The 54,582-nt window shown below is 72.4% G+C and carries 55 protein-coding genes and 1 other RNA gene (1 of these 56 running past the window's edge); 27 read left to right on the forward strand and 29 right to left on the reverse strand.

The window, feature by feature from the left end:
* On the reverse strand, nucleotides 1-714 hold a 714-nt coding region (locus ABD067_RS19435), incomplete at its 3' end, for a pyridoxine 5'-phosphate synthase (RefSeq protein ID WP_343897038.1).
* The gene (pdxA, locus tag ABD067_RS19440; RefSeq protein ID WP_343897039.1) at nucleotides 711-1,685 is read right to left on the reverse strand and encodes a 4-hydroxythreonine-4-phosphate dehydrogenase PdxA; all 975 of its coding nucleotides are present in this window, start codon (nucleotides 1,683-1,685) and stop codon (nucleotides 711-713) included. The genes pdxA and ABD067_RS19435, both read right to left, overlap by 4 nt.
* Nucleotides 1,686-1,863: 178 nt before the next feature.
* On the opposite strand from pdxA, the gene ABD067_RS19445 reads away from it, so the two are divergent.
* Nucleotides 1,864-3,204 carry a hypothetical protein gene (locus ABD067_RS19445; RefSeq protein ID WP_343897040.1) on the forward strand — a complete coding sequence of 447 codons (1,341 nt, stop codon included), beginning with the start codon at nucleotides 1,864-1,866 and terminating at the stop codon, nucleotides 3,202-3,204.
* A gap of 166 nt (nucleotides 3,205-3,370) precedes the next feature.
* Here ABD067_RS19445 and ABD067_RS19450 read toward each other — a convergent pair whose 3' ends face one another.
* On the reverse strand, nucleotides 3,371-3,823 hold the full coding sequence (locus ABD067_RS19450) for an Lrp/AsnC family transcriptional regulator (RefSeq protein ID WP_343897041.1): 453 nt from the start codon (nucleotides 3,821-3,823) through the stop codon (nucleotides 3,371-3,373).
* A gap of 123 nt (nucleotides 3,824-3,946) precedes the next feature.
* On the opposite strand from ABD067_RS19450, the gene ABD067_RS19455 reads away from it, so the two are divergent.
* On the forward strand, nucleotides 3,947-7,408 hold the full coding sequence (locus ABD067_RS19455) for an indolepyruvate ferredoxin oxidoreductase family protein (RefSeq protein WP_343897043.1): 3,462 nt from the start codon (nucleotides 3,947-3,949) through the stop codon (nucleotides 7,406-7,408).
* A 21-nt stretch (nucleotides 7,409-7,429) separates the two neighbouring features.
* Here the strand turns inward: ABD067_RS19455 and ABD067_RS19460 are convergent, their stop codons facing one another.
* Nucleotides 7,430-7,975 (reverse strand): hypothetical protein, encoded by a 546-nt coding sequence (locus ABD067_RS19460; protein ID WP_343897044.1) that lies wholly within the window; start codon nucleotides 7,973-7,975, stop codon nucleotides 7,430-7,432.
* 422 nt (nucleotides 7,976-8,397) lie between these two features.
* Here ABD067_RS19460 and ABD067_RS19465 point away from each other — a divergent pair, with 422 nt between their 5' ends.
* Genes ABD067_RS19465 through ABD067_RS19475 form a run of 3 tightly spaced genes read left to right on the forward strand, consistent with a single transcriptional unit; the run spans nucleotide 8,398 to nucleotide 10,612 of the window.
* Nucleotides 8,398-9,570: an acyl-CoA dehydrogenase family protein gene (locus ABD067_RS19465; RefSeq protein ID WP_343897045.1), complete on the forward strand. Its 1,173-nt coding sequence runs from the start codon at nucleotides 8,398-8,400 to the stop codon at nucleotides 9,568-9,570.
* A complete protein-coding gene (gene maiA / locus ABD067_RS19470; RefSeq protein ID WP_343897046.1) occupies nucleotides 9,570-10,211 on the forward strand; it encodes a maleylacetoacetate isomerase in 642 nt (213 codons plus the stop codon). The genes ABD067_RS19465 and maiA overlap by 1 nt, the downstream gene beginning before the upstream one ends.
* 41 nt (nucleotides 10,212-10,252) lie before the next feature.
* On the forward strand, nucleotides 10,253-10,612 hold the full coding sequence (locus ABD067_RS19475) for a hypothetical protein (protein WP_343897047.1): 360 nt from the start codon (nucleotides 10,253-10,255) through the stop codon (nucleotides 10,610-10,612).
* Between the two features lie 38 nt (nucleotides 10,613-10,650).
* On the opposite strand, the gene ABD067_RS19480 is transcribed toward ABD067_RS19475, so the two are convergent.
* From ABD067_RS19480 to hflK, 9 genes are all read right to left on the reverse strand, one after another.
* Complete coding sequence (locus tag ABD067_RS19480) at nucleotides 10,651-11,859, reverse strand: ABC transporter substrate-binding protein (RefSeq protein ID WP_343897048.1); 1,209 nt, start codon at nucleotides 11,857-11,859, stop codon at nucleotides 10,651-10,653.
* Between the two features lie 38 nt (nucleotides 11,860-11,897).
* Nucleotides 11,898-13,112 carry an ABC transporter substrate-binding protein gene (locus ABD067_RS19485; protein ID WP_343897049.1) on the reverse strand — a complete coding sequence of 405 codons (1,215 nt, stop codon included), beginning with the start codon at nucleotides 13,110-13,112 and terminating at the stop codon, nucleotides 11,898-11,900.
* Nucleotides 13,113-13,135: 23 nt separating this feature from the next.
* Nucleotides 13,136-14,146: a branched-chain amino acid ABC transporter permease gene (locus ABD067_RS19490; protein ID WP_343897050.1), complete on the reverse strand. Its 1,011-nt coding sequence runs from the start codon at nucleotides 14,144-14,146 to the stop codon at nucleotides 13,136-13,138.
* Nucleotides 14,147-14,158: 12 nt separating this feature from the next.
* Nucleotides 14,159-15,031 carry a branched-chain amino acid ABC transporter permease gene (locus ABD067_RS19495; RefSeq protein WP_343897051.1) on the reverse strand — a complete coding sequence of 291 codons (873 nt, stop codon included), beginning with the start codon at nucleotides 15,029-15,031 and terminating at the stop codon, nucleotides 14,159-14,161.
* Between the two features lie 10 nt (nucleotides 15,032-15,041).
* Nucleotides 15,042-15,755, reverse strand: coding sequence for an ABC transporter ATP-binding protein (locus ABD067_RS19500; RefSeq protein ID WP_343897052.1), 714 nt, complete (start codon nucleotides 15,753-15,755; stop codon nucleotides 15,042-15,044).
* Nucleotides 15,739-16,527 carry an ABC transporter ATP-binding protein gene (locus ABD067_RS19505; RefSeq protein ID WP_343897053.1) on the reverse strand — a complete coding sequence of 263 codons (789 nt, stop codon included), beginning with the start codon at nucleotides 16,525-16,527 and terminating at the stop codon, nucleotides 15,739-15,741. The genes ABD067_RS19500 and ABD067_RS19505 overlap by 17 nt, the downstream gene beginning before the upstream one ends.
* Nucleotides 16,528-16,812: 285 nt before the next feature.
* Complete coding sequence (locus tag ABD067_RS19510) at nucleotides 16,813-18,429, reverse strand: DegQ family serine endoprotease (RefSeq protein ID WP_343897054.1); 1,617 nt, start codon at nucleotides 18,427-18,429, stop codon at nucleotides 16,813-16,815.
* A 129-nt stretch (nucleotides 18,430-18,558) separates the two neighbouring features.
* Nucleotides 18,559-19,473: a protease modulator HflC gene (hflC, locus tag ABD067_RS19515; protein WP_343897055.1), complete on the reverse strand. Its 915-nt coding sequence runs from the start codon at nucleotides 19,471-19,473 to the stop codon at nucleotides 18,559-18,561.
* A complete protein-coding gene (hflK, locus tag ABD067_RS19520) occupies nucleotides 19,470-20,525 on the reverse strand; it encodes an FtsH protease activity modulator HflK (RefSeq protein WP_343897056.1) in 1,056 nt (351 codons plus the stop codon). Before hflK ends, hflC begins: the two co-directional genes overlap by 4 nt.
* A 320-nt stretch (nucleotides 20,526-20,845) precedes the next feature.
* Between hflK and ABD067_RS19525 the strand changes: the two genes are divergently transcribed.
* Entirely contained in the window at nucleotides 20,846-21,994 is a 1,149-nt protein-coding gene (locus ABD067_RS19525) for an Mrp/NBP35 family ATP-binding protein (protein ID WP_343897057.1), read from the forward strand.
* Nucleotides 21,995-22,010: 16 nt separating this feature from the next.
* On the opposite strand, the gene ABD067_RS19530 is transcribed toward ABD067_RS19525, so the two are convergent.
* Nucleotides 22,011-22,151, reverse strand: coding sequence for a hypothetical protein (locus ABD067_RS19530; RefSeq protein ID WP_343897058.1), 141 nt, complete (start codon nucleotides 22,149-22,151; stop codon nucleotides 22,011-22,013).
* 160 nt (nucleotides 22,152-22,311) lie between these two features.
* Complete coding sequence (thyX, locus tag ABD067_RS19535) at nucleotides 22,312-23,253, reverse strand: FAD-dependent thymidylate synthase (RefSeq protein WP_343897059.1); 942 nt, start codon at nucleotides 23,251-23,253, stop codon at nucleotides 22,312-22,314.
* 8 nt (nucleotides 23,254-23,261) lie between these two features.
* On the opposite strand from thyX, the gene ssrA reads away from it, so the two are divergent.
* The 8 genes from ssrA to ABD067_RS19575 all read left to right on the forward strand — a co-directional run bounded on the left by ssrA (nucleotide 23,262) and on the right by ABD067_RS19575 (nucleotide 28,765).
* Nucleotides 23,262-23,584, forward strand: a transfer-messenger RNA (tmRNA) gene (ssrA, locus tag ABD067_RS19540).
* A 119-nt stretch (nucleotides 23,585-23,703) separates the two neighbouring features.
* Complete coding sequence (locus ABD067_RS19545; RefSeq protein WP_343897060.1) at nucleotides 23,704-24,195, forward strand: SspB family protein; 492 nt, start codon at nucleotides 23,704-23,706, stop codon at nucleotides 24,193-24,195.
* Between the two features lie 191 nt (nucleotides 24,196-24,386).
* Entirely contained in the window at nucleotides 24,387-26,036 is a 1,650-nt protein-coding gene (locus tag ABD067_RS19550) for a fumarate hydratase (protein WP_343897099.1), read from the forward strand.
* A 31-nt stretch (nucleotides 26,037-26,067) separates the two neighbouring features.
* Complete coding sequence (locus ABD067_RS19555; protein ID WP_343897061.1) at nucleotides 26,068-26,286, forward strand: hypothetical protein; 219 nt, start codon at nucleotides 26,068-26,070, stop codon at nucleotides 26,284-26,286.
* A 10-nt stretch (nucleotides 26,287-26,296) separates the two neighbouring features.
* Nucleotides 26,297-26,686 carry a RidA family protein gene (locus tag ABD067_RS19560; RefSeq protein ID WP_343897062.1) on the forward strand — a complete coding sequence of 130 codons (390 nt, stop codon included), beginning with the start codon at nucleotides 26,297-26,299 and terminating at the stop codon, nucleotides 26,684-26,686.
* Nucleotides 26,687-26,690: 4 nt separating this feature from the next.
* Entirely contained in the window at nucleotides 26,691-27,089 is a 399-nt protein-coding gene (locus tag ABD067_RS19565; RefSeq protein ID WP_343897063.1) for a VOC family protein, read from the forward strand.
* Between the two features lie 39 nt (nucleotides 27,090-27,128).
* A complete protein-coding gene (locus tag ABD067_RS19570; protein ID WP_343897064.1) occupies nucleotides 27,129-28,538 on the forward strand; it encodes a class II fumarate hydratase in 1,410 nt (469 codons plus the stop codon).
* A gap of 26 nt (nucleotides 28,539-28,564) precedes the next feature.
* The gene (locus ABD067_RS19575) at nucleotides 28,565-28,765 is read left to right on the forward strand and encodes a ribbon-helix-helix domain-containing protein (protein WP_343897066.1); all 201 of its coding nucleotides are present in this window, start codon (nucleotides 28,565-28,567) and stop codon (nucleotides 28,763-28,765) included.
* Between the two features lie 10 nt (nucleotides 28,766-28,775).
* On the opposite strand, the gene ABD067_RS19580 is transcribed toward ABD067_RS19575, so the two are convergent.
* From ABD067_RS19580 to ABD067_RS19605, 6 genes are all read right to left on the reverse strand, one after another.
* Nucleotides 28,776-29,543 carry an SDR family NAD(P)-dependent oxidoreductase gene (locus ABD067_RS19580; protein ID WP_343897067.1) on the reverse strand — a complete coding sequence of 256 codons (768 nt, stop codon included), beginning with the start codon at nucleotides 29,541-29,543 and terminating at the stop codon, nucleotides 28,776-28,778.
* Between the two features lie 5 nt (nucleotides 29,544-29,548).
* Entirely contained in the window at nucleotides 29,549-30,499 is a 951-nt protein-coding gene (locus tag ABD067_RS19585) for an alpha/beta hydrolase (RefSeq protein WP_343897068.1), read from the reverse strand.
* Between the two features lie 206 nt (nucleotides 30,500-30,705).
* Nucleotides 30,706-31,620 carry a CDP-alcohol phosphatidyltransferase family protein gene (locus ABD067_RS19590; protein WP_343897069.1) on the reverse strand — a complete coding sequence of 305 codons (915 nt, stop codon included), beginning with the start codon at nucleotides 31,618-31,620 and terminating at the stop codon, nucleotides 30,706-30,708.
* Between the two features lie 16 nt (nucleotides 31,621-31,636).
* Nucleotides 31,637-32,350: a phosphatidylserine decarboxylase gene (locus ABD067_RS19595; RefSeq protein ID WP_343897070.1), complete on the reverse strand. Its 714-nt coding sequence runs from the start codon at nucleotides 32,348-32,350 to the stop codon at nucleotides 31,637-31,639.
* A 223-nt stretch (nucleotides 32,351-32,573) separates the two neighbouring features.
* On the reverse strand, nucleotides 32,574-33,749 hold the full coding sequence (locus ABD067_RS19600; protein WP_343897071.1) for a LysM peptidoglycan-binding domain-containing protein: 1,176 nt from the start codon (nucleotides 33,747-33,749) through the stop codon (nucleotides 32,574-32,576).
* 180 nt (nucleotides 33,750-33,929) lie between these two features.
* Entirely contained in the window at nucleotides 33,930-34,736 is an 807-nt protein-coding gene (locus ABD067_RS19605; RefSeq protein WP_343897072.1) for a hypothetical protein, read from the reverse strand.
* A 93-nt stretch (nucleotides 34,737-34,829) separates the two neighbouring features.
* Here ABD067_RS19605 and ABD067_RS19610 point away from each other — a divergent pair, with 93 nt between their 5' ends.
* On the forward strand, nucleotides 34,830-35,507 hold the full coding sequence (locus ABD067_RS19610) for a cytochrome b/b6 domain-containing protein (protein ID WP_343897073.1): 678 nt from the start codon (nucleotides 34,830-34,832) through the stop codon (nucleotides 35,505-35,507).
* A gap of 20 nt (nucleotides 35,508-35,527) precedes the next feature.
* Here ABD067_RS19610 and ABD067_RS19615 read toward each other — a convergent pair whose 3' ends face one another.
* Nucleotides 35,528-35,968 carry a c-type cytochrome gene (locus ABD067_RS19615; protein WP_343897074.1) on the reverse strand — a complete coding sequence of 147 codons (441 nt, stop codon included), beginning with the start codon at nucleotides 35,966-35,968 and terminating at the stop codon, nucleotides 35,528-35,530.
* A gap of 113 nt (nucleotides 35,969-36,081) precedes the next feature.
* Between ABD067_RS19615 and ABD067_RS19620 the strand changes: the two genes are divergently transcribed.
* Nucleotides 36,082-36,690, forward strand: a complete 609-nt coding sequence (locus ABD067_RS19620) for an LOG family protein (RefSeq protein ID WP_343897075.1) — start codon at nucleotides 36,082-36,084, stop codon at nucleotides 36,688-36,690.
* 11 nt (nucleotides 36,691-36,701) lie between these two features.
* Here ABD067_RS19620 and ABD067_RS19625 read toward each other — a convergent pair whose 3' ends face one another.
* A complete protein-coding gene (locus ABD067_RS19625; protein WP_343897076.1) occupies nucleotides 36,702-38,372 on the reverse strand; it encodes an NAD(P)/FAD-dependent oxidoreductase in 1,671 nt (556 codons plus the stop codon).
* 156 nt (nucleotides 38,373-38,528) lie between these two features.
* Here ABD067_RS19625 and ABD067_RS19630 point away from each other — a divergent pair, with 156 nt between their 5' ends.
* The 6 genes from ABD067_RS19630 to ABD067_RS19655 are packed head-to-tail and all read left to right on the forward strand — an operon-like array spanning nucleotide 38,529 to nucleotide 43,718.
* Nucleotides 38,529-38,816, forward strand: coding sequence for an acyl carrier protein (locus ABD067_RS19630; protein WP_343897077.1), 288 nt, complete (start codon nucleotides 38,529-38,531; stop codon nucleotides 38,814-38,816).
* A gap of 10 nt (nucleotides 38,817-38,826) precedes the next feature.
* On the forward strand, nucleotides 38,827-39,297 hold the full coding sequence (locus ABD067_RS19635) for a 3-hydroxyacyl-ACP dehydratase FabZ family protein (RefSeq protein WP_343897078.1): 471 nt from the start codon (nucleotides 38,827-38,829) through the stop codon (nucleotides 39,295-39,297).
* 14 nt (nucleotides 39,298-39,311) lie between these two features.
* Entirely contained in the window at nucleotides 39,312-40,484 is a 1,173-nt protein-coding gene (locus ABD067_RS19640; RefSeq protein ID WP_343897079.1) for a beta-ketoacyl-ACP synthase, read from the forward strand.
* On the forward strand, nucleotides 40,481-41,773 hold the full coding sequence (locus ABD067_RS19645; protein WP_343897080.1) for a beta-ketoacyl synthase N-terminal-like domain-containing protein: 1,293 nt from the start codon (nucleotides 40,481-40,483) through the stop codon (nucleotides 41,771-41,773). Before ABD067_RS19640 ends, ABD067_RS19645 begins: the two co-directional genes overlap by 4 nt.
* A 9-nt stretch (nucleotides 41,774-41,782) precedes the next feature.
* Nucleotides 41,783-42,805, forward strand: a complete 1,023-nt coding sequence (locus ABD067_RS19650; RefSeq protein WP_343897081.1) for a zinc-binding dehydrogenase — start codon at nucleotides 41,783-41,785, stop codon at nucleotides 42,803-42,805.
* Nucleotides 42,806-42,818: 13 nt separating this feature from the next.
* The gene (locus ABD067_RS19655; protein ID WP_343897082.1) at nucleotides 42,819-43,718 is read left to right on the forward strand and encodes a lipid A biosynthesis lauroyl acyltransferase; all 900 of its coding nucleotides are present in this window, start codon (nucleotides 42,819-42,821) and stop codon (nucleotides 43,716-43,718) included.
* Nucleotides 43,719-43,734: 16 nt separating this feature from the next.
* Here ABD067_RS19655 and mmsB read toward each other — a convergent pair whose 3' ends face one another.
* Nucleotides 43,735-44,616, reverse strand: a complete 882-nt coding sequence (mmsB, locus tag ABD067_RS19660; RefSeq protein WP_343897083.1) for a 3-hydroxyisobutyrate dehydrogenase — start codon at nucleotides 44,614-44,616, stop codon at nucleotides 43,735-43,737.
* A gap of 126 nt (nucleotides 44,617-44,742) precedes the next feature.
* Here mmsB and ABD067_RS19665 point away from each other — a divergent pair, with 126 nt between their 5' ends.
* The 3 genes from ABD067_RS19665 to ABD067_RS19675 all read left to right on the forward strand — a co-directional run bounded on the left by ABD067_RS19665 (nucleotide 44,743) and on the right by ABD067_RS19675 (nucleotide 47,097).
* Nucleotides 44,743-46,449 carry a hypothetical protein gene (locus tag ABD067_RS19665; protein ID WP_343897084.1) on the forward strand — a complete coding sequence of 569 codons (1,707 nt, stop codon included), beginning with the start codon at nucleotides 44,743-44,745 and terminating at the stop codon, nucleotides 46,447-46,449.
* 69 nt (nucleotides 46,450-46,518) lie between these two features.
* On the forward strand, nucleotides 46,519-46,764 hold the full coding sequence (locus ABD067_RS19670; protein WP_343897085.1) for a hypothetical protein: 246 nt from the start codon (nucleotides 46,519-46,521) through the stop codon (nucleotides 46,762-46,764).
* Between the two features lie 78 nt (nucleotides 46,765-46,842).
* Nucleotides 46,843-47,097: a GlsB/YeaQ/YmgE family stress response membrane protein gene (locus ABD067_RS19675; RefSeq protein ID WP_343897086.1), complete on the forward strand. Its 255-nt coding sequence runs from the start codon at nucleotides 46,843-46,845 to the stop codon at nucleotides 47,095-47,097.
* Nucleotides 47,098-47,213: 116 nt separating this feature from the next.
* Here the strand turns inward: ABD067_RS19675 and ABD067_RS19680 are convergent, their stop codons facing one another.
* The 3 genes from ABD067_RS19680 to ABD067_RS19690 form a co-directional block, all read right to left on the reverse strand.
* The gene (locus ABD067_RS19680; RefSeq protein ID WP_343897087.1) at nucleotides 47,214-47,747 is read right to left on the reverse strand and encodes a cold-shock protein; all 534 of its coding nucleotides are present in this window, start codon (nucleotides 47,745-47,747) and stop codon (nucleotides 47,214-47,216) included.
* Nucleotides 47,748-48,076: 329 nt separating this feature from the next.
* Nucleotides 48,077-49,069, reverse strand: coding sequence for a tripartite tricarboxylate transporter substrate binding protein (locus ABD067_RS19685; RefSeq protein ID WP_343897088.1), 993 nt, complete (start codon nucleotides 49,067-49,069; stop codon nucleotides 48,077-48,079).
* A gap of 198 nt (nucleotides 49,070-49,267) precedes the next feature.
* Nucleotides 49,268-50,839 (reverse strand): PAS domain-containing protein, encoded by a 1,572-nt coding sequence (locus ABD067_RS19690; protein WP_343897089.1) that lies wholly within the window; start codon nucleotides 50,837-50,839, stop codon nucleotides 49,268-49,270.
* Between the two features lie 156 nt (nucleotides 50,840-50,995).
* Between ABD067_RS19690 and ABD067_RS19695 the strand changes: the two genes are divergently transcribed.
* Entirely contained in the window at nucleotides 50,996-51,421 is a 426-nt protein-coding gene (locus ABD067_RS19695; protein WP_343897090.1) for a response regulator, read from the forward strand.
* 71 nt (nucleotides 51,422-51,492) lie between these two features.
* Here the strand turns inward: ABD067_RS19695 and pcaDC are convergent, their stop codons facing one another.
* Nucleotides 51,493-52,653 (reverse strand): bifunctional 3-oxoadipate enol-lactonase/4-carboxymuconolactone decarboxylase PcaDC, encoded by a 1,161-nt coding sequence (pcaDC, locus tag ABD067_RS19700; protein WP_343897091.1) that lies wholly within the window; start codon nucleotides 52,651-52,653, stop codon nucleotides 51,493-51,495.
* Between the two features lie 20 nt (nucleotides 52,654-52,673).
* Complete coding sequence (locus ABD067_RS19705; protein WP_343897092.1) at nucleotides 52,674-53,729, reverse strand: alpha/beta hydrolase family protein; 1,056 nt, start codon at nucleotides 53,727-53,729, stop codon at nucleotides 52,674-52,676.
* A 122-nt stretch (nucleotides 53,730-53,851) separates the two neighbouring features.
* Between ABD067_RS19705 and ABD067_RS19710 the strand changes: the two genes are divergently transcribed.
* Nucleotides 53,852-54,582 carry the 5' portion of a VIT1/CCC1 transporter family protein gene (locus ABD067_RS19710; protein WP_343897093.1) on the forward strand. 22 nt of this gene lie beyond the right edge of the window, so the window shows 731 of its 753 coding nt (coding positions 1-731); its start codon is at nucleotides 53,852-53,854; the stop codon falls past the right edge of the window.

Raw genomic sequence — 54,582 nt, forward strand, 5'->3', positions numbered from 1 at the left:
CGACGCCTTGAAGCGCCGCACCACCGCTGGCAGCCCTTCGAACACGCTCTGCCCGATCAGGAAGTGGCCGATGCTCACCTCCACCACCTCCGGCATAGCCGCGACCGGGCCGACGCTATCGTAGGTCAGCCCGTGCCCCGCGTGGCAGAGCAGCCCCGCCGCCCGCGCCGCCGCCGCCCCTTCGCGGAGCCGCGCCAAATGCGGGCCCCGCTCAACGGGCACTGCGTCCGCATAGGCGCCGGTGTGCAACTCCACCGCCTGCGCGCCGAGCCGCGCCGCCGCCTCGATCTGCGCCGCATCCGGCTCGACGAAGACCGAGACCTCGATCCCCGCGCCTGCCAACCGCCGCACCGCGTCGCCCAGGAACAGCCCGCCCCGCAGCACGTCCAGCCCGCCCTCGGTCGTCAACTCCTGCCGCTTTTCCGGCACGATGCAGCACGCGGCCGGGCGCAGCCGGCAGGCGATGCCGACCATCTCCTCCGTCGCCGCCATCTCGAAGTTGAGCCGCGTCGGCACTTCCGCGCCGATGCGCTCCACGTCCTTGTCGCGGATGTGCCGCCGGTCCTCGCGCAGGTGCACCGTGATCCCGTCCGCGCCGGCCGCGACCGACACGCGCGCCGCCTCCACCGGACAGGGGAAGGCGCCGCCGCGCGCGTTCCGCAAGGTGGCGACGTGGTCCACGTTCACCGACAGGCGCATGGGCGGCGGTGTCATCGGGCGCGGTTCCTCGCCATTTCGTCGGCCAACCGGATGGCCGCCACCAGGCTGGACGGGTCGGCGCGCCCGGTGCCGGCGATGTCGAGCGCGGTGCCGTGGTCCGGCGAGGTCCGCACGATCGAAAGGCCCAGCGTCACGTTCACCCCGCCCGCCATGTCGAGCGTCTTGATCGGGATCAGCGCCTGGTCGTGGTACAGGCAGATCGCCGCGTCGTAGCCGGGCCGCGCGTGGGCGGTGAACATCGTGTCGGGCGGGAAGGGGCCGCGCGCGTCGATCCCCATCGCGCGGAGCGTCGCCACGGCCGGAGCCACGATGGCGCGGTCCTCGGTGCCGAGCGTCCCGCCCTCGCCGGCGTGCGGGTTGAGCCCCGCCACCGCGAGGCGCGGCGCCCCGATCCCGAAATCCCGCCGCAACGCCGCCGCCGTGGTGCTGGCCGCTTCGACGATCAGGGCCGGGGTCAACCGAGCGATGGCGCGCGCCAGCGGCTCGTGGACTGTCACCGGCACCACCCGCAACTGCGGGCAGGCCAGCAGCATCACCGGCGGGACGCCGGGCAGGCCGGCCAGCTCCGCCAGGTACTCCGTGTGGCCGGGGTGGGCGAAGCCCGCGGCGTAGAGCGCGGATTTCTGGATCGGGTTGGTCACCACCCCGGCGACCCGGCCGGCCTTCGCCAGCGTCACCGCGTCATCGATGGCGCCGATCACGGCGGGCGCGTTGGCCGGGTCCGGCCGGCCCGGCACCGGCCGGCGGGGCAGGGGGCGGTGGAGGACCGGCAGCGCCGATCCGAACGCCGCCAACGCCTCCTCGGGCGCCGCCACGCGCCGCACAGAGGGGCCCTCGAAGCGTTCGGCGTCGTCCAGCAGCACGAAGGCGGGGCCGCCGGAGGCGCGCAGCGCCCGCCATGCGCCGAGGGCGATCTCGCCGCCGATACCGGCCGGTTCTCCCATCGTCAGGGCGAAGAGCGACATGCGCACCTCTTAGAGCAAATCGCGCCTGGCCGTCTCCGCCCGGCAGGTGCGCCTTCCGGAACAGGCGCCAAGCCGCCCTGAGTTGACCGCATCGTGAAAAGCTTTCGCGCCACCCGTTCAGACCGAGTTCATCTTTACGGCAGAACATTCCTCCGTGAAACTACGGGGGAGGCAGGATATGCCGGTGGTCAGGCACACGGGCCGGTTGCCAGCGAGCATCGCCGAAGGCAGCGGCCCCGGCGACTGGATCGCCGGCCTCGCCCTCAGCGGCGACACGCCGCGCCTCGCCTTTGTCGAAACGGCGGGGCCGATGGCCGCCTTCTTCTCCGCCGCTTGGGACGCCGGCACCGGGCTGGTGACGATCCGGCCGGACGCGCGCCTCGACTTCGAAGCCTTCAGCGAGACGGGAACCTTGCCGCAAGCCGAATTCGCCCTCCGTTTCGTCTTCGACGACGGCTCGGTCCAGGCCGACGGCCCGCGCTTCGGCCTCGGCGTGCTGGACCGGGACGACACGCCGTCCGAAACGCTCTCCTTCGTCAGCGGCGGCACGGTCGCCGCCGGCGCTATCGGCGCCACCATCGGGAAGCTCTCGGTTGGCGATCCCGACTCCGCCGGCCCTTTCTTCTTTTCCTTCGCGCCCGAGGACGAGTGGCGCTTCGAGGTCGTGGACGGCGGCGTCCTCAAGCTGCGCGACGGCATCAGCTTGGGCTGGGACGACCTGCCCGTCCGCCCGGTCCTGATCCAGGTCTCGGACGGCGCGCAGAGCGCCGCCTTCCTGCTCGACGTGTCGGTGACGGAGCCCGACTACGGCCCCGCAGCGCCCTACGCCCCGCCCGTGCTCGCCGGCGGCGAAGCCCCCCGCGCCGGCGGCTTCGTCTTGGCCGGCGGCGGGCACGAAGGCCTGACGACGCGCCCCGCCGCGGACGCCACCGCCGTCACGCCCCACCCCGGCGGCGTCCACCAAGTGCTGCTCGACACCGGCGAGGCGGTCTGGACCGGCCCGGCGGTGGACCGCGTCCGCTTCTCGGACGGCTGGCTCGACCTGTCGGCCGACGGCCCGGCAGCCCACGCCGCGGCGCTCCACCGCGCCATCCTGGCCGAGGACGCCGACGGCGCCGACCTGGCGCCCCTCGTCGCCTCGCTGCGCGCCGGCGCCGGTTGGGTGGAGGTCGCGCGAACCCTCCTGGCGTCGACCCCTTCCTCCCTGGCCGCCCTGGATGACGCCGGCTTCGTCCGCGCGCTCGCCGAAGCCGCGCTCGGCGGCGCCGCGCCCGAATCGAGCACCCTTTCCTTGCACGCCGAGCGCTTGGCCGCCGGGGCCGCGTCCCGCGCCCAGGTCGCGGTGGACCTCGCGCTGTCGCCGGAGGCGTTGGCCGACCTCGCGGAGAACGCCCCCGCCGGGCACTGGGTCGCCGAACCGTTCGACGCCGCCTCCGGCCAGACCGGCCGTCCGGATTTCGAGGATGCTCCGTTCGCCCCGGGCATCGCGCCGCCGACTTGGGCCGGGTGGTTCATGTGACGCCCGGCGGAACTCCGCTTCCGCGCACGCCGGGACGCTCGCGGCGAAGGAGCGGCGGAGATGCATCCGACCGACCGACGCCCGAACCGCGCCTTTCACACCGGAAGCGGCCGGCAAGGGTGGTACGGCTATGAGACGGTGAGGAAGCAATGCGAACCGCCGCCCCTCACGGCGCCGCCGAGTGGGTCTGCTTCAGGCAGCGCAAGGTGAAGCTGGTCCGCGTGTGCCGGACCCCAGGCAGCCGGTACAGCTTGTCCCGCAGCAGCTTCTCGTACCCGGCCGTCCCGCCCACCGCGGCCTTGATGACGTAGTCGTACTCGCCCGTGACCAGCCACGCCTCGATCACCTCGGGCATCTCCGTCACCGCCTGCTCGAACCGCCGCAGTTGCTCGTCGTCGTGCCGCTCCATCATCACCTCTATGATGACCGTGTCCGGCAGCCCGAGCGCCGCTTGGTCCAGGATGGCGACATAGCCCTGGATCACGCCGGCCGCCTCCAGCCGCCGCACCCTGGTCCAGCACGGGGAAGGGGACAGGCCCACCTCCTCGGCCAATTCGGCGTTGGTGAGCCTCGCCCGCTTGTGCAGGGCACGCAGGATGCGGCGGTCGATGGCGTCCATGGGGCCTCCTCAGGCAGAAGCATCTTCTGCCTTTTCGGCGCTGCACAACAAAATTCGGAAACAACCGCTGGAAAACAACGCCTATCCTACCGACACTGGGTGGAGCCTAGGGGAACACCGCGCATGGGCAGCATCAGGCGACCGGACGTCACCCTGGATCAGCGTTGGGAAGCCAAAGGGCAGGTGACGCTGCTCACCGGCATCCAGGCCCTCGTCCAAGTGCCCCTGTTGCAGCACGCGCAGGACGCCGCCCGTGGCTGGAACACCGCGGGCTACATCAGCGGCTACCGCGGCTCGCCGTTGGGTGTCTTCGACAAGGAGCTGCTCAAGCAGGCGAAGCGCCTCCAGGCGGCGAACATAGTGTTCGAGCCCGGCCTGAACGAGGATCTCGCCGCCACCGCCATCTGGGGCAGCCAGCAGGTGCAGTTGCAGCCCCGGCCCAAGCGGGACGGCGTGTTCGGCATCTGGTACGGCAAGGGCCCCGGCGTGGACCGCTCCGGCGACGTGCTCCGCCACGCCAACAGCGCCGGCACCGCGCCGCGCGGCGGCGTGCTGGCCCTCGCCGGAGACGACCCCTCCGCCAAATCCTCCACCGTCACCAACGGCTCCGAGTTCGCCTTCGTGGACCTGGAGATGCCGATGCTCGACCCCTCCGGCGTCGCCGAGGTGCTCGACTACGGCCTGAAGGCGCTGGCGATGTCGCGCTATTCCGGCCTCTGGGTCGGCATGAAGTGCGTCGCCGAGACCATGGACGGCGCCGCCACCCTCCGCCTCGACCCCGACGCTTACGGTACGCGCGAACCCGCCGGCTTCCTCCTGCCGCCCGACGGCGTCCACATCCGCCCCGGCGACACGCCGATCGCCCAGGAGGCCCGCCTGCGCGGGGTGAAGCTGCCCGCCGCCGTCGCCTTCGCCGGCGCCAACGGCATCGACCGCATGGTGGTGGACGGCCCGAACGCCCGCTTCGGCATCGTCGCCCGCGGCAAGGCCTACACGACGCTCCGCCAAGCCATGCGCGACGCCGGCATCTCCGACGCCATGGCCCGCGACCTCGGCCTCCGCCTCTGGAAGGTCGGCCTCGCCTGGCCGCTGGACACCGAAGCCGCCCGCGCCTTCGCCCACGGCCTGGAAGAGGTGCTGGTGGTCGAGGACCGCCGCGCCCTCCTCGAACCCCAGCTCCGCGACGCCCTCTACCATTTGTCCGAAAGGCCCCGCGTCGTCGGCAAACGCGACGAAAACGGCCGCCCGCTGCTCTCCGAGCTGACGGAACTCGACGCCGGGCAGGTGCTGCACGCCTTGTCGCGCCGGCTCCCCGAAGGCTTCCAAACCGAGCAGATGCGCGCCCGTTTGTCCGAATTGGACGCCCTGGAGCGCGGCCTCGCCGCGCCTCTGCACGACCGCGCGCCCTACTTCTGCCCCGGCTGCCCGCACAACACCTCGACGCGCGTGCCGGAGGGCAGCCAAGCCCTGGCCGGCATCGGTTGCCATTACCTCGCACGCTTCATGGGCCGCGAAACCGAAGCCTTCACCCAAATGGGCGGCGAGGGCACGCCTTGGCTCGGCATGAAGGACTTCGTCGAGGACGGGCACATCTTCGCCAACATGGGCGACGGCACCTACACCCACTCCGGCAGCCTCGCCGTCCGCGCCGCCGTCGCCGCCAAGGCGACCATCACCTTCAAGATCCTGGTCAACGGCGCCGTCGCCATGACCGGCGGCCAGACGCCCGAGGGCGAGATGGGCGTGCCGGGGATCGCGGCGCAGATGGCCGCCGAGGGCGTGGCCGGCATCGCGCTGGTCTCCGACGACCCGGACCGCCACCGCGGCACGGCCGGGATGCCGAAGACGATCACCTACCACCACCGCTCCGAACTGGACCAGGTGCAGCGCCGGCTCCGCGAGACGCCCGGCGTCACCGTGCTGATCTACGACCAGGAGTGCGCCACCGAGCGCCGCCGCAAGCGCAAGCGCGACCTGGCGCCCAAGGCCACCCGCCGCGCCGTCATCAACACTCGCGTCTGCGAGGACTGCGGCGACTGTTCCCGCGCCTCCAACTGCCTCGCGGTGGAGCCGGTGGAAACCGAGTTCGGCCGCAAGCGCCGCATCGACCAGAGCGCCTGCAACCAGGACTTCTCCTGCGTCGAGGGCTTCTGCCCCTCCTTCGTCACCCTGGAAGGCGCCGAGCCCGCGAAGCCGGCCCGGAAGGCGCTCGCCCCGGTGGGCGACCTGCCGGAACCGACGCTGCCCGAGCCGCGCGAGGACGGCGCCTGGAACATCCTGCTCGCCGGCGTCGGCGGCCAGGGCGTCACCGCGCTCTCCGCCATCCTCGGCATGGCCGCGCACCTCGAAGGGCGCCCGGTCCGCTCCGTGGACATGCTCGGCCTCGCGCAGAAGGGCGGCGGCGTCTACGCGCAGCTCCGCGTCGGCCGCCCCGGCGCGCCGCAGGAGAGCATCGCCGCCGCGCGCATCGGCGCCGGCCAGACGGACCTCCTGGTGTCGGCCGACATGGTGGTGGCGCACGGGCGCACGGCGCGGCCGCTGCTCGGCCCGGGGCGCACCGTCGCGGTGCTGAACGCCGATCTGGCGCCTACCGCGCAGTTCGTGCTGGACACCTCCACCAAGTACGACACCGCCGGCATGGTGGCCTCCGTCGGCGCCGCCTGCCGCGAGGTGGTGGCGCTGCCCGCCGCGGCGCAGGTGTCCGAGGCGCTGGGCGACCTGATCTACCTCAACGTCTACCTGCTCGGCATCGCCTACCAACGCGGCCTGGTCCCGGTCTCCGCCGAGGCCATCAACCGCGCCCTGGAGCTGAACGGCACCGCGATCGAGCGCAACAAGGAGGCCTTCGCCGCCGGCCGCGCCGCCGCGCTGGCCGAACCCTCGGCCGCCCCCACCACGCCGGAAGCCGAGACGCTGGACGCCCTCGTCGCCCGCCGCGTTTCCGACCTCACGGCGTACCAGAGCGCCCGCTACGCCAAGGGCTACGCCGACTTCGTGGCGCGCGTCCGCGCCGCCGAGGCCGCGGCGGTGCCTGGCCAGGGGCGCCTCAGCCGCGCCGTCGCCATCCAGCTCTACCGCCTGATGGCCTACAAGGACGAGTACGAAGTCGCCCGCCTGCACAGCCTGTCGGAGTGGCGCGAACAGCTCGCCAAAGGCTTCACCGGCACCCGCAAGGTCGAGATGCACCTCGCCCCGCCGCTGCTCGCCAAGCGCGACCCGGTGACGGGTGTGCCGCGCAAGATGCGCTTCGGCCCCTGGATGCTCCGCGCCATGGGCCTGCTGCGGCACGGCAAGGCCCTCCGCGGCACGCCGCTCGACCCCTTCGGCCACACCGAAGAGCGCCGGACCGAGCGCCGCCTGCCCGACGAGTTCCGCGCCGGCATCGAGGCCTGGCTCGCCGAGCCGGACCCCGCCGACCACGCGCGCATCTGCGAATGGGCCGAGGCCTGGGCGGGCGTGAAGGGTTTCGGCCACATCAAGGCTCGCAACCTCGCCACCGTGCGGGAGCGGCTGGCGGCGCTGGCCGAGCCGCGGCGGACGGTGCCCGAAGCAGCCCCGCCGCCGCTGCCCCTCGCGGCGGAGTAGTGCCAGCGGGGCCGGGGGCGCCTACCGCGGCGCCGAAACGGCGCGGGCGGAAAGCGTGACCGTGTCGCTGTCCGCCGCCGCCTCCGCGCCCCGGGCGCTGAGATGGTGGTCCAAGCGGAGCACGCGGGCGCGCTCGGGCCGGCTGAAGCGGCCCGGTTGCACCAGCAGCATCTGTCGCGTCCGCACACCGCCGGCCGGAGCCAACGACGGCGTCAAGCGCGTGATGGACGCGCCGTCCTCCTCCAGGGCCTGCGGAAGCCTGGAGAACGCGGACTCGACCAGGAGCAGGTCCACGCCTTGCGCGCGCAGCTCACAGGTCGAGGTCGCCTCGTCCCAAACCAGCACGGCGCCGCCGACCTCCTCCGTACCGCGCCACGCCTCGCCGCCCTCCGGCAGCGCGACGACGGCCCCGCCCGCACCCTCCCGCGGCGGAGCCCCGGCCGCGACCGGTGCGAACTCCAGGCGCCTGGCCGCCCGCCGCACGGCGTTGCGGGCGGGCTCGGCGCAGGCGGCGTTGAACGTCTCGACCAGCGCGGCGGAGGGCGAGCGGCGCTGCATCTGCTCCAAGGTCAACTCCGGCGCGGCAGGCGCCGCTGCCGCGGCGGCGAGNCTGCCGCGGCGGCGAGGACCGCGGCCAGAGCCGAGGCGCCGCCGGGCGCCGGGTCATTCGCCGCCGCCGAGGTGGGCGTGGCGGACGGGGCGGAGGGCGCCGCTGGCGCCGCCGCGGGTGGCGCGTTCGGCGTCGTGGCCGGCGCTCGCGCGGCTTGGGCGGGGCCGGTTTCCGGCGCGCCGCCTTCCCTGGTGCACCCGGCGGCCGCGGCCAGGGCGGCCAGGGCAAAGAGCGCCGCGGTGCCGGGTAGCGGCGGCAGCCGGCGGCGGGGTCGGGCGGTGTACATGCGCGTTTCCATACCACGTCGGGCGGGGGCGGCGCCGCGGCTGGACGGCGCCGCCCCCGCCCGCTGAAATGCCGGAAGGAGAGGACCGCCGCCATGCCGCTCGACACCGCAAACGGCCCCGCCGCGTTCGAACTGCCCGACACGACGCGGGAATTGGGCGAGACCGCGCTTGCCTTTGCGCAGAAGACGCTCGCGCCCAAGGCCCTTGAGTGGGACCAAGCCCGGCACTTCCCGGTGGAGGAGATGCGGGAAGCGGCGGCGCTCGGCATGGCTGCCTTGTACGTGCGGGAGGAGAGCGGCGGCGCCGGCCTGACGCGCCTGGACGCCGCCGTGGTGTTCGAAGCCCTGGCGACCGGCTGCCCCACCGTCGCGGCCTACCTCTCCATCCACAACATGGTTGCCTGGATGATCGACCGCTTCGGCGACGACGCCCAGCGCGCGCGCTGGCTGCCGGAGCTGGTGCCGATGCGCTTGGTCGCCTCCTACTGCCTCACCGAGCCGGGCTCCGGCTCGGACGCCGCGGCGCTGCGGAGCCGGGCGCGGCGCGACGGCGACGGTTGGGTGCTGGACGGCGCCAAGCAATTCATCTCCGGCGCCGGCGCCTCCGACCTGTACCTGTCGATGATCCGCACCGGCGGCGAGGGGCCGGGCGGCGTCTCCGCCTTCCTGGTGCCGAAGGACGCGCCCGGCGTCTCCTTCGGCGCCAACGAGCGCAAGATGGGCTGGAACGCGCAGCCGACGCGCACCGTGCTGTTCGACGGCGCGCGGGTGCCGGCCGACGCGCTGCTCGGCGAGGAAGGGCAGGGGTTCCGCTTCGCCATGGCCGGCCTCGACGGCGGGCGGCTGAACATCGCCGCCTGCTCCCTCGGCGGCGCGCAGGCGGCGCTGGACAAGGCCCTGGCCTACGTCCAGGAGCGCCGCGCCTTCGGCAAGGCGATCTCAGACTTCCAGAACACGCAATTCAAGCTCGCCGACATGCGCACCGAGCTGGAAGCGGCGCGGTGCCTGCTGTGGCGCGCCTGCGGCAAGCTGGACGCGCGCGCGCCGGACGCGACGGCCTTCTGCGCCATGGCCAAGCGCTTCGTCACCGACACCGCCCACAAGGTCGCCGACGACGCGCTGCAACTGCTCGGCGGCTACGGCTACCTCGCCGAGTACGGCATCGAGAAGATCGTCCGCGACCTCCGCGTCCACCGCATCCTGGAGGGTACCAACGAGATCATGCGGGTGATCATCGCGCGCCAGATGCTCGGCGCCGGCCGCTGATGATCCTTCACGGCTACTTCCGCTCCTCCGCCGCTTGGCGGGTGCGGATCGCGCTGAACCTCAAGGGCCTGACGGCGGAGCACCGCCCGCACCACCTGCGCCGAGGCGAGCACCGGGACGCCGGTTACATGCGGCTGAACCCGCAAGGGCTGGTGCCGGCGCTGGAACTCGACGGCGGCGGCGCGGTGCTGACCCAGTCGCTCGCCATCTGCGAGTACCTGGACGAAACCCACCCCGAGCCGCCGTTGTTGCCGCGCGAGCCGCTGGGGCGTGCCCGCGTGCGCGCCTTCGCCCAGGCCATCGCCTGCGACATCCACCCGGTGCAGAACCTGAAGGTGCTGAACCGCCTCGCCGCGCTCGGCCTCGACCAGGACGCGCGCAACACCTGGGCGCGGGAGGTGATCGCGGAGGGGCTCGCCGCGTGCGAGGCGCTACTTGCCGAAGGCGGCGGGCGCGGCAGGTTCTGCTTCGGCGACCGGCCGGGCCTCGCGGACCTCTGCCTCGTGCCGCAGCTCCAAAACGCCCACCGCTTCGGCGTGGACCTCGGGCCGGTGCCGCGTCTCTTGGCTGTGGAGGCGGCCTGCGCCGAACTGCCGGAGTTCCAGGCGGCGGCGCCGGAGCGGCAACCGGACGCGGAATAAACTTGCCGCCCGACCGCCGTTTGGGCGATCGTGCCGGGATCATGCACCGGCGGTTTCCATCCCTGGCCTTGGCGGCGGCCCTGCTCGCCCTCCCTGTCAGGGCGGGCGCGCAGACCCGGGGCGCCATCGTCGTGCCTGCGGACGCGGCCGTGGTGGTCCCGCCCCGCGGCGCGCCCCAGGCGATGCCGCGGATCGCGGCGTCGCGCCCCGCGGGGCAGCGGCCTCGGTTGCCGCCGATGGAGCCGGCGCGGGAGGAGGGCGGCGGCCTCGGCCTCAGCGCCGCCGGGACGGTCGCGGGCGTGCTGCTGCCGGCCATCGCGGCGGCGGCCCTGACGGCCGTGCTCTCCGATGGCGGCGGCACCGGCCAACGCGGCGCATCGGGGCCGGCGCGGACGCGGTAGCCGGGCAGCGGGCCGGGGTCGGCCCGCCGCCGAGCCCGTCAGACGTTGGCGCCCCCGATCACGCCGCCGAAGCGCTCCCAGGTGCTCCCGTTCCAACGCGCGAGCTGCATCTGGCGGATCGGGTGGTAGTTGGTCGGGCTGGTGCTCACCCGGATGCCCGGCAGCAGGGTCGGCACCTCCAGGTCCCGGATGTTGGTCGCCTGCTTCATGATGTTCTCGCGGGAGAAGTCGTTCCCGCATTGCCGGAGCACGTGCTCCATGGTCTTGGAAACGCCGTAGGCGAAGACGTAGCTGCCGTCGTTGAGGTCGGCGTCCGGCATGTGGCGGCGCATGAAGTCCCGCCACTCGTTCATGCCTGGGTCGTCGCGCCACGCCGGGTCGGTCTGGTCCTTCACGTAGGTGGAAGTGATGATGCCGACCCCCTTCTCCGGCCCGGCCGGCTGCATCACGGTGGCGACCGAGATGGAGACGTTGGTGAGGTAGTGGAGCGCCGGCCTCCAGCCGATGTCGTGGACCTTGCGGATGGTCTGGGCCGCGAATTTCGGCGTGGTGGCGGTGAGCAGCGCGTCCGCGCCGCCGGCCTGGAGCGAAACCACCTGCGAGTCGATGGTGGGGTCCGTCACCTCGTGCGACACCGCCCGGACCATCCGGTCGTAGCGGTCGCCGAGGATGTCGCGCACGCCGACCAGATAGTCCTTGCCGAAATCGTCGTTCTGGTAGAGCAGCGCCAGCTTGGCGTCCGGCTTCTGCTCCAAGAGGTGCTTCATGTAGATCTGCGCCTCGGTCCGGTAGCTGGGCTGCCAGCCGATGGTCCAGGGCGTCTCCTGGTGGTTGCCCCACTTGTCTGCGCCCGTGGACAGGAAGAGGTGCGGCACCTTGCGCTGGTTCATGTAGCGCACGATGGCCGAGTTGGTCGGCGTGCCGAGGGGATTGAACAGGAAGGCAACGCGGTCCTGCTCCACCAGCCGCCGCGCCTGCTCCACCGTCTTGGGCGGGCTGTAGCCGTCGTCGTAGGTGATGAAATTGATCTTGCGCCCGGCGATGCCGCCGGCGTCGTTCAACGCCTTGAAGTAGGCCTGTTCCAGCCGCCCGATCACCCCGTAGGCCGAGGCCGGGCCGCTGTAGGGCATGATGTTGCCGATCTTGATCTCCGTCGCGGTGACGCCCGGCGTCGATTGGGCGCCCGCGAAGCGGGGCGCGGCCATCGCTGCCGCGGAAGCGGCGAGGAACGTGCGGCGGTTCAGCATGGGGCCTTGTCCTCCCTGGGAAAACGGGGCGCCGGGGCCTAGACCTGCGCGCCCTCGATGATGCTGCCGAAGCGCTGCCACGACCTGCCGTCCCAGCGCTGGAGCTGCATCTGGCGGATCGGGCTGAAGTTCGTGGGGCTGGTGCCGACCTTGATGCCGGGCAGCAGGGTCGGGGCCTCCAGCGCCGAGATGTTCGACGCCTGGCGCATCACGTTCTCCCGCGACAGGTCGTTCCCGCACTGCCGGAGCACGTGGATCATCGTGGTGCCGGCGCCGTAGGCGTAGGTGTAATTGTTGTCTCCCAGTTCACCGTCGGGGACGTACTTGCGCATGAACTCGCGCCACTCGTTCATGCCGGGGTCGTCGGCCCAGGCCGGGTCGCCCTGGTCCTTGCGGTAGTCGGAGGTGATGACGCCGATGCCCTTTTCGGCGCCGGCCGGCTGCATCACCACCGAGCCGGAGATGGACACGTTGGTCATGAAGAACATCGGCTTCCAACCGATGTCGTGGACGCGGCGGATCGCCTGGGCGGCGAAGCGCGGCGTGATGCCGCAGACGAGCACCTCGGCGCCGGTCGCGGCGAGGCTCACGATCTGCGAGTCGATGGTGGGGTCCGTCGCCTCGTGCGAGACCGCGCGCACCGCGCTGTCGAAGCGCGGGCCGAGCACGTCGCGCAGGCCGTTCACGTAGTCCTTGCCGAAGTCGTCGTTCTGGTAGAGCAGCGCCACGCGGGCGTTGGGCTTCTCCGCCGTGAAGTGCTTGGCGTAGATCTGCGCCTCGGTGCGGTAGGAGGGCTGCCAGCCCATCGTCCACGGGTACTCTTTCGGGTTGGACCACTTGTCGGCGCCGGTGGCGAGGAACAGGTGCGGCACCTTGCGCTGGTTGACGTAGCGGTGGATGGCGCTGTTGGTCGGCGTGCCGAGCTGGTTGAACAGGAAGGCGACGCGGTCCTGCTCCACCAGGCGCCGGGTCTGCTCCAGCGTCTTGGGCGGCGCGTAGCCGTCGTCGTAGACGAGGAAGTTCACCTTGCGGCCGTTCACGCCGCCTTCGTCGTTCAGCCGCTTGAACATGCCCGACAGGGCGCGGGAGATGACGCTGTAGGAGGAGACCGGCCCGCTCAGCGCGTTGGTGCTGCCGATGCGGACCTCGTTCGCGGTGACGCCGGGCGCTTCCTGCGCCGGGGCGATGTTGGGGGCCGCCAGCACGCCGGCGGCGCCGGCCAGGAGCGAGCGTCGGGTCGTCATTGTGGGCATGGGCGTTCGCCTCCCGGTGGTCGTCATCGGCGCCAACGCGCCGCCAGCCGGCGCAGGAGTCCCGCGAAGCCGTCCGGCAGCACGAACAGGAACCCGATCAGGATGGCGCCGTAGATCACGCCCGGCGCCGCCTTGGAGATCTCCTCGGCGAGGTTCGGCACGAACAGCACGAACAGCCCGCCGAAGATCGAGCCGAGGATGGAGGCCACGCCGCCGACGACCATGCCGACGAAAAGGCTGATCGAAACGGCGAAGGTGAAGCTGTCGGGCGCCACGAATTCGATCGCCACCGCGCCGAGCGAGCCGGCGACGCCGGTGATCATGGCGCTGACCGCGAAGGCGCGCGTCTTCAGGGAGGCGATGTCCATGCCCATCGCTTCGGCCGCGGTCGGGTTGTCGCGGATCGCCATCAGGGCGCGGCCGATCCGGCTGCGGATGAGGTTCCAGGCCAGGAAGAACAGCGCCGCGGAGACGATCAGCGCCACCAGGTACATCCACTGGTCGGCGTTCAGCGGCAGCCAGGAGGGCGGGTCCGGCTTCACCAGGAACAGCCCCTGCACGCCGCCGGTCCAGTCCTCGATGGCCTTGTGCTTCAGGATCTGCGGCACCGCGACGGCGAGCGAGAAGGTGGTCAACGCGAGGTACAGCCCTCCCAGCCGCAACGCCGGGAACCCGACCAGGAAGCCGAGCCCGGCGCAAACCGCGGCGGAGACGGGCAGGGTGGCCCAGAACGACCAGTCGCCGTGCGACATCAGGACGGCGGTGCAGTAGGCGCCGACCGCGTAGAAGGCGCCGTGGCCGAGCGAGATCTGCCCGTTGTAGCCGGTGACGACGTTCAGCCCGAGCACGGCCAGCGCCATGATGACGGCCATGGTGAGCTGGAAGAGCTGAAAGCTCTCCAGCGCGAACATCGGCACCAGCGCCACCGCCGCGCCTAGCGCGAGGATGGCGCCGAGCTGCCAAGCCGGCAGGGCCGGCCGCGCCGCCTCCTGCACCAGGACCGGCGTGGCGGGGACGTCCTCGGTGGCGCTCATCGCGGCGGCTCCTCAGACCCGGCTCAGGACGACGCGGCCGAACAGGCCCGAAGGCTTGACGACCAGCACGCCTATGATGATCGCCAGCGCCACGGTGAGCTTCAGCTCCGTGCCCACGACGTAGGCGCCGGCCAGGTTCTCCAAGACTCCCACGGCGAAGCCGCCGATCACCGCGCCCATCGGGTTGTCGATGCCGCCGAGCAGGGCGCCCGCGAAGGCGTAGAGCAGGATGCCGAGCATCATGGTGGGGTCGAGAAACACCACCGGCGCCACCATCATGCCCGCGACCGCGCCCACGGCGGCGGCGAGGCCCCAGCCCAGCGCCAGCATCCAACCGACCCGGATGCCGACCAGCCGCGACGACACCGGGTTGTAGGCGGCGGCGCGCATGGCGAGGCCGAGCGGCGTGTGGCGGAAGAACAGGTACACCAGCAGCAGCACCGCGAGCGTCACCACCGTCGAGCCCAGCTCGTGCCCGGAAACGAGGCCGCCGAACAGCAGGCCCTCGCTCTCGAACGGGCTCGGGAAAACCTTGGTGGTGTAGCCGAACACCCAGCCGGTCGCGTTGCCGACGATCAGCAGCAGGCCGATGAAGACGCCCACATGCGTCAGCACCGGCGCGTTCTGCACCGGCCGCATCAGCAAGCGCTCGATCGCAACGCCGAGGGCGAAGGAGATCACGACCGTCAGGACGAAGGCGATCCAGTACGGGAACCCGGCCTGGATCAGGCTGAGCGCTATGAAGGTGGAGAAGGTCGCCATCTCGCCTTGCGCGAAGTTCACGTGGTGCGTCGCCTGGTAGATCATCACCAGTGCGAGGGCGACGGAGGCGTAGATGCCGCCCGTGGCGATGCCGGCGACGATCTGGTGCGGGAGGCCTTCCATGCGCTTCCCTTCAGTAGCCGAGGTACGAGCGGCGTATCGACTCGTCCTGGCGGATGTCGGCGGCCGGGCCGGAGACGACGATGCGGCCGGTTTCGAGCAGGTACGCCCGGTCGGCGAAGTCGAGCGCCAGGCTGGCGTTCTGCTCCACCAGCAGGATGGAGACGCCCTGCTCCTCGCGGATGCGGCGCATGATGGAAAAGATCTCCTGCACCACCAGCGGCGCGAGGCCGAAGGAAGGCTCGTCCAGCAGCAGCAGGCGCGGCCTCAGCACGAGGGCGCGCGAGATCGCCAGCATCTGCTGCTCGCCGCCGGAGAGCGTGCCGGCCTGTTGCTTGAAGCGCTGCTTGAGGCGCGGGAAGTAGCCGAAAACGCGCTCGAAATCCGCCTCCACCCCGGCCTTGTCGCGGCGGGTGTAGGCGCCGAGGCGCATGTTCTCCTCGACGGTCAGCTCCATGAAGGTGCCGCGCCCGTCGGGCACGTGGGCGACGCCGCGCCGCGCGATCTCCTCCGTGGCGAGGCCGTCGATCCGATCGCCGGCGAGGCGGAGTGCGCCGCCGGTGCGGACCATGCCGCTGACGGCGCGGAGCGTCGTGGTCTTGCCCGCGCCGTTCGCGCCGAGCAGGGCGGAAACGCCGCGCTCCTCCACCGCGAAGTCGATGCCGTGCAGCACCGCTGTCTGGCCGTAGCCGGCGGTGAGGCCCTCCGCCTCAAGCAGCGCGGCCATGCTGCACCGCCTCCTCGCCCAGGTAGGCCCGGATCACCTCCGGATCGGCCCGCACCTCCGCCGGCGTGCCGTCCGCGATCTTCTTGCCGAAATCGAGCGCGACCACCTTGTCGGAGACGCGCATCACGAGGTTCATGTGGTGCTCGACCAGCAGGATCGAGAGCGAGAAGCGTTCGCGGATGTCCAGCAGCAGGCCCGCCAGCCCGTCCACCTCCGAATGGTTCAGCCCGCCCGCCGGCTCGTCCAGCAGCAGCAGCTTCGGCTCGCCGATGAGCGCGCGCGCCATCTCCACCCGCTTCTGCGTGCCGAAAGGCAGCGCCGCGACCGGCACCCCGGCGACGCCGGCGAGGTCCAGCATGGACAGCAGGGGGCGGAGGCGCTCTTCGGCTTCCTCCTCCTCGCGCCGGGCCGAGGCCAAGCGGAAGGCGGCCGCGGCGAAGCCGCTCTTCCCGCGGGAGTGCGCGCCGGCCAGCACGTTGTCGCGCACCGAAAGGGTGCGGAACAGCGCCAGGTTCTGGAAGGTCCGGCCGATGCCCATGCCGGCCATGCGGTGGCGCGGCGCGCCGGTGATGTCCTGCCCCTCGAAGGCGATGCGGCCGGCGGTGGGCCGGTAGATGCCGCTGATGCAGTTGAAGAGCGTGGTCTTGCCGGCGCCGTTCGGCCCGATGAGGCCGCAGATGCTGCGCCGGCCGACCTCGAAGGAGACGCCGCCCACGGCGGTGACGCCGCCGAAGCGCATCACCACCTCGCCAACCTTGAGCAGGGCGGACACCGCCGCGGAGCCTCAGGCCGCCGGCCGTCGGGCGGGCCATAAGGAAGCCCCCGTCCCGACCACGCGCACCGGCCTTGTCCGCGGCTGTCGAGCCGTGCCCCGCATAACGCCTGCCCTCCCTGCCGCCCGTCGGCGCGGGCGTTCTCGGCGGCCCGGGCGGCGCCGTCCCTTCAGGAACGGTACCACGCCGGGCCGCGTCGACACATCAAGGGGGCCGGCCGCGGTCTTGGCAAGGGCCAAACCGGGCCGGGTCGCACGGCCCGCCCAGGCGTCAGGCGAGGGGCGTCAGCCGGGGCTGCCGCGCTCGCCGCCGCTGCCGCCGCGCAGGCGGAGCGGCACGAAGCGCTGGCCCTGCTGGCTCTCGACCAGGAAGAGCACGGTCGCGCGGTTCTGCTGGCGAAGCTGCGCCAAGCGCCGTTGCAGCTCGTCCGGCGTGTTGACCCGCTCTTGCTGGACCTCCACCACCACGTCGCCGGGGCGGAGTTCCCGCTCCGCCGCCGGGCTGTTCGGCGCCACCTCGACGATGACCACGCCGCGCTGGTCCGGCTTCAAGCCGAAGCGCTCCCGCGTTTCCGCCGAGAGCGGTGCCACCCGCAGGCCAAGGCCGGTGAGTTCGGTCGGGCGCGCGCCCTGTTGCGGGCCGGGTGTGGCGGCGGCCTGCTGCGGCTCGGCCGGCAACTCGCCCACGGTCACGGACACCGTTTGCTCGCGGCCGTCGCGCCAAACCACCACGGGGACTTCGCGGCCCACCGGCGTTTCGGCGACGATGCGCGGCAGGTTCCGCATCTCCCGGACGTCCTGGTTGTTGAAGCGCAGCACCACGTCGCCGTTGCGGATGCCGCCCTTGGCCGCCGGCCCGTCCTCCTGCACGCGAGCCACCAGCGCGCCGCGCGAGCCGTTGGGCAGGCCGAGGCTCTCGGCGATCTCGTCCGTGAGCTGCTGGATGTTCACGCCCAGCCAGCCACGGCGCACCTTGCCGCCGTCCTGGAGCTGGGCGACGATGTTGCGCGCGAGGTTGGACGGGATGGAGAAGCCGATGCCGATCGACCCGCCTGTGGGCGAGTAGATGGCGGTGTTGATGCCCACCACCTCGCCTTGCAGGTTGAACAGCGGCCCGCCGGAATTGCCGCGGTTTATGGCGGCGTCCGTCTGGATGAAGTCGTCGTAGTTGCCCTGGCCGATGTTGCGGCCCCGGGCGGAGACGATGCCCGCGGTGACGGAGCCGCCGAGGCCGAACGGGTTGCCGATCGCCACCACCCAGTCGCCCACTTGGGCGTTGTCGGAATCGCCGAACTTCACCGCGGTCAGCGGCTTGTCGGTCTTGATGCGCAGCACCGCGAGGTCCGTGCGCGGGTCCGTGCCCAGCAGCTCGGCGCGGATGGAGGTGTTGTCCTGGAGGATGACGTTGATTTCGTCCGCGCCGTCGATGACGTGGTTGTTCGTCACCACGATGCCGGAGGCGTCCAGGATGAAGCCCGAGCCGAGCGACTGGCCACGGCGCCGCTGCTGCTGCGGCGGCCCTTCCGGGCCCGGGCCGCCAGGGGCGCCGGGCCGGTTGCGGAAGAACTCGCGGAAGAATTCCTCGAAGGGGCTGCCCGGGGGCGCTTGCGGCACGTCCGGCGCGTCCGGCCGGTTGGCGCGGGCCGGGGCGGCCTGCGAGGTGGAGATGTTCACCACCGCCGGGAGGAGCTGCCGCGCGAGCGGCGCGAAGCTCGGCGGCGTGTCGCGCATCGGCGTCGGCTGCGGCGAGTTCTGGCCCGGCGGCGGCGAAGCGGCGGGCGGCGCCGGGAGGGGGGAAATCTGCTGTTGCGCCGGCGCCGGCGCCGGGGCTTGCGCCAGGACCGGGCCGAGGGGCAGCGCGGCCGCCGCGAGCAGGGCCAAAGCCGTTGGGGTGGAACGCATGGCGAGAACCTCGATGCTGGAGCGGACCGGGCCCGTGTTGCCCACCGAGGGAACGCGGGCCCGGTGGGGATGTTGCCGGCGCGGCCGGGGGGCGCCGCCGGCGCCGCCCGTCGTCGCCACGACGGGCTCCTATCGCGGAGCCGCCGCCGGTCGGGGAGGCGATGCGCCGCCGTTGGCGCCGGGCGTGGGGATGGTGCGGAAGTAGCGGAAGAAGTCCGAGTCCGGGCTGAGCAGCATCCGGGTTTCGCCGTCGGAGAACGCTTCCCGCCACGCCTGCATGGTGCGGTAGAACTGGAAGAACTCGGGGTCGCGCTGGAAGGCTTCGGCGAAGATGGCGATGGCCACCTGCTCGCCTTCGCCGCGCAAGGTTTGCGCCTTGGCCTGGGCTTCCGCCAGCAGCACCGTACGGTCCCGGTCGGCGGAGGCCACGATGCGTTGCGCCGCTTCGGCGCCGCGCGCGCGCACCTCCCGCGCCACGCGCTCGCGTTCGGATTGCATGCGCGCGAGGATGGCTTGGGTGTTCCCCTCCGGCAGGTCGGCGCGGCGGAGGCGGACGTCCACCACCTCGATGCCGAGGTCCTGCGTGTCCGAAGCCACCCGCTGCCGGATCTCGCCCATGATCCGGGCGCGTTCGGCCGAGAGCACGGCCGGCAGGGTCTCGTTGGCGAGCGCGCCGCGCAGCGCCGAGGTGACGCTCGGCTCCAGGCGGGAGCGGATGCCGGCCTCCGTCGCGCCCACGGTCTGGAAGAAGCGGAGCGGGTCGGTGATGCGGTAGCGCGTGAAGGCGTCCACCACCAGCCGGCGCTGGCTGCCGAGCACGACTTCCTGCGCCGACGAGTCGAAGTCCAGCAGGCGCCGGTCGAAGGCGATCACGGTCTGGATGAAGGGCAGCTTCCAGTGCAGCCCGGGTTCGCGGATCACCCGCACCGGCTCGCCGAATTGCGTGACGAGCACCTGCTGCGTCTGATGCACGGTGAAGGCCGAGGACGCCAGCAGCACCACGGCGACGGCGCCGGCCACGGCGAGGGCGAGAAGGCGGTTCATCGCGGCGACCCCGTGGCGTTACGGGCCGCCGGCAGCGCCGGCGCCGCCGTGGCGGAGGGGCTCTGCTGCGGTCGGGCCGGCTGCGCCGGCCGGTTCTGCTCGTTCAGTTGGAGGAAGGGCACCAAGCCCTGGACCTTGTCGTCTATGACGACCTTCGGGTTGCGGCGCAGGATCTCTTCCATGGTTTCGAGGTAGATGCGGCGCATGGTCACGTCCTGCGCCTGCTGGTACGCCGACAGCACCGAGATGAAGCGCTGGGCTTCGCCGCGGGCGCGCGCTTCCTGGCTGTCGCGGAAGCCTTGCGCTTCCTGGATCATGCGTTCCGCTTCGCCGCGCGCGCGCGGGATGATGTCGTTGCGGTAGGCCTCGGCCTCGTTGCTCGCCCTGTCGGCGTCGGCGCTGGCACGCTGCACGTCGCGGAAGGCCTCCACCACGGCCGCCGGCGGCTGGCCGCCCGAGAGTTGGACCTGGCTGATGCGGACGCCGGCCCGGTACTGGTCCAGGATCGCCTGCGTGCCCTGCATGACCTGCGTCTCGATTTGCGTGCGCGCCTGGGTCAGCACGGCCTCGATCGGGGTTCGTCCGATGACCTCGCGCATCATGCTCTCGGCCGCCGACCGGATGGTGGCCTCGGGGTTGCGCGTGTTGAACAGGTAGGCGGCGGCGCCGTCGAGCCCGGGGCTGATCTGCCAGCGCACCACGAAGTCGATGTCCACGATGTTCTCGTCGCCGGTCAGCATCGAGCTTTCTTCCGGCACGTCGCGCGACGTCGCGGTGCGGAGCTGCGTCGTCTCGCCGGAGCGGAAGCCGATGTTGAGGAGGTTCTGCGTGGTGACGCGCGGCGTCAGCGCCGTCTCGATCGGCCAGGGCCAATGGTAGTTCAGGCCGGGCGTGGCGCGGCGGTGGTAGGCGCCGAAGCGCAGCACCACGCCTTCCTCGTCGGGCTGCACGCGGTAAACGCCGCTGGCGAGCCACACCAGGAGCAGGAGCCCGCCCAAAGCGAGCAGGCCGCGGCCGCCACCACCGCCGCCGGCGGGCAGGACGCGGCGCAAGGAGGCTTGCGCCTGCCGGATCAGGTCATCGAGGTCCGGCCCGCGTCCGCCACCAGGGGGGCCGGGCGGGGGCGTGCCCCACGGGCCGCCCGGGCGCGGATTGCCCCACGGGCTGGGCCCGCCATTGTTCAACGCCATGGTTCCTGTGCCGGCCTCCGCCGCTGCCCGCTGCTCGATCTCGGTCCGGCCGCACCTGGGCAGGGGTGGATGCGCCGGCTGCGCCCGGCCATATGACACGCCAGGCCGGGTCGCGGTACCCGACGCGGGCGACGTTCCCCGGTCGGGGCCGATATTGTTGGATGCAGAAGGTTTTTCAAGCTATGGGCGAGGATCTGGTCGAGGCGGTCCGCAGGGCCCTGGCCGCCGTGAGCGACCCGGCGACGGGGCGCGGCGTCGTCGAATCGGGCATGGTCCAGGGCTTGTCGGCCCGTGACGGGCTGGTGCAGTTCGCCCTTTCCGTGCCGCGCGAGCGGGCGCGGGAGATGGAGCCGCTGCGGCAGGCGGCGGAGCGCGCGGCGGCCGCGGTGCCCGGCGTGTTGAGCGCGACGGCGGTGCTGACGGCCCATCGCGGCGAAGCGGCGGAGCAGAAGCCCGCCATTGCCGCGAGGCCGCAGCCGGGCCCGCAAGCCGGCCGGGCGGCGAGGGGCGGCCCGGCGGGGCAGGGGGCCATGCTGCTCCCGGACGTTTCGAAGATCGTCGCCGTCGCATCCGGCAAGGGCGGCGTGGGCAAGTCGACCACCGCGGTGAATCTCGCCGTGGCGCTGGCCGCGCAAGGGCTGCGCGTCGGTTTGCTGGACGCCGACATCTACGGCCCCTCCCTGCCGCAGATGCTCGGCGCGCGGGAGCGGCCGCGCACGGAAGGCCAGCGCATCATCCCGCTCCGGCGCTGGGGGCTGCTGGCCATGTCCATCGGCTTCCTGGTGGACGAGGAGACGCCGATGATCTGGCGCGGCCCGATGGTGATGGGGGCGTTGGAGCAGATGATGGGCCAGGTGGAGTGGGGGGCGCTCGACGTGATGGTGGTGGACATGCCCCCCGGCACCGGCGACGCGCAACTCACCATGAGCCAGCGGGTGCCGCTGGCGGGCGCGGTTATCGTGTCCACGCCGCAGGACGTGGCGCTGCTCGACGCCCGGCGCGGGGTGCGGATGTTCGAGCGGGTGAACGTGCCGGTGCTCGGCTTGGTCGAGAACATGTCGGTGTTCTGCTGCCCGAACTGCGGCCACCGGGCGGAGATCTTCGGCCACGGCGGCGCGAAGCGCGAAGCGGAGCGGCTCGGCGTGGAGTTCCTCGGCGAACTTCCCCTGGCGCTGAGCATCCGCGAACTGGCCGACGCCGGCACCCCGATCGTGGCGGCGCGGCCGGACACGGCGGAGGCGGCATGCTACCGCCGGATCGCGGCGCGGCTGTGGGAGAAGCTGGAAGGCGCGGGCGCCGCGGCGGCGGGGCCGCGGATCGTGGTGGAATAGCGCCGGCTCCGGGGCGTCAACCGCCCGGCGCGGTCCAGCGGCCGAGGAGGAAGCCGAGCAGGCAGGCGCCGCCCAGCAGCGCCACCACCTCGCCGAACATGGCATGGGCCAGCGGGAGGCCCACCACCACGGCGGCGACCAGCAGCAGCACCCGCACCCAGCGGAACGCCGCGGGGAAACGCGCCGGGCCCCGTCCCTTGCCTCGGGCGCCGCGCGATGCGGCGCCTGCGCCCGCTGGGGAAGGCCGCCGCTTCGGCGGGGCCCGGCGGACGGCTCCGGCCCCGGCCGCCCGCTGGGCGGCGGTGGGCGAGGCGGCGTCAGACATTCCGTCCCAGCATGCCCATCAGCTCGCGCCATTCGCGCTTGGACAGGCCGCTGCCCTCCTGCGGCACGGCCTCGCCCGCGACCATGCGCCGCACCACGCCCAGCATCTGGGCGGAAAGCGTGACCGCGCCCATGCGGTAATCGCGGAACGCCTCGTAGGCCATCGGCACCCACGCCTCGACGGTGCGGAGCATGGCTTCGGCGTAGGCGCGGATCTCGTGCTGGGCGTGGCTGTCGGCGCGCAGCGCCAGGAAATGCAGGAGATTCTGCAAATCCGCTTTCCAGTACCACTGGGTATAGGTGTTGAGTGTCAGGTTCATGCGCGCCAGCTCGCGCGCCAAGCCCTGGCGGGAAGCGTCGAGCGGCGTGCCGTCTGCGTCCTCGTTGAGCATCTCGGCATAGTGGTCGTAGGTCTGGGCGGCGTCGCCCCGGAGGAGTTCGAGGACGCGCGCCGCTTCCGCCCCTTCCAGCACCTCGCCCCGGCCCTGCCGGTTGCTGCTGGACTGCGCCGCCAGGTGCTCCGGCTCGGGGATGTAGAACTCACGGTCGAGGATCGAGTAGCGGGCGCTGTACTCGTTCACGTTCGCGGTGCGGTGCCTGATCCACTGCCGGGCCACGAAGATCGGCAGCTTCACATGGTACTTGATCTCGCACATCTCGAAGGGCGTCGAGTGGCGGTGGCGCATCAGGTAGCGGATGAGGCCGCGGTCTTCGTTGGCCGCGCGAGTGCCGCGGCCATAGGAAACGCGGGCCGCCTGCACGATGGCGGCGTCGTCGCCCATGTAATCCACCACCCGGACGAAGCCGTGGTCGAGCACCGGGATGGCCTCGAACAGCATGGCCTCCAGGCCCGGGGCGACCGGCCGGCGGGTGCGGCCCTCCGCGGTGCGCGCGGCCTCGATCTCGCCCTGCTGCTCGGCCGTCAGCGAAGCCATGCGGCTTTCCCCTCGATTCCCCTGTTCGGAACGCCTATATCTCGTTCGCCGCCTCGGCGGCTATGGCGATAAACACGGCTCAGAATAAGCGTTGCGGACCCGGGGGCAGTGCCCGGCGCCTCCACCAATCCCCGCTCCCTTTGTCCGGGGCTGGCCAGGGGGCGAAACAGGCTCGACGCGCGCGGTAAAGGGGTCGCTTTTGCCCGGCATGGTTCCGCCGTCATCGGGCCGTTGATAAGTGCGAACGACAACAGCCGCGAGGCTGTCGCACTCGCTGCCTAAATAAGGTAAGCGCGGTCCGGGGGGCACCGGGCAACAGAAGCCCCCCACTTACCCACTTTCCGCGCTTCCAATCCGCCGCCGGATGTGGCTTCATGCTCTCGATTTCGCGAGCTAGCTCGCCTTCGTGGGGCCATTATATTTGGACAGGGTGCGGATGAGGGTGGGATCATGAGCAACAACACCGCGCCGGCCGAGAGCCTGCTGCCCTATTCGTATTGGACGGAGGAGGCCCTGCGCCAAGTGGTGCAGGACGCCCTGTCCCACGCCGCGGAACACGGCCTTCCCGGCGACCACCACTTCTACCTGACCTTCCGCACCTCCCACCCCGGGGTGGTGATGCCTGGCCACCTGCGGGCGCGCTACCCGCAGGAGATGACCATCGTCCTCCAGCACAAGTTCTGGGACCTGGCGGTGGACAAGCAGGCCGGCACCTTTTCCGTGCGGCTGTCCTTCGGCGGCGTCGCGGCCCTGCTGACCGTGCCCTTCGCCGCCCTGGTCGCCTTCGCCGACCCGCACGTCCGCTTCGGCCTCCGCTTCGAGAGCGCGATGCCCGCCGCCGCGGCCGCCTCGCAGCCCGCGTCGGAGCCGGCGCCGACCGAGGCCGAGGCGCCGCAGGTGGTCAGCCTCGACGCCTTCCGCCGCCGCTCGACGCGGGACTGACCGACACCTTAGGCAGCAGAGCGGGGCCGCGGTTGGCTTGACCGCGGCCCTGGGCTAATCCGGCGCGACGTTTCCGCCGCGCCCCCTCCGGCGCCGGCGCATCCCCGTGCGCGGAGAGCCGCCCCGTGACATCTGCCACCCTCGACAACCCGACCCCCGACGCGTCCTCCGTCGCGGAAGCCGACGCCGGGATGCCCGTCGCCCAGGATCGCAAGGGCTTCCTTTACAGCCCGGTGTTCCCGCTGGGCGAAGACCTCACGCCCTACCGGCGCCTGCCCATCGAGGGTGTCTCGACGATCGAGGCCGACGGCAAGACGGTGCTGAAGGTGCCCGTCCGGGCGCTGGAAGACCTCGCCTTCCAGGCCTGCAAGGACGTATCCCACCTGCTGCGGCCCGGCCACCTCCAGCAACTAGCGAACATCCTCCGCGACCCCGAGGCGAGCGCCAACGACCGCTTCGTGGCCCTGGACCTTCTCAAGAACGCCAACATCGCCGCCGGCGGCGTGCTGCCCATGTGCCAGGACACCGGCACCGCCATCGTGTTCGGCAAGAAGGGCCAGCGCGTCTGGGTGGAGGGCGACGAGGAGGAGGCGCTCTCCTGGGGCGTCCACCGCACCTACACCGAGACCAACCTGCGCTACTCGCAGATGGCGCCGCTCTCCATGTTCGAGGAGGTGAACACCGGCAACAACCTGCCGGTGGAGTTCACCATCCTGGCGCAGCCCGGCGACGACCCGCACCACGCCGAAGAGCTGCACCTGATGTTCGTGCTGAAGGGCGGCGGCAGCGCCAACAAGACCTTCCTCTACCAGCAGACGCGCGCCGTGCTGAACAAGCCGAAGCTGCTCGCCTTCCTGGAAGAGAAGATCAAGACGCTCGGCACCTCCGCCTGCCCGCCCTACCATTTGGCGATCGTGATCGGCGGCACCTCGGCCGAGGCCAACCTGAAGACGGTGAAGCTGGCGAGCACCCGCTGGCTCGACACCCTGCCCACCGCGGGCAGCCGCGCCGGCCACGCCTTCCGCGACCCGGGGCTGGAGGCGGAGGTCCACAAGCTGACGCAGAACCTCGGCATCGGCGCCCAGTTCGGCGGCAAGTACTTCTGCCACGACGTGCGCGTCGTCCGCCTGCCGCGCCACGGCGCCAGCCTGCCCATCGGCATCGGCGTCTCGTGCTCCGCCGACCGGCAGATCAAGGCGAAGATCACCGCCGAGGGCGTGTTCCTGGAGGAGCTGGAGCACGACCCGGCCCGGTTCCTGCCCGAAGCCACCGAGGAGAAGCTCGGCGCCGAGGTGGTCAAGGTTGACCTGAACCGGCCGATGGCCGAGATCCGCGCCGAGTTGTCGAAGCACCCGGTGAAGACGCGGCTCTCGCTCACGGGGACGGTGGTCGTCGCGCGCGACATCGCCCATGCCAAGCTGCAAGAACGCCTGGACGCCGGCGAGGGCTTGCCGGACTACATCAAGGACCACCCCGTCTACTACGCCGGCCCGGCCAAGACGCCCGAGGGCTACGCCACCGGCTCCTTCGGCCCGACGACGGCCGGGCGGATGGACAGCTACGTCGCCGAGTTCCAAGCCGCCGGCGGGTCGCTGGTGATGCTGGCCAAGGGCAACCGCTCCAAGGCGGTGCGAGAGTCGTGCAAAGCGAACGGCGGCTTCTACCTCGGCAGCGTCGGCGGCCCCGCGGCGCGGCTGGCGCAGGACTGCATCCGAAAGGTCGAGGTGCTGGAGTACCCGGAACTCGGCATGGAGGCCGTCTGGCGCATCGAGGTGGAGGACTTCCCGGCCTTCATCGTGGTGGACGACAAGGGGAACGACTTCTACGAAGGGCTGGAGTAGCCTCTCCAAGAGCCGGGCCGGGGAGGCAGCGATGGCGGGATTCCGCGTGCGGGTCTGGTTCGACCCAGACGGCCTCGACGTCGGGAGGCCGGCCAAGGACGACGGGTTGATCGAATTGCCGATCATCCCGCAGCCTGGGATGGAACTCGCCGACGACACCGGCCAGGTGGCGGTGATCCGCCGCGTGATCTTGTTGCACTCCGTGGGGCCGGACGGCGCCGTCGCCGTCCTCGTCTGCACGCCGGGCTGAGGCGGCCGGGATGACCGAACGCCGCCGCATCTCCTCCGGCTCCCGCTTCGAGGACGAGATCGGGTACTCGCGCGCCGTGGTGGACGGCGGCCACGTTTGGGTCTCCGGCACCACCGGCTACGACTACGCCGCGATGACGATCGCCGATGGCGTGGTGGAGCAGGCGGAGCAGTGCTTCCGCAACATCGCCGCCGCGCTCGCCGAGGCCGGCTGCACGCTGGACGACGTGGTGCGCGTGCTCTTCGTCGTTCCGAGGCGGGAGGATTGGCCGCCGTGCTGGCCGGTGGTGCGGCGCCATCTCGGCCGCGCCCGCCCCGCCTCGACCATGATCCAGGCCGGCTTGCAGGACGACGCCATGCGGATCGAGATCGAGGTCACGGCCCGGCTCAGGAAGGAATAGGCTCATGCGCTTCGCCGTGGACCGGCTGGACCACCTGGTCATCAACTGCCGCGACTTGGAGGTGATGGCCTCCTGGTACCAGCGCGTGCTCGGCATGGAGCGCGTCACCTTCGGCGAGCCGCGCCGCGAGGCGCTCCGCTTCGGCGGCCAGAAGATCAACCTCCGCCCGCACGACGCGCCGACCAGCGCCTGGATCGCGGCCGCGAACTGCTCGCCGGGCACCCAGGATTTGTGCTTCGTCGTCACCCTCTCCGCCCTGGACGTGGTGGCGCACCTGCACGAGTGCGGCGTGACCGTCGAGACCGGTCCGGTGGACCGGGAAGGCGCGCTCGGCCCGATGAGGTCCGTCTACTGCCGCGACCCGGAGGGGAACCTGGTCGAGGTCTCGTCCTACTCGGGTTGACCCACGGGAACGGCGCCGTTCCCGGTGCATTCTACGGGCATGGCCGACACCCGCACCGAAACCGACTCGCTCGGCGCCATCGACATCCCCGCCGACCGCCTCTGGGGACCGCAAACGGAACGGGCGCGGCGCCTGTTCCGCATCGGCACGGAGCGCTTCCCGTCCGCGCTGATCCGCGCCGTCGGGCTGCACAAGTCGGCCTGCGCGGCGGCTAACGCCCGGCTGGGCGAACTCCCGGCCGACCTCGCCGACCCCATCGCCAAGGCGGCCGACGAGATCGCGGCCGGCGAGCGGGACGAGGAGTTCCCGCTGCCCGTCTGGCAGACCGGCAGCGGCACCCAGACCAACATGAACGCCAACGAGGTGATCTCGAACCGGGCGAACCAGATGCTCGGGCAGCCGCTCGGCAGCCGGAAGCCGGTCCACCCGAACGACCACGTCAACCGCGGCCAGTCCTCCAACGACAACTTCCCGACCATGATGCACATCGCGGCCGTGGAGATCGTGGAGGGCCGGCTGATCCCGGCGCTCGGCCGGCTGCACGCCGCGCTCTGGCGGCGGTCCGAGGAGTGGGCCGGCATCGTCAAGGTGGGCCGGACGCACCTGATGGACGCGGTGCCGGTGACGTTGGGCCAGGAGTTCGGCGCCTGGGCGCGGCAGGTGGAGCTGGGCCAGGAACGCTTGCGCGCCACGCTGCCCCGCCTGCTGCCGCTGCCCCAGGGCGGCACCGCCGTCGGCACCGGCCTGAACCGGCACCCGGACTTCGACCGGGTGTTCTGCGAGATCGTGGCGGAGCGCACGGGTCTCGCGTTCGCGCCCAACCCGAACAAGTTCGAGGGCATGGGCGCCCATGACGCCTTCGTCGAGCTGTCCGGCATGATGAACGTGGTGGCGGTCTCGCTCAACAAGATCGCCAACGACGTCCGCCTGCTCGGTAGCGGCCCGCGCTCCGGCTTCTCCGAGCTGGTGGTCCCGGCGGACGGGCTGTCCTCCTCCATCATGCCGGGGAAGACCAACCCGACGCAGTCGGAGGCGCTGACCATGGTCTGCGCCCAGGTGATGGGCAACAACACGACCGTTTCCGTCGCCGGCGCGCAGGGCCACCTGGAACTGAACGTGTTCAAGCCGGTGATCATCCAGGCCGTGCTGCAATCCGCGACGCTGCTGGCCGACGCGGCCGAGAGCTTCGCCGAGCACATGGTCGCCAAGCTGGAGCCTAATCGGGAGCGCATCGCCGAGAACCTGGCGAAGTCGCTGATGCTCGTGACCGCCTTGAACCCGCGCATCGGCTACGACGCGGCGGTCCGCATAGGAAAGACCGCCTTGGCCGAGAACTTGACCCTCAAGGATGCGGCGGCGAAGCTCGAACTCGTTACCCCAGAGGATTTCGACCGATGGGTGCGGCCCGAAGAGATGGTCGAGCCGGGAGCAACCCTCGCCGGCGGGTGAGCACGCCACCTTCGCCGCAGCACCTGTTGAAACGCAGCTTCCGCCTCGCGGGCCACCGCACCTCGATCGCGCTGGAGGCCGAGTTTTGGCGGGCGCTGGAAGGGGCCGCCGAGCGCCGCGGCAAGACCCTCGCCGAGCTGATCGAGGACCTCGACGCGGGCCGCGCCGAAACGGCGCTCCCCTTGGCGAGCACGCTCCGGGTCTTCGCCTTGAACGAGCGCGGGTGACGCTTCCGGGTCAAACCGCGCTGTAGCCGCCGTCCACCGTCCAGGCCGCCCCGGTGACGAAGGAGGCGCGGTCCGAGCAGAGCCAGACGACCGCTTCCGCGATCTCCTCCGGCCTGCCCATGCGCGCCATCGGCACCCGCGCCAGGATGCGCTCGCCCTTGCGCCGCATCGTGTCCTCGGTCATCGGCGTTTCGATGTAGCCCGGGCAGACGGCGTTGACGCGGATGTTCTCCTCGGCGTGGTCCGCCGCCGCCGTGCGCGTCAGCCCCACCACGCCGTGCTTGCTCGCCACGTAGGCGGAGGACGACGGCAGCCCGACCAGCCCCGCCACTGAAGCGGTATTGACGATGGCGCCGCCGCCCTGGGTGCGCATCTGCGCCACCTCGTGCCGGAGGCAGCGCCAAACCCCGGTGAGGTTCACGTCCAGCAACTGCTGCCACGCTTCCGGCGCCACGTCGGCGATCTTCTGGCCGGCGGCGTTGACTTGGTAGGGCGCGATGCCGGCGTTGTTGAAGGCGCAGTCCAGGCCGCCGAAGGCCTTCACCGCCGCCTGCACCATCGCGGCCACCGCCGCGTCGTCGGTCACGTCCACCTCTATCGCCACCGCCTGCCCGCCGGCCGCCTCGACCATCCGCGCCGTTTCCTGCGCGGCCTCCAGCTTGAGGTCGGCCGCGGCGACCCAGGCGCCTTCGCGCGCGAAGGCCAGCGCCGTGGCGCGGCCGATGCCCGATCCGGCGCCGGTCACGAGCGCGGATTTCCCGTCCAGCAATCCCGGCATCGGCTTCAAGCCTCCCGCGCCCAGTGGTGGACCAGCGCCGCCGCGGCCTGGCGCAGCGCGAGGTCGGAGGCCGAGATGAAGCGGCCCATGGTGAGGAAGCCGTGCATCTGGTCGGTCATGTGGACGTGGGTGACGCGCACGTCCTCCTCCTCCAGCCGCTTGGCGTAGGCGACGCCCTCGTCCACCAGCGGGTCGTGCCCGGCGGTCATGACGTAGGCGGGCGGCGCGCCTTCGAGGGTGGGCGCCCGCAACGGCGAGGCGCGCCAATCGCGCATCTGCTTCTTGTCCGCGAGGTAGTGGTCGATGAACCACCGCATCGTCACGGTGACGAGCGGGTAGCCGTCGGTGAAGCGCTGGTGCGCGGCGCGCGTGCCGCCCAGGTCCACCGCGGGGTAGAGCAGCAACTGGAAACCCACCGCCGGCACGGTGCCGTCGCGGCCCATGAGGGCCAGCGCCGCGGCGATGTTGCCGCCGGCGCTGTCGCCGCCGACCGCGATGCGCTTCGGGTCGATGCGCAGGCGCGCCGCCTCGTCCGCGACGAAGCGCAGCGCGGCGGCGCTGTCCTCCACCGCGGCCGGGAACCTGTGCTCCGGCGCCAAGCGGTAGTCCACCGCCACCACGCAGCACCGGGCGTAATTCGCCAGCGTCCGGCACACCTGGTCGTGGCTCTCCAGGTCGCCGATCACCCAGCCGCCGCCGTGCATGAACAGCAGGCAGGGCAGGGCGGCGCCCGCTTCGGTGCCGGCGCCGCGGTAGCGCCGCAAGCGGACCGGGCCGGCGGGGCCGGGGCAGGTCAAGTCCTCCACCTCGGCCACCTCGGGCGGCTCGGGTTGCAGCACGGTGCGCGAGCCGGTGTAGGCCTGCCGCGCTTCTTCCGGGGACAAGGTGTGCAGCGGCGGGCGGCCGATCTCCTGGATCAGCGCGATGACGCGTTTGGCTTCGGGGTCGAGCGGCATGGACGGGGTCGCTCCTCGCTGTCGAACGGGCGGGCAGGGCGCGCGCCGCCTGGGAGCGATGCCGGGAAGCGGCGGGCCGCCTTCCGGAGGCCGGCCCGGTCCCTCCCGGCCATGGCTCTCGGACCGCGCGCGCGGTCGGAAGCAGCCTAGGGCGGGCGCGGGGAGCGCGGAAGACACGCGGCGGCCAACAACGGCGGCGGAGCCGGTCAGGCGGCCGCCTCGCCCTCCTCCTCCGCCTCCAGCATGGCGTCCGCCTCGCGCTTCAGGCGCGCGTAGCTGCGGACGGAGAAGGGCAGCATCGCGCCGTAGATCAGCCCCGCCGCCGCCAGCGCCGCCCAGGGTTCGGTGAGAAGCACCGCCACGTAGGCGCCGATGCCGAGCAGGATCGGCAGCACGTAATCGGCCCGGACTTTGAAGTTCTTGAAGCTCCAGGTCGGCAAGGTGGACACCATCAACGAGCCCACCACCACCAGCAGCGCGCCCGCGAACAGCGGGTGCTGCGCCGCGCGCGCGAAGCCCGGCCAGTCCCACTCGCGGAACGCCATCGACGCGAAAAGGGGGAACAGCGCCAGCCCCGCGCCCGCCGGCGCCGGGACGCCGGTGAAGAAGCTTTGCGCGAAGGCCGGCTTCGGCGGCGGGCCGGACAGCGGCATGGCCGGCGCGTCCACGATGGAGGCGTTGAAGCGCGCGAGGCGCAGCGCCGAGCACACGGCGAAGAGCAGGCAGGGCGCGAAGCCCAGGCCCCGGGCGTCGTGCAAGGTCCAGAGGTACAGCACCAGCGCCGGCGCCACGCCGAAGCAGAGGAAGTCGGAGAGGCTGTCGAATTCCGCCCCGAAGCGCGAGGTGCCCTTCAGCAGGCGGGCCAGCCGGCCGTCTATGCCGTCGATGGCGGCGGCGACCACGATCAGCACCGCCGCGTGCTCCCACCGGCCCTCGAAGGCGAAGCGGACGGCGGTGAGCCCGGAGCAGAGGCCGAGCATCGTCAGGATGTTAGGGATCAACTGGTTGAACGACGGGCCCTTGGTGCGGGGCCGCGTGCGCGGGCGGCGGAGGCGGCGCAACCGGCTCCGCAACCCCTTACGGAGCGGCCGTTGCGGCGGGCCGCCGCCGACGCCTTCCATCACGGCCGGCGCCCGTTCAGATCGGGTTCGCGGGGGCTTGGGACGCGGGCGCGCGGCCGGGGGCGAGTTCAGCGATCACCGTCTCGCCGCCGATCATGGTCTGGCCCTCCGCCACCAGCGGCCGCACACCGTCCGGCAGGTAGACGTCGGTGCGGCTGCCGAAGCGGATGATGCCGAAGCGCTCGCCCGCTTGCACGTCCTGCCCTTCGCTGATGTCGCAGATGATGCGGCGCGCGATGAGGCCGGCGATCTGCACCACCGCCATGTCGCGGCCGTCGGGCAGGCGAAGGGCGATGGCGTTGCGCTCGTTGTCCTCGCTGGCCTTGTCGAGGCTGGCGTTCAGGTAGGCGCCGTGGCGGTAGGCGATGCGGGTCACGCGGCCGTCCGCCGGCACCCGGTTCACGTGGACGTCCACCACCGACAGGAAGATGCCGACGCGCCAGCGGTTGGCGGGGCCGAGGCCGAGTTCGGCCGGCGGGACGGCGGGGCCGACGCTCACCACCTTGCCGTCCGCTGGCGCCAGCACCAGCCCCGGGCGGGAAGGCGCGACGCGCACCGGATCGCGGAAGAAGAACAGGCAGAAGCTGGCGAAGAACAGGCCGAGCCAGAAGGCCCAGGCGCCCAGGATGAGGCCGCCCAGGACCATGAAGGCGCCGCCGGCGATGATGAAGGGGCGCCCCGCGCGGTGCGGCGGGGCCATGATGAGCCGCAGGCTGTGTCCGAATGACATGAAGCGGGGTTATGGTGATTGCGCCGGCGGACCGCAACGCCGCTAGGGGTGCGACCCTCGGCTGCAACCGTGGCCGATCGGGAGGCCGCCTTACCGGCTGCCTTGCTACAGTACTGTCCGGCTCTTGTACCGCCTTCCGCCGCGTTCCGGACGACAGGCGCGATCAGGGCGTCGGCGGGTGGAGCTTAGCCGCCTTCGATGACGCGGCAGCGCGAGGGTTTCCTCAGCGCTGCCCGACGCTTCCGGCCGATTGTTGCTTGTCTTCCGGGAGGGCGAAGACCTGGCCCGGGTAGATCAAGCTCGGGTCGCGGATGGTGTCGCGGTTGGCGGCGTAGATGACGGTGTAACGCATGCCGCGCCCGTAGGTGTGCCGCGCGATGCGCCAAAGGTTCTGGCCCGGCTGCACCACCATCCGGCCGTCCTGCACCGCCGATTCGGGGAGGCGGTCGCGCTGGAAGGGCACCTCGATGCGGGCGGCCACGCTGCCGCCGGCCAAGGCCATCTGGTCGAGCCGCAGCACGTGCCGGCCGACGTTCGGCTGGTCATCGGGGGTGAGGTGCCAACGGCCGGCGGTGTCGGCGGTGGCCTCGCCCAGGAGCTGCGGGCCGGCGTAGACGCGGACCGAGGCGCCCGGCGCGGCGCTGCCGGCGAAGCGCATGGAGCCGGCGTCGTCGTAATCGATCACGTCGAGCCCCAGGCGCTGCCGCGCCGCGCCGCCGTTGGCCGCCGTCGTCGGTTGCTCGCCCGCGGCGCCGCCGGCCCCTTGCAGCACCCGCGGCGCCGCGTTGGGCGCGGAAGCGGACGGCAGCAGCATGGCGAGCGGGCCGGACGTCGCGGCGCTGCCGCCGGCGCCGCTGCCGGTGCCGCCGGGCGCGCCCGAACCTTGGTTCACGCCGACCGATGCGAAGGCGCCGCCGCCGGGGGGCTCGGGCACCACCAGCAGCACGGTTTCTTCGCCCGCTACGGTTTCGCCGCTTTGGAGGCGCGCGACCAGCGACAGTTCGCGGGCGCCCGGGGCGAGTGCGTCGCTGGGCAGGATCACCCATTCGCCGCGACCGTCGGCGCGGGCGCGGCCGAGCTCACGTTGGCCCTCCAACAACGCCACCTCGGCGCCGGCGGCGGCGCGGCCGGCCGTCACCAGCATGCCGCGGGCGCCGACTCGGGCGACGTCGAAACGCGGCAAGAGGGCGCGGAGCGACGCGGGGGAGGAGGGTTGGGGCGCGGCCAGCGACGGCGGGGCCATCGAGGGCGAACGGGCCGCGGCCACCTGCTCGGTGCCGGGCCGGTTCGGCCGGAGCGCCGGGAACCCTTCGGGAAGGGCATACCAAGCCGTCCCGACAGCCGCAGCGGCGATCAGGCCCACAATGCCCATCTTCGATGCGAACGTCGATTCCAGCATCACCACGGTTCGGCTGACCTGAACCGGGCGGGCCACGCCCTCAGGGACGCTGCCGCCGATCCGAACCACCCGCCTTCATCGCGAAACTTCGCCATCTTGCCGAGCGGCGACGCGCCTGCGACCACTCGACATCTCGGCGTGCCACATTAGGTGCGCAGGCCGCCATCCCGCAAGCACCCATCACGCGCCGCGCGCGAGCAGCCACGTGAGCAGGAGCGGGACTCCGCCGGCGGTCAGCCAGCCGACCGCGGCGCCGGCCTTCCCGCCTATGCGCGCGGCGAAGGCGGGGCCGAGCGACAGCGCGGCGAAGGGCGCGGCCGCCGCCGTCCAGTCCGCCGCGGTTCCGCGGCCGAGGACCGGCCCGGCGGCGAGGCCGGCCAGGCACAGGCCCACCGGGAGGGCGGCCGGGACGGTCCAAGGCGCGCAGCCGGGCCACGCCCCGAACGCGGCGGAGACTCCCACGGCGGCCAGAACGAGCCAAGGGCCGGTCGGCTGCGCGATCCACCAAGCGGCGAGCAACACGGCGAAGGCCGCCGTGGCGCGGGCGGGCGAACGCAGTTCCTGCGCGGCGACGGCGGTCGCGGCGCCGAAAGCAACGATCAAGACCAGGGCTCGCCGCAGGTCGGCGGCCGCCGTCGGCGCGCCCGCCAACCACCACGCGCCCGCCGCTAGGACCGTTCCGGCGCCGAGGGCGACGCGCCACGCGCGCCCCCCGGCCAGGAAGGCCATCGCCAGCCCCGCCGCGGAGCCGCCCGCCGCCAGCAGCGGCAGCCGTTCGGCGAGTTGCCGGGGTGAGGCGACCGGGAGGCCCAGCGTCACCGCCCAACCCGCGGCCAATCCGAGCGCGGCGCCCAGCGCCGCCAAATCCCGGCGGTGCAGCGCCCGCAGCGCCCCGGCCCAGGCGAGCGCCGCCGCGAGCGCGGCCAGCACGCCCGACCACGGCGCGATCGTTGGCCACGAGGCCGGCCAAAGGGCGTCGAGGGTCACGCCGTCGCGCCGCGGCTCCAGCCGACCGGCCCCGCCTCCACCCGGTGGCGCCGCTCCCTATAGTGGCCGGCGAATCGGGACGGGGCGGTGGGCATGGCCGAGGAGCCGGTGCGTCGAGTCAAGGTGTGGGACGGTTGGATTCGGTTGGTGCATTGGGGGATCGTGTCGCTGATCGGCATCTCGTGGGTGTCCATCAATACCGGCAACGCCGAGGCGCATTACCTGTCCGGTTACGCCGTGCTGACCCTGCTCCTGTTCCGCGTCGCCTGGGGCGTGGCCGGGTCGGACACGGCGCGGTTCTCGCGGTTCCTGCGCTCGCCGGCGATGGCGCTCCGGCACCTGGCCCACCTCCGACGGCGCGAGCCGGACACCGAGATCGGCCACAACGCCGCCGGCGGGTGGATGGTGCTGGCGTTGCTGGGGCTCTTGCTGGTGCAGGCCGGGTCCGGCCTGTTCGCCAACCACGAGCCGGGCTTCAGTTACGACGCGCACGGGCCGCTGGCGCTCACCGTCAGCGACGCCACCAGCGCTTGGCTGACCGGGGTCCACCACCTGACGTTCAACCTGATCCTGGCGGCGGCCGCGCTCCACGTACTGGCGGTCGCGGCCTACGCGGCCCTCAAGGGGCAGGACCTGGTCGGGCCGATGATCACCGGGTTCAAGTCGCTCCCGGCTCGCTTGGCGCCCCCGCGCATGGGGTCGCCCGTGCTGGCCGCCGCTTTCCTGGCCGCGGCGGCCCTGACGGTCTGGGGCATCACTCGGCTCGGCTGAGGCCGACTCCACCCCACGCTCTAGCTGATGCGCTGGCGGTACGGGCGGTGGCAGGTGCCGCAGGTCTGGCCGGTTTGCCCGTAGGCGGCGGCGAAGGCCGCAGCGTCGCCGGAGGCGGCGGCGGTCCGCAGGGCCTGCAGCTGGCTGACCATGTTGTTGTTGACGGTCTCGAAGTTCGCCTTCTCGTTCCAGAGCGCGGGCAGGGCGCGGGTGTCGCCGCGGTCGGAGCCGGGCGGGAAGCGTTGCGGCATGGTGCGGTACCAAGCGATCATGTCGTCCACCGTGGCCGCCAGCGGCTGGACGTTGCCGCGGCTGTCCACCACGGCCTTCATCGCCTGCATGTGCTCGCCCATGCGCTTGAGACCGGCGCGGCGCTCGGCGATGACATCCGCCTGCGCCCAGGCCGTTCCCGCCGCGAGCGCGATCGCCGCCGCCGCGCCCATCCAGACAACGCCCTTCATGCCGCACTCCCGAATCGAACGGTGACAGTTGCGATCATGGCACGACGGTCGGGGGAGGTGACAAGTGCCGGACGCATGCAACCCGCGGCTTCTCGCGTGTTAGGGTCTGTCCCATGCCAGACGACACCACGATCCTGCCCAGCCCCATCCGCTCCGTCGCGGTCTTCTGCGGCGCCCGCACCGGCCACGATCCCGCCCACGCCGCGGCGGCGAAGGAGCTGGGCACCGCCCTCGCCGAAGCGGGCATGACCCTGATCTACGGCGGGGGCGGCATCGGGCTCATGGGCGAGGTGGCACGGGCGGCGGTGGGGGCCGGCGGGAGGGTGCGCGGGGTGATCCCCGAGTTCCTGACCCGGATCGAACGGCCCTACGACGCGCTGACCGAACTCGAAATCACCTCCAGCATGCACACCCGCAAGACGCGGATGTACGAACTCGCGGACGCCTTCGTGACGCTTTCCGGCGGCTTCGGCACGCTCGACGAGACCATGGAGGTGCTGACTTGGCGGCAGCTCAACCTCCACGCCAAGCCGATCGTCATGCTCGACATCGCAGGATGGGCGCGGCCGTTCCTGGCACTGGTGGACGCCATCATCGCCCAGGGCTTCGCGGCGGAGTCGCACCGGCGGCTCATCACCGTCGCGGCGGACGTGGGTGAGGCGATGGCGGTGCTGCGCCGGGCGCCCGTGCCGGAAGCCGCGGCACCGGCCGAGCGGTTGTAGCCGCCGCGTCTTCAGCCGTAGACCAGCGCGGCTTCGCTCCGCCGGCGCGACCACTCGGCCGGCACTTCCTGCCCGGTGAGGGCCATCGCCACCGCTTCGGCGACCCGGATGCCGTCCACGCCTGCCGAGAGGATGCCGCCCGCGAACCCCGCGCCTTCGCCGGCGGGGAACAAGCCGGCGGTGTTGACGCTCTGGAAGCGGGCGTCGCGCGGAAGGCGGATGGGCGAGGAGGTGCGCGTCTCCACGCCGGTCATCACCGCGTCGGCCATGGCGAAGCCGGGCACCTGCCGGGCGAAGGCGGGCAGGGCTTCGCGCATCGCCGCCACCGCGTAGCCGGGCAGGCAGGCGGCCAAGTCGGCAGGGCGGGTGCCGGGCTGGTAGCTCGGCTCCACCTCGCCGAGCGAGGCGGAAGGACGGTCTGCCAGGAAGTCCTCTACGCGCTGCGCCGGGGCGCGGTAGTCGCCGCCGCCGGCTTCAAAGGCGGCACGCTCCCATCGGCGCTGGAATTCAACGCCGGCCAGCACGCCGCCGGGATAGTCGGCGGGCGAGATGCCGACGACGATGCCGGCGTTGGCGTTGAACTCGGCGCGCGAATACTGGCTCATGCCGTTGGTGACGACGTGGCCGGGCTCGCTGGTGGCGGCCACCACGCGCCCGCCGGGGCACATGCAGAAGCTGTAGACGGCGCGTCCGTTGGCGCAGTGGTGCGCCAAGCGGTAGTCGGCGGCGCCCAGCAGCCTGTTGCCGGCGTTCGGGCCGAAGCGGGCACGGTCGATCACCCGCTGCGGGTGCTCGATGCGGACGCCGATGGAGAAAGGCTTCGCCTCCATCGCCACACCGCGGCGGAGCAGGGCGCCGAAGAGGTCGCGGGCGCTGTGGCCGGGGGCGAGGACGGCGTGGCTCGCCTCGATCGTTTCGCCGCTCTCCAGCACCAGGCCGCGCAGGCGGCGCGTGCCGTCCGGGCCGGCCCCGATCTCGAAATCCGTGACGCGGGTGCCGAAGCGGTACTCGCCGCCGAGCCGCTCGATCTCGGCGCGCATCCCTTCCACCACCGTCACCAACCGGAAGGTGCCTATGTGCGGCTTGGACACCCAGAGGATCTCTTCCGGGGCGCCGGCGCGGACGAACTCCTCCAGCACCTTGCGGCCGAGGTGCCGGGGGTCGCGGATTTGGCTGTAGAGCTTGCCGTCGGAGAAGGTGCCGGCGCCGCCTTCGCCGAACTGGACGTTGCTCTCGGGCCGGAGCACGCCGCGGCGCCACAGGGCCCAGGTGTCCTTGGTGCGCTGGCGGACGGCTTGGCCGCGCTCGACCACCAGCGGGCGGAAGCCCATCTGCGCCAGGACCAGGGCCGCCAGGAGGCCGCACGGGCCGGCGCCGACCACCACCGGGCGGGGCGGCGCCGGGTCCTGGGCGCGGGCGACGAAGCGGTAGCGGGTGTCGGGGGCCGGGCCGATGCGCGGGTCGCCGGCGTGGCGGCGCAGCACGGCGGCCTCGTCCCGGACCTCCACGTCGAGGGTGTAGACCAGCACGATGGCGGCGGGCTTGCGCGCGTCGTAGCCACGGCGGGCGACGGCCATCCCGAGGAGGTCCGTTTCGTCCAAGCCGAGCCGGGCCAGCGCGGCGCGGCGCGGGGCGTCCTCCGCGTGGTCGAGCGGGAGCCTCAATTCGGTCAGTCGGATCATGGAACGGGGATGGGCAGGGTTCGGTGCGGTGGTGTGGAAGCGGGATTTGGGGGCGCCGCCGCGCTTCCCCAACGGCTGGCCCGGCGCTTGCCAAGCGGGCCGGATCGCGCGAAAGACCCGCTCCCTTTCGCCTTTCCTGCCCCGGAGCACCGCCACATGGACTCGGCGTTCGACCGCATTGCCGGCATCATCGCCGAGACCAGCGGCCTCCCGCGCGAGAAGATCACGCCCGATAGCCACGTCATCGACGACCTCGGCATCGACAGCCTGGACTTCCTCGACATCGTGTTCGCCGTCGACAAGGAGTTCGGCATCAAGGTGCCCGTCGAGGCCTGGACGCAGGAGGTCAACGCCGGCCAAGCGCCGGCGGGGCAATACTTCGTCATGAAGAACTTGGCGGCGCGCATCGAGGAACTGGTGGCGGCCAAGAAGGTCGGGGCCTGACCGCGCTGCCATGCGGCTCGAATACTTCCAGATGATCGACCGCGTGCTGGCGGCGGACGGCGAGAGCCTGACGGCCGAGGCGCGCGTTCCGGAGGCGAGCCCGGTGTTCGAAGGGCACTTTCCCGGCCACCCGCTGGTGCCGGGCGTGCTGCTGGTGGAGACCATGGCGCAGGCTTCGGGCTATCTGCTGCTGCGGCGCTTCGGCTTCGCGCGGATGCCGTTCCTGGCCTCGGTGAAGGAAGCGAAGCTGCGCTCCTTCGTCGGGCCGGGCGCGTCGTTGACCGTCGAGGCGCGGCTGGTCCACGAGGGCTCCGGCTACGCCGTGACGTCGGGCCGGATCGAGGCCGGCGGCAAGCGCGTCTGCGACGCCGAGTTGACCCTGCGCGTTCTGGACTTCCCGGCGCCGGAGTTGGAAGCGGCCATGCGCGCGCAGGCGGAGCGGATCGGCCTCGCCGCGGCCGCGCCTGCGGTCCCGGCCTGACGGGGCAGGGCGGCGTGGCGACAGAACCCGTTTGGATCACCGGCATCGGACTCGTGTCCTGCCTGGGCGAAGGGGCAAACGCGAACCTCGGCGCGCTCGACCGCACGCGACCGCCGGTGGTGGACGAAGAAGGCTTCGCGCCCTTCCCGGTGCATCCCATGCCCCCCCTTGCGCTGGACCGGCAAATCCCGAAGCGCGGCGACCAGCGGCAGATGGAGCCTTGGCAGCGGCTCGGCACTTACGCGGCGGGTTTGGCCATCGACCACGCCGGGGCGCGGGGCTTGGCCGCGGACATGCACTTGGTCGTCGCGGCGGGCGGCGGCGAGCGCGACACCGCGTTGGACGAGGCCATAGTGTCGGAACTGGCCGCGTTGCCGCCGGAGCGGGCCGGGCCGCTGCTGAACGAGCGGCTCGCGGGCGGGCTGCGGCCGACCTTGTTCCTGGCGCAGCTCTCCAACCTGATGGCCGGGAACATCTCCATCGTCCACGGCGTCACCGGCTCGTCGCGCACCTTCATGGGGGAGGAGCAGGCGGGGGCGGACTCGGTGCGGATCGCGGCGGCGCGGCTGGCCGAGGGCAGGGGCGGCATCGCGCTGGTGGGCGGCGCCTACGTCGCCGGGCGCTGGGACATGCTGCTGATCCACGCGCTGGGCGGCCTGCTGCACCGCGGCGCCTGGGCACCGATGGCCGAGCGCGAAGGGCGCGGCGGCGGCATGGTCACGGGCAGCGTGGGCGCTTTCCTGGTGCTGGAAACGCGCTCGCACGCCACCGCGCGAGGGGCGCGGGGCCTGGCGGAGATCGCATCCGTCGCCACCGGCGCGGCGCGGCGGACCGGCGGGGACACGGCGCGGGCCTCCGCCGCCGGGCTCGCGGGCAACCTGCGCTCGCTGCTGCGGCCGGGCTACGCCGTGGTGTCGGGCGCGAGCGGCGCGGCGGGGCCGACCGCGGAAGAAGCGGGCTTCCTAGCCGATCTGCGCGAGGCCGGCCCGGCGCAGGGGCCGGTGCTGCGGACGGCGGAGGCCATCGGGCACTCCTTCGAAGCGGCCTTCCCGGCCAATCTGGCGCTGGCCGCACTGGCGCTCGGGCGGCCGGAAGCGCCGCCGCAGGCGTTGGTGACGGGCTTCGGCTGTTGGCGGGGCGAGGCGTTGGCCCTGGTCGAGCCGCTGCGGGAGGGAGGCGGCGGATGAGCGTCTCCACGGAAGACCACCTCGGCCGGCCGCTGGTGGCGGTGACGGGCGTCGGCTTGGTGACGCCGCTCGGCTTCGGCGTTTCCGGGAGCTGGGCCGGGCTGCTGGCCGGGCGGTCGGGCATCCGGCGCATCACGCGCTTCCCGACCGACCACCTCAAGACCACCATCGCCGGCGGCGTGGACCTGCCGGAGGACGCGGAACCGGGCGGGCCGTTGCCGGCGTCCGTGCGGGTGGAGCGCTTCGCCGCCCTGGCGGCCGAGGAGGCGCTGGCGGCGTCGGGCGCCAACGTGGACGGACGCTTCCCCGGCCCCCTCTTCCTCGGTATGCCGCCGGTGGAGGTCGCTTGGCCGCTGCGCATGGACGCGGCCCGCCGCGCGGCCCGCAACAACGCCGACCCGATGCGCTACCCGGCGATGATCGAGGCCTTGGGCGAGCGGCAGGACGCCTTCGAGGCGTCCTGCTTCGCCGGCGTGGGCGAGCACTTGGCGGCGCGGTTCGGCACCCGCGGCGCGCCGATCTCGCTGTCCACCGCTTGCGCCACCGGCGCTTCCGCCATTCAGCTCGGCGTGGAGGCGATCCAGCGGCGGGAAGCGCGGGCAGCGCTGTGCATCGGCGCCGAGGGCACGGTGGAAGCGGAGTCGCTGATCCGGTTCTCGCTGCTCTCCGCGCTGTCCACGCGCAACGAGGAACCGGCGCGGGCGTCGCGGCCCTTCGACAAGACGCGCGACGGGTTCGTCATGGCGGAGGGCGCGGCGGCGCTGGTGCTGGAGAGCCTGGAGGAGGCGCGGGCACGCGGCGCCGAGGTGCTCGGCTTGGTGCTCGGCTGCGGCGAGCGGGCGGACAGCTTCCACCGGACGCGCAGCAACCCCAGCGGGGACGCGATAATCGGCGCAATGCGCTCGGCGATCGCCGACGCGGGGCTGGAGCCGCGCGACATCGGCTACGTCAACGCGCACGGCACCGGCACGCCGGAGAACGACAAGATGGAGACGCTCGGGATGCGCGCCGTGTTCGGCGACCGGCCGCCGCCGATCTCCTCAAACAAATCCATGATCGGCCACACCCTCTCGGCGGCGGGGGCGATAGAGGCCATCTTCAGCCTGTTGGCGATGCGCGACGGAGTGCTGCCGCCGACCATCAACCACGAGACGCCCGACCCGGCGATAGACCTCGACGTGGTGCCCAACCAGGCGCGCGAGCAGAGGGTGGAGCGGGTGCTGTCCAACTCCTTCGGCTTCGGCGGGCAGAACGTCTGCCTCGTCCTCGGCGCGGCACCGAGGGGCTGACGCGACGCCATGCGCGCCTTGCGGCTCTTCGGCGACCGTGACGCGCGTTTGGTGGACATGGAGCCGTCGCCGCCGCCGGCAGAGGGCGAAATCCAACTCCGGATGCTGGCGGTCGCGCTCAACCACATCGACGTCTGGGGTTGGCGCGGCATGGCCTTCGCCAAGCGCAGCCTGCCCATGACCATCGGCGCGGAAGCCGTCGGCGAGGTCGTGGCGGTCGGGCCCGGCGTGGAGGGATGGCGCGTCGGGCAGCGGGCGGCGCCCTACGGCGCGCTCACCTGCGGGCGTTGCCGCGCCTGCCGCGAGGGGCGGGACAACCTGTGCGAGGACGTGGCCGGCGTGCTCGGCTTCCACGTGGACGGATTCGCGCAGGAGTTCCGGAACGTGCAGGCGCGGCTGGCTGTGCCGGTGCCGGACGGCATAGCGGACGCCGACGCTGCCTGCGCCGCCATCACCTTCTCCACCGTCGAGCACATGCTGTTCGACAACGCCAAGCTGGAACCGGGCGAGACCGTCCTGATCCAGGCCGGGGGCTCCGGCATCGGCACGGTCGCCATCAAGCAGGCGAAGGCGTTGGGCTGCACGGTGATCGCTACCGCGGGCTCGGACGAGAAGTGCGAGCGGATGCGCGGGTTGGGCGCCGACCACGTCGTGAACTACAGCACCGGCCGCTTCGAAAGCCTCGCCCGCCGCGTGACGGGCAAGCGCGGCGTGGACGTGGTGTTCGAGCACGTGGGCGCCGCGACCTGGGCCGGCAGCCTCCTCAGCCTGCGGATGGGCGGGCGGCTCGTCACCTGCGGCTCCACCAGCGGCGTTTCCGCCGAAACCAACCTGATGATGCTGTTCCAGCGCCAGCTCCGGATCGTCGGCTCCTTCGGCGCGTCCATGCGCAACGTGTCGGACGGCTTGGCGAAGATGGCCGGCGGCATGGCGCCGGTGCTCGACGCGGTGCTTCCGCTCGACGCCTTCGAGGACGCGCTGCGGCGCCTGGAATCGCGGCGGGTCTTCGGCAAGATCGTCGTCACCCTCTGATGCCGGGCGCCGCGTGAAGGCGGCGCTGCGGCGCGGGGCGGACGCCGCCGTGGCGGCCGTGGTCCGGGCCGCCTTCGCGCTGCTCCGGGCGCTCGGGCCGGACCGGGCGTCGGCGTTCGGCGGGGCCGCGGCCCGCGCCCTGGGGGCGCTGCTGCCGGCGCATCGCGTGGCGCTCGACAACCTCCGCGGCGCCTTCCCCGACATGCCGGAGGCGGAGCGGCGGCGCGTGCTCCGGGAAGCCTGGGACAACCTCGGCCGCACGGCCTGCGAGTACGTCCACATGGACCGCATATGGGACTTCGACGAGGCGCGGCCGAACACGGGCCGCATCGAGATCGCGCCCGGGTCGACCGCGGTGTTCGAACGGCTGCGCTCGGACGGCAAGCCGGCGCTGATCTTCGCGGCCCATCTAGGCAATTGGGAACTGCCCGCCGTCGCCGCGGCGCGGCACGGGTTGGAAGCGGCGGTGCTCTACCGGCGGCCGAACAACCCCTTCGTCGCGCGTGACATCCTGGCGCTCCGCGCGGGCAGCATGGGCGAGCTGATCCCGGCGGGGGTCGCCGCCCCGGTCCGCATGATGGAGGCGCTGGACCGCGGCGCGCATGTCGGGATGCTGGTGGACCAGCGCTTCGGGCGCGGCCCGCGCGTCGATTTCCTGGGGCGGCCGGCGGCGAGCAACCCGCTGCTGGCGCGGCTCGCGCGCCGCTTCGACTGCCCGGTCCACGGCGCGCGGGCCATCCGGTTGCCGGGCGGCCGGTTCCGGCTGGAGATCACCGAAGAGGTGGCGCTGCCGCGCGACGCCTCGGGGCGCGTGGACGTGGAGGCCGCGACGGCGCTGGTGAACCGCATCGTCGCCGGCTGGGTGCGGGAGCACCCGGGCCAGTGGCTCTGGATGCACCGGCGCTGGCGGTGAGGCGCAGGCGGCGCCGTCAGCCTTTCCGCAGCATCTCGATGATGCCGGAGAAGTCCTTGTCGCCGCCGCCCGCTTCCAGGAAGCGCTGGTAGAAAGCCAGCGCCTGGGCGCCGAGCGGGGTGTTGGCGCCCGAGCCTTTCGCCGCTTCCTGCGCCAAGCCGAGATCCTTCGCCATCAGCGCCGCGGCGAAGCCGGGTTTGTAATCGCGGTTCGCCGGGCTGCCCGGCACCGGGCCGGGGACGGGGCAGTAGGTGCTCATCGCCCAGGAATTGCCGGAGGAGTTCGAGACCACGTCGAACAGCGCTTGGTGGGTCAGGCCCAGGCGCTCGGCCAGGATGAAGCCCTCGCAGGTGGCGATCATCGTGGCGGCGAGGATCATGTTGTTGCAGAGCTTGGCGGCCTGCCCGGCGCCGGCCTCCCCGCAATGGACGATCTTGCGGCCCATGGCCTGGAGGATCGGCTCGGCGCGGGCGAAGCCCGCCTTCGTGCCGCCCACCATGAAGGCCAGCGTCGCGCCTTCCGCGCCCATGACGCCGCCGGAAACCGGCGCATCGAGCATCTCCCGGCCGCCGCTGTTCGCGGCGACCTCGCGCGCGGTGGCGACGTCGATGGTGGAGCAGTCGATCAGGACGGCGTCGGGCCCGCTGGCGGCGACCATGCCGCCCGCGCCGAGCCAGGCGTCGCGGACGTGCTTGCCGGCGGGGAGCATGGTGATGACGACCTCGGCGCCGCGGGCGGCTTCGGCGGCGGAAGCGGCCGGGGACAGGCCGGCGGCGGCGGCGGCCTCCAGCGCCGTGGGCACGATGTCGAAGACGGCGACCCGGTGGCCGGCCTTGGCCAGGTTCCGCGCCATCGGCGCGCCCATGTTGCCGAGTCCCACGAAGCCGATGCGTGCCATGCGTCCGTTCCCTCCTTCGCCTTTGTAGGCGCCAGTCTGGACCGGGCCGCCGGCGCCCGGAAGCGGCGGCGCCCCGACAAAGCCGCAAAATGGGAGGAACAAGGCAACGTTCAGAATCTTGCAAGAGTGCCGATGCTCCCCGCCTCCGTACCCGCCGCGTCGCCCCGCGCGCCGGTGGCCGCGCCTCCGGCCCTCCTGCGCGGCGCCGTCCTGGGGCTCGCCTGCGCGCTTTGCGTGGGCCTGTTCTTCCGCAACCAGATCGCCAACGGCTTCACGCTGCTGCTGGGCGACCGGCACGACGCCGTCATCGCCCTGTCCATCATGGAGCATTGGCGCAACGTGCTGGCCGGCGCCGCGGAATGGTCGCGCACCGCCTACTTCCACCCGGTGCCGCACACGCTCGGCTACAACGACGGGTACTTCCTGTTCGGCGTGGCCTACGCGGCCTTCAGGGCGATCGGGGCCGATCCCTTCCTCGCGGGCGAGCTGACGAACATGGCCATGCGGGCCGTGGGCTTCCTCGGGATGCACGCCGCTTGCCGCGGTGTCCTCGGGCTGCCGTTCGGGTGGTCGCTGCTCGGGGCGGCGCTCTTCACCCTGAGCAACAACCTCTTCATCCGCGCGAGCCACGCGCAGCTCTTCTCCGTCGGCTTCCTGCCGGTGCTGGCGACGCTGCTGCACGCGGCCGGCTCGGCGCTGCTCGGGCGGCGGCCGAAGGCGCTGCTGGGCTGGGGCGCGGCCTTCGTCCTGCTCTTCGCCGCGGTGCTGATGACCGGCTTCTACATGGCTTGGTACTTCGCCTTCCTGGCCGCCGCGACCTTCCTGGCGTGGTTGGCGCTGGCCGGGGGCGCCCAGCGGCAGGCGCTGGCCGCGGCCGTGCGCGCGGCGCCGCTGCCTTTGGCGGCGCTCGCGGCGCTGGCCGCCGTCGCCAACCTGCCGTTCCTGCGGCTGTACCTGCCCAAGGCGGCCGAGACCGGGATGCATCCTTGGGAGATGGCGTTGCAGCACACGCCGACCCTGCTCGACGTGCTGCACGTGGGCGAGGCGAACCTGCTGTTCGGGTGGCTGGTGGTGCTGCTCAACGGCGCGTTCCGCCCCGACTTCCCGGCCTGGAGCGAGCGCATGACCGGGCTGACGCCGGTGCTGCTGCTGTGCTTCGCCGCCGCCACGGTTTGGCTGTGGCGCGGCGCGGCAGGCCCGGAGCCGGTGCGGCGCGCTTGGCTGCAGGCGCTCGCGCTTGCGACCGTCGCCACGTGGGCGCTGACCCTGCGCGTGGGCGACGCGACTGCGTGGTGGCTCGTCTGGAACGCGGTGCCCGGGGCCAAGGCGGCGAGGGTGGTGGCGCGCTACCAGCTCGTCCTCGCCATGCCCGTGATCGCCCTGGCGGTGCTGGCCCTTTCCGCCTGGGCGCGGCGCCTGCCGGCGGCGGCTTTGGCGGGAGTCGCGGCGCTGCTGCTGCTGGAGCAGGCGAACGGCTACGCGCCGCTGTTCCTGGACCGGCCCCTGGAGTCGTCGCGGCTGCGAGCGGTGCCGCCGCCGCCGGCGGAGTGCCGCGCGTTCTGGGTTTCGGCGGCGCGGACGGAAAGCCGCTTCGGCGAGGCGGTGGAGGACCCGTACAACCACAACACGGAGGCCATGCTGATAGCCTCCGTGCTGCGCCTGCCGACGGTGAACGGCATCTCAACCTTCAACCCGCCCGGCTGGCCCGCGGGCTTGCCGGGGCGAGAAGGTTACGAGGCGGAGGTCGCGGCCTGGGCGGAGAAGCACGGGCTGACCGGCTTGTGCGCGCTCGACCTGCAACGGATGGCATGGCGCACGCCCGCGGGGGCGTGAGCGCCGCCGAACCCCTCCGCGCCGGCCGCGTTGCCGAATCTCGAGGGACCGCAGCAGGAGACGAAGCGTATGCCGGACAAGAAGCAGCAAAGCGCGCCGGCCGACGATGCCGGCCGTGACGAGCGCGCGTCGGGCGATATCGACAACCCCATCCCGCCGGACGAGGCGCAGGCGGGAGACCGGTCCGAACTGGGGGCCAACCTCGGCGGACCCGTCGACGTCTTCCCCGGCGCCCGCCGGGGCGGGGTCGATCACCGGACACCGGGGGCCGCGCCGATCCGGAACCGGGCCGGGTCGCAGGAGCGGAAGGAATAACCCGCGGCGCGACCGCCGGAGGAAACCCGCGCCGGGTTGCCGGCTTATCGCTGCGGCAACGGATCGGAGGGCCGGACCTTGGGGATCATCTGGAGCATCATCATCGGCTTCATCGCCGGATTGATCGCTAAATTCTTGATGCCGGGGCGCGATCCCGGCGGCTTCATCATCACCACGCTGCTGGGTATCGTCGGCGCCGTGGTCGCCACCTATCTCGGCCAAGCGGTCGGTTGGTATCGGCCAGGAGAAGGCGCGGGCTTCATCGGCGCGGTGGTCGGGGCGGTGATCGTGCTTGCGATCTACCGCATGGTGGTTTCGCGCCGGACGGTGTGAGCCAAGCTACGGTGTGAGCCAAGCTAAGGAAGCACGCCCCGGAATCGTCGACGATACCGGGGCGCTTTCCTGTGGAAGCGGGCGCGCAACGTCGCGCCCGCCGCGCCCAGCCGCGGTCAGTCGCCTCGGACGGTGGCGGCCTCGGGGCCCTTGCGCCCTTGAACCACGGTCATCGTGACCGTCTGGCCTTCGGCCAATGGCGGCATGCCGCTGCGCTCCAGCGCGGTGGCATGGATGAAAACGTCCTTGCCGCCGGATTCCGGCGTGACGAAGCCGAAGCCCTTTTGCGGGTTGTACCACTTCACGATGCCGCGCATCTCTTCGCCGCTGCCGGGCGGGGGCGGCGTGAAGCGCGAGCCGCCGCCGCCGCCGTACCCACCGCCGAAGCCGGAGCGCGGCGCCGCCGGCGGGGGCGCGGTGCCTTCCTTGATCTCCAGCACCTCGGTGACCTGCTGGCCTTTCTGGCCCGGCCCGACGCGCACGCGGAGGATGGCGCCCGGCGCCACGGCGTCGGCCCCGGCGCGTTGCAACACGCTCACGTGCAGAAAGGCGTCGCCGGAACCGCCGTCCACTTCGACGAAACCGAAGCCCTTCTCCGCGTTGAACCATTTGACCACCGCGCCCGTCTCCGGCCCGCCGAAGCTGCTCATCGGGCTCGGGCGCGACGGGGCGAAACTGGGTGGTGGCGACCATCCCCCGCCGTCGGGCGGGGGGAAATCGTCGTCGAAACCGCGCTTGCGGGGGCGGCGGGAACGCCAGCTATCCTTGTCGGCCATTGTCCTGAACTCGTCGGTCTCTTCCACCGCCGGGTTGCCTCGTCGCGAACCGGGCAGTCCATTCTAGACGCCCGGCGGGCGCCCGGGTGGTCGTGCCCCCGAAGGGTACGGCCGCTCCACTGCGCTTTGAAGAGCATATTCGGCGGGAGGGCAAGCGGCGGAATGTGAAAAGCCATGCTCCAGCCGCCGAAGCGCCCGATCCATCAAAGCAGCCCCAAACGCCGGGCGAGGTCGCCGTACAGCGCGATCTGCGCCTTGAGGAAGTCCCGGGTCGCGTCCGGGGACAGCAGCCGGGGGACGCTGCCGCTCCGCCTCGTCGCCTCGATCCATCCGCGGTCGGAGCCGAGCGATGCGATCGCGCCCACCCAGACTTCGACGACGGGCGCCGGGAGCGAAGCCGGGCCGAACAGCCCGCTCCATCCGGTGATCGCTTCGAGGCTCTCCGCTTCGGCCTCCTTCGCGCTGGGAACGCCGGGCAGGAGCGGGTGGCGCTCGCGCCCGCCCGAAACCAGGGCACGGACGGAACGCGACGACAGGGCGGCGGCGGCGTCCGTGAAGCCGCACCCAACGAAGTGCGCCTGCCCCGAAGCTACCGCCGCGACGGCTTCGGCGCCGCCGGCGAAAGGCAGGGCGGTGCCGGCATCTATCGGCAAGCCGTTGGCCACGAAAAGTTGGCGGACGCCGAGGTCCAGGATGGTCGCGGGGCCGGAGGTGGCGAAGGTCATGCGGCCGGGCGCTTCCCTCAGCGCGCCGAGCAGTTCTCCGAGGCGCCGCCACGGCGCGTCGGCGCGGACGCAAACGACGAACGGCGTTTCGTGCAGGAGCCCGAGGACCGTGAACTCGTCCCACGTGTAGGGCGTCCGCGGGTCGGTGGCGGGGAGGATGGCCGACGACGCCGTCCGGGCCAGCAGCAGCGTGTGCCTGTCGGGGGCCGCGCGCGCGACCGAGTTGGTGCCTAAGGCACCGGACGCCCCGGGGCGGTTCTCGACCACGATCGAAGCGTTCTTGTTCGGCAGGTGGCGCGGGGCGTGGACGGCGAGGAGCCGCGCCGCCGCGTCTGCCGATCCGCCGGCGGAAAAGGGCGCGACCAAAGTGACCGGTTGGCTCGGGTATGGCGGGTCCGTGCCCTGGGCGTGCGCCGCAGCCGCGGCGGCAGCGCCCGGCAAGCCGGCGATCATGGCGCGACGTCGCAACATCAAGCCGGCCCTTCCAAGCCGCGACATGCGGTGTGGCCGGCTATTTGACCCCTCCGAGGCGGCTTTGCCAGCGCGCTCGGGAAGTTTCGCGGGACGCTCGACCGCCGCGGGGCCGTCACGCCCGGGCGGATCGCGGACGCGCCGCCGCGCGTCGGTCCGCCGCCGCCCTTCGCGGCGCTTTCCGGCGTCGGGACACCATCATGCCGGCCGTCCCGGGCCCAACGCGTCGCGGAGCCGAAGGGCCAACTCGCCGCGATCGTAAGGCTTGCCCAAGGCCGGGACGGCGCGTCCGGACGGCGTGGCGGCGAGGGGCGCTTGGCCCGGATCCGCCAACAGCAACACGCGGGGGGCGGGCGGGCGGCTTTCCGCGTGCGCCGCCAAGTCCCGTCCTTTCGGGCCGGCGGAAGCGTCCACCAGGAGCAGGTCGGCCCGGACGCCCCGTTCCAGCAATGCGGCGGCTTCGTGCGCCGAACCGGCCCGGACCACCGAGTAGCCGAGGCCTTCGAGCAAGGCGGTGGTGGCGTCGCGCGCGCCCTGGTCGGCATCGACCAGGAGCACGCGTTCGCTGCCGCGGAGCGGCGCCGGCGCGTCGTCCGGGGACGGCACGCACGGCAAGAGCAACCTTGCGACGGTGCCGCTGCCGGGCCGCGACCGCAGCGAAAGGTGGCCCTGCGACTGCTGCGCGAAGCCGTACACGGTGGACAGCCCGAGGCCGGAGCCGGGCCCGCCGTCCTTGGTCGAGAAGAAGGGTTCGGTGGCGCGGTTCAGGACTTCCGGCGCCATCCCGGAGCCCGCGTCGGCGACGGCCAGCGAGGTGTAATCGCCCTCGGGCACCTCGCCCGAAGCGACCTCCGGCGCGTCCGGCCCGAGGCGCACCGAGCCGGTGGAGATCGTGACCACGCCGCCGCCGGGCATGGCGTCGCGGGCGTTGAGCAGCAGGTTGACCAGCGCCACCTCCACCTGCGCCGGGTCCGCGAGGCAAGCGGCGATGCCCGGTTGCAACCGCGTCTCCAAGCGGATGCCCGGGCCCAAGCTGCGTTGGGCGAAGTCGCCCAAAGACGCGACGAGCGCGTTCAGGTCCACCGCGCGGCGTTCGAGTTGCTGCCGCCGGGCGAAGGCGAGGAGCTGCTTGGTCAAATTCCGCGCTCGCGCGACGGCTTCGCGCATCCGTGACGAGTAGCGCTCCCTCCGGTCGGCGTGGCCGGCCTTCTCCATCAGTTCGAGGTTGCCGGCGACGACCATCAGGAGGTTGTTGAAATCGTGCGCTATGCCGCTGGTGAGCTGCCCGACAGCCTCCAATTTCTGCGATCGACGCAGCGCCGCCTCGGCAGCGCGCTGGCCCGTGACGTCGAGCTGGCTGCCGAAGAAGTACAACAGTTCGCCGTCACGCCCGAAGACGGGGCTGACGAACAAAGCGTTCCAGAACGGCGTGCCGTCGCGCCTGTAGTTGACCAGTTCGACGGTGGCCGACGCGCATTCGCGGATCGCGCGGCGCAAGGCCTGGATCGACGCGGCGTCGGTTTCAGGCCCTTGGACGAAGCGGCAGTTGCGGCCGAGCACCTCCTCGGCGCTGTAGCCGGTCATCCGCAAGAAAGCGGGGTTTGCGAAAATGATGGGGTTGTCGGCTTGCCGCGGGTTCGTAACGACCATGGGCAGGCCTGCCTGCGCGACGGCCGCGAAGAAGACGTCATCCGACCCGGCGGCGGGACCCATCGCCCCTGCAAAATCGCGCGCACGCTTCGACGCGTCGTCGTCGGTGTTGGGCGCCATCCATGCTCCTGCTTCGCGCGCGACGATCCGCGCACCGCATCGGCACAAAGGCCCGAAAGCCGCTGCCGGTTGGGCAGGTCACGTACTCGTCACTGCGCCGGGGCGCAACGCGCCGGGCCGAGGCGTGCTTGTTCGTCGGGGGAGAGGAACTGACGTATGGATGCCGCACAACCTGTGTTGCTCGTGGTCGAGGACGATTTCCTCGTGCGCTTGACGATGGCGGATGCGCTGACCGATGGCGGCTTCGAAGTGATCGAAGCGGGGGACGCTCGGGAAGCGTTGAGCCAAATCTGTGAACGCAACGACATCTCCGCGATGCTCACCGACATCAACCTGCCGGGCGGCGAGGACGGTTTCGCGCTCGCGCGAGCCGTGCGGGTGATCAGGCCCGATCTGCCGGTGGTCTACGCGTCGGGCCGCTACACCGCCGCGGAGAGCGGCAAGTCGGTCGATGGATCGCGGTTCCTGGCGAAGCCGTTCACGCCTTCCCTGGCCGCTGACGTGATCCGCGACCTGATGGGCGCCGAAAGTCATCCCGTCCCGGCGCCAAGCCCTCAGCAAGATAGCCGCCGGCTGGTCTGACGTCGCCGCAGCGCCGGATCGGGTGCGGCCACGGCCCGCCATGCCCACCCCGATCCAGGCCGTCCGGCGGATTAAGCACGCCGCATCTCGTCCAAGGTCGCTTTTGCGACCTTCAGCGCCGAATTAGCGGCCGGAACGCCGGCGTACGCGGCGACTTGCAGCAGGACTTCGGCGATCTCCTCCTCCGTCACGCCGGTGTTGCGGGTGGCGCGCACGTGCAACCGCAACTCGTCGTCGTGTCCTAACGCGGCGAGCATGGCGAGGCAGAGCAGGCTGCGGTCGCGGCGGGCCAAGCCGGGACGCGTCCAAACGCGCCCCCAAACGCCTTCCAGGATGAACTCGCGGAAGGGCGCGTCGAGCGCGTTGGCGGCCGCGTCGGAACGCGCGACGTGGTCCTCGCCCAGCACGGCGCGCCGAACCGCTAAGCCGGCCTCGGCCGCGGAAGCGCCGGGTGTCGGGACCACCCTTCCCATGTGCGCGAGCAACGCGCGGGTCATGGCGTCTTCGCGCTCGAAGGTGGGGATGTGCGCGGCGTCGGCGATGGTGACGAACTCGGTGCCCGGGATGGCGTCCCGCACCGCTTGGGCTGCGGCCGGCGGCGTGGAAGCGTCCTTGTCGCCGACGACCACGGTGGTCGGGCATGTGACACGCCCGATCACATCCGCGCCGCGCGTGTCGCGCAACGCCGTGGCGCAACCGGCGTAGCCGACGGGATCGGTCCGGAGCAGCATCCGTCGTAGCGCCTTGGACGACGGCAAGGATTGGTCCAGCACCCACCGTTCCATCACGGCGTCCGCGACGGCCGCCATGCCGCCCCGCGCCACCGCGTCCATCCGCTGCTGCCACGCCTCCGGCGGCGGGAACTCCAGGGCCGTGTCGCACAGCATGAGGGACGCGACCCTGTCGGGTGCGAGGGCGGCCATTTCCATGGCGATGCGCCCACCGATGGAAACGCCGCAGACATGCGCTTGCCGGACGCCGAACCCGTCCAGCAGGCCGAGCGCGTCGCGCGCGAGCAGATCCATCGTGTAAGGGCCTTCAGGCGCTTCTGACAGGCCGTGCCCGCGGAGGTCCGGGCGGATCACGCGGTGGCCGGCGCGGGCCAGCGCCGCCGCCTGCGGATCCCAGACGTGCAGGTTGGTGCCGAGCGAGTGCAGCAGCAGGACCGCTCCGCCCCCCGCCGGGCCATCGGTCTGGACGTGGGCGACAAAACCGTTGAGGTCGACAAACATCGGCTCCGCTCCGTTCCCCGCTAATCGCGCATGAGGCCCTCGGCCTCCATCCAGCGCTGCACGCGCGACGCCGCGTCGTCGCTGTTGTTGTCCATCATGAGCATGTGGGAGTTGCCCGTGACGCCGGCGGCCGGGAGGTCGAGGGTGTCGGCGCCGCCGCCCGCGGCGCGAACGCGCTCCTGCCACCGTTCCACGTTGCCGCGGATGCGGCTCCAGAAAGGGTCCTCGGCGATGCGATCGCCCCAGACCACGGAATGCGGGACGCCACCCACGCGCGCCGCCTGCGCGTCCGCGCCCGGCGTGCCCGAGGGCTCGACCGCGATGACGGCGCGCACCTTGTCCAGCGCGTTGAGGGCGGCGGTGAAGGCGAAGTTGCCGCCCTGGCTCTGCGCCATGACGACGCAAGGGCACACGGCCTGGACGATGGCGTCGTAAGCCGCCTGGATCTGCCGGTCCGTGGTCGTCCAACGGGGCGCCGACTGCTTGGCGAATCGGTCCCAGTGCGCGATGGGGAAGCGGCCGCCGGGGAAGGGGACGCGGCGCGCCGCATCGTCGTCCCATTCGGACCGTTCGCCGATGCGGAACAGCGCCCAGCCTTCGCCCACGGTGCGGAACACGGGTTCGCCGGCGAACACCTCGGGGAAGCGCGCCCAGCCGCTGCGGCCGCGCTCGACGGCGTCGCTGACGTAAACGTCGTGGCCCGCCCGCAGGAAGAACATCTGCCAGCCGGGCCTGCCGTCTGGCGTGGTTTCCCAGGTCGCGCCGGTGAGGCCGCCGGGCCAGAGCAGAAGGGGGTAGCGGGCGCGGGGCGCTTCGAGCTTCACGAACAGCGCGTACATCTGCTCGACATGGAACCGGCCGTTGGGGGCGACGCGCAGCGGCGGGGCGCCGGGGCTGAAGACGGTCTCGCGCTCGGGCAAGCCTTCGACGGCCGCAACGCGGCCGCCGACGTGCATGCTGCCGATCTCGCGCACGGCGAGCGGGGCCGATCCGCCGCCGGGCCGCGCGCCCTGCGCCGCCGCGGGGCCGGCGAGGGCGGTGAGCAGCAGCCAAGCGGCCCCGGCCACGAGCTTCATGGCGTCCCCTCCCCGTCGTCCGCCCCAGCGTGCCAGCGGCGTCCGGGACGGGCAACGCCGCGGCGCGAGGGCATTGCGGCGGATGGTCGTCCCCCATCGGGGGCGTGCTATAGGCTTCGCCCATGGACCAACCCGTGCCCGGGCCCTACCGCGAAGGGCTGCCGCCCCAGCCGCCCGGCCCGCCGGAAGGCGAGCAGCATTTCACCGCGTCCGAAACGGTGCGCGACCTCGTCATCGGCACGGCCGACGGGCTCACGGTGCCCTTCGCGCTGGCGGCCGGGCTGTCGGGCGCCATCGCCGCCAACCCGCTGATCGTCACGGCCGGCTTGGCGGAGATCGCGGCCGGCTGCGTCGCCATGGGGCTGGGCGGCTACCTCGCCGCCCGCACCGACGCGCAGCATTACGTGTCCGAACGGGCGCGCGAGGAGCGGGAAACCCACGAATGGCCGGACCGGGAACGCTGGGAGGTCTCGGCCATCCTGCACCGCTACGGGCTGCGCGGGGAAACCCTCCACCGCGCCACGGAAGCCATAGCCAGCGACCGCAAGCGCTGGGTGGACTTCATGATGCGCTTCGAGCTCGAACTGTCCGAGCCGGCGCCCGACCGCGCGGCGAAGAGCGCGGCCACGATCGGCAGCGCCTACGTGGTGGGCGGCCTGATCCCGCTCGCCCCTTACATGGTGTTCGCCGAGACGCGGCCGGCGCTGCTCGTCTCGGCGGCGTTCACCGGCGTCGCCTTGCTCGGCTTCGGTTGGCTGAAGGCGCGCGCGACGGGCTTGCCGCCGCTGCGCGGGGCGGTGCAGACGCTCGGCGTCGGCGGCCTCGCCGCGGTGGTGGCCTACCTCGTGGCGCG

It is taken from the genome of Craurococcus roseus (assembly GCF_039523795.1).
Classification (GTDB): domain Bacteria; phylum Pseudomonadota; class Alphaproteobacteria; order Acetobacterales; family Acetobacteraceae; genus Craurococcus; species Craurococcus roseus.

Coding starts and splice junctions, on each gene's coding strand:
- ABD067_RS19545 (WP_343897060.1), top strand. CDS start 23,704: ATGAGCAACAACACCGCGCCGGCCGAGAGCCTGCTGCCCTATTCGTAT.
- ABD067_RS19450 (WP_343897041.1), bottom strand. CDS start 3,823: ATGGACGCCATCGACCGCCGCATCCTGCGTGCCCTGCACAAGCGGGCG.
- ABD067_RS19630 (WP_343897077.1), top strand. CDS start 38,529: ATGGACTCGGCGTTCGACCGCATTGCCGGCATCATCGCCGAGACCAGC.
- ABD067_RS19495 (WP_343897051.1), bottom strand. CDS start 15,031: ATGGAAGGCCTCCCGCACCAGATCGTCGCCGGCATCGCCACGGGCGGC.
- ABD067_RS19550 (WP_343897099.1), top strand. CDS start 24,387: ATGCCCGTCGCCCAGGATCGCAAGGGCTTCCTTTACAGCCCGGTGTTC.
- ABD067_RS19635 (WP_343897078.1), top strand. CDS start 38,827: ATGCGGCTCGAATACTTCCAGATGATCGACCGCGTGCTGGCGGCGGAC.
- ABD067_RS19620 (WP_343897075.1), top strand. CDS start 36,082: ATGCCAGACGACACCACGATCCTGCCCAGCCCCATCCGCTCCGTCGCG.
- ABD067_RS19600 (WP_343897071.1), bottom strand. CDS start 33,749: ATGCTGGAATCGACGTTCGCATCGAAGATGGGCATTGTGGGCCTGATC.
- ABD067_RS19475 (WP_343897047.1), top strand. CDS start 10,253: ATGCACCGGCGGTTTCCATCCCTGGCCTTGGCGGCGGCCCTGCTCGCC.
- ABD067_RS19680 (WP_343897087.1), bottom strand. CDS start 47,747: ATGAGCAGCTTCGGCGGGCCGGAGACGGGCGCGGTGGTCAAATGGTTC.
- ABD067_RS19645 (WP_343897080.1), top strand. CDS start 40,481: ATGAGCGTCTCCACGGAAGACCACCTCGGCCGGCCGCTGGTGGCGGTG.
- ABD067_RS19570 (WP_343897064.1), top strand. CDS start 27,129: ATGGCCGACACCCGCACCGAAACCGACTCGCTCGGCGCCATCGACATC.
- ABD067_RS19465 (WP_343897045.1), top strand. CDS start 8,398: ATGCCGCTCGACACCGCAAACGGCCCCGCCGCGTTCGAACTGCCCGAC.
- ABD067_RS19585 (WP_343897068.1), bottom strand. CDS start 30,499: ATGCCGCTCGACCCCGAAGCCAAACGCGTCATCGCGCTGATCCAGGAG.
- pcaDC (WP_343897091.1), bottom strand. CDS start 52,653: ATGTTTGTCGACCTCAACGGTTTTGTCGCCCACGTCCAGACCGATGGC.
- ABD067_RS19685 (WP_343897088.1), bottom strand. CDS start 49,069: ATGTTGCGACGTCGCGCCATGATCGCCGGCTTGCCGGGCGCTGCCGCC.
- pdxA (WP_343897039.1), bottom strand. CDS start 1,685: ATGTCGCTCTTCGCCCTGACGATGGGAGAACCGGCCGGTATCGGCGGC.
- ABD067_RS19625 (WP_343897076.1), bottom strand. CDS start 38,372: ATGATCCGACTGACCGAATTGAGGCTCCCGCTCGACCACGCGGAGGAC.
- ABD067_RS19485 (WP_343897049.1), bottom strand. CDS start 13,112: ATGCCCACAATGACGACCCGACGCTCGCTCCTGGCCGGCGCCGCCGGC.
- ABD067_RS19650 (WP_343897081.1), top strand. CDS start 41,783: ATGCGCGCCTTGCGGCTCTTCGGCGACCGTGACGCGCGTTTGGTGGAC.
- ABD067_RS19480 (WP_343897048.1), bottom strand. CDS start 11,859: ATGCTGAACCGCCGCACGTTCCTCGCCGCTTCCGCGGCAGCGATGGCC.
- ABD067_RS19690 (WP_343897089.1), bottom strand. CDS start 50,839: ATGGCGCCCAACACCGACGACGACGCGTCGAAGCGTGCGCGCGATTTT.
- ABD067_RS19445 (WP_343897040.1), top strand. CDS start 1,864: ATGCCGGTGGTCAGGCACACGGGCCGGTTGCCAGCGAGCATCGCCGAA.
- ABD067_RS19610 (WP_343897073.1), top strand. CDS start 34,830: ATGGCCGAGGAGCCGGTGCGTCGAGTCAAGGTGTGGGACGGTTGGATT.
- ABD067_RS19695 (WP_343897090.1), top strand. CDS start 50,996: ATGGATGCCGCACAACCTGTGTTGCTCGTGGTCGAGGACGATTTCCTC.
- ABD067_RS19580 (WP_343897067.1), bottom strand. CDS start 29,543: ATGCCGGGATTGCTGGACGGGAAATCCGCGCTCGTGACCGGCGCCGGA.
- ABD067_RS19615 (WP_343897074.1), bottom strand. CDS start 35,968: ATGAAGGGCGTTGTCTGGATGGGCGCGGCGGCGGCGATCGCGCTCGCG.
- ABD067_RS19595 (WP_343897070.1), bottom strand. CDS start 32,350: ATGTCATTCGGACACAGCCTGCGGCTCATCATGGCCCCGCCGCACCGC.
- maiA (WP_343897046.1), top strand. CDS start 9,570: ATGATCCTTCACGGCTACTTCCGCTCCTCCGCCGCTTGGCGGGTGCGG.
- mmsB (WP_343897083.1), bottom strand. CDS start 44,616: ATGGCACGCATCGGCTTCGTGGGACTCGGCAACATGGGCGCGCCGATG.
- ABD067_RS19670 (WP_343897085.1), top strand. CDS start 46,519: ATGCCGGACAAGAAGCAGCAAAGCGCGCCGGCCGACGATGCCGGCCGT.
- ABD067_RS19510 (WP_343897054.1), bottom strand. CDS start 18,429: ATGCGTTCCACCCCAACGGCTTTGGCCCTGCTCGCGGCGGCCGCGCTG.
- ABD067_RS19705 (WP_343897092.1), bottom strand. CDS start 53,729: ATGAAGCTCGTGGCCGGGGCCGCTTGGCTGCTGCTCACCGCCCTCGCC.
- ABD067_RS19500 (WP_343897052.1), bottom strand. CDS start 15,755: ATGGCCGCGCTGCTTGAGGCGGAGGGCCTCACCGCCGGCTACGGCCAG.
- thyX (WP_343897059.1), bottom strand. CDS start 23,253: ATGGCTTCGCTGACGGCCGAGCAGCAGGGCGAGATCGAGGCCGCGCGC.
- hflC (WP_343897055.1), bottom strand. CDS start 19,473: ATGAACCGCCTTCTCGCCCTCGCCGTGGCCGGCGCCGTCGCCGTGGTG.
- ABD067_RS19590 (WP_343897069.1), bottom strand. CDS start 31,620: ATGGAAGGCGTCGGCGGCGGCCCGCCGCAACGGCCGCTCCGTAAGGGG.
- ABD067_RS19555 (WP_343897061.1), top strand. CDS start 26,068: ATGGCGGGATTCCGCGTGCGGGTCTGGTTCGACCCAGACGGCCTCGAC.
- ABD067_RS19455 (WP_343897043.1), top strand. CDS start 3,947: ATGGGCAGCATCAGGCGACCGGACGTCACCCTGGATCAGCGTTGGGAA.
- ABD067_RS19565 (WP_343897063.1), top strand. CDS start 26,691: ATGCGCTTCGCCGTGGACCGGCTGGACCACCTGGTCATCAACTGCCGC.
- ABD067_RS19525 (WP_343897057.1), top strand. CDS start 20,846: ATGGGCGAGGATCTGGTCGAGGCGGTCCGCAGGGCCCTGGCCGCCGTG.
- ABD067_RS19560 (WP_343897062.1), top strand. CDS start 26,297: ATGACCGAACGCCGCCGCATCTCCTCCGGCTCCCGCTTCGAGGACGAG.
- ABD067_RS19490 (WP_343897050.1), bottom strand. CDS start 14,146: ATGAGCGCCACCGAGGACGTCCCCGCCACGCCGGTCCTGGTGCAGGAG.